Annotated in this window: 60 protein-coding genes and 1 other annotated feature (2 of these 61 running past the window's edge); of the genes, 54 read left to right on the plus strand and 6 right to left on the minus strand. The window is 38.5% G+C overall.

Translation table 11 applies throughout. The features are described from left to right. Positions 1–46 carry the end of a CynX/NimT family MFS transporter gene (locus NST02_RS09225; protein WP_137743861.1) on the plus strand. 1,163 nt of this gene lie to the left of the window's left edge, so the window shows 46 of its 1,209 coding nt (coding positions 1,164–1,209); the start codon falls outside the window, past its left edge; it ends in the stop codon at positions 44–46. Between the two features lie 124 nt (positions 47–170). Here the strand turns inward: NST02_RS09225 and sigK are convergent, their stop codons facing one another. Further along, complete coding sequence (gene sigK, locus NST02_RS09230) at positions 171–890, minus strand: RNA polymerase sporulation sigma factor SigK (protein ID WP_095306899.1); 720 nt, start codon at positions 888–890, stop codon at positions 171–173. 219 nt (positions 891–1,109) lie between these two features. On the opposite strand from sigK, the gene NST02_RS09235 reads away from it, so the two are divergent. The 3 genes from NST02_RS09235 to NST02_RS09245 all read left to right on the plus strand — a co-directional run bounded on the left by NST02_RS09235 (position 1,110) and on the right by NST02_RS09245 (position 4,362). Continuing rightward, positions 1,110–1,265, plus strand: coding sequence for a hypothetical protein (locus NST02_RS09235; protein ID WP_170211302.1), 156 nt, complete (start codon positions 1,110–1,112; stop codon positions 1,263–1,265). A 166-nt stretch (positions 1,266–1,431) separates the two neighbouring features. Further along, the gene (locus tag NST02_RS09240; RefSeq protein WP_095306898.1) at positions 1,432–3,234 is read left to right on the plus strand and encodes a M3 family oligoendopeptidase; all 1,803 of its coding nucleotides are present in this window, start codon (positions 1,432–1,434) and stop codon (positions 3,232–3,234) included. 336 nt (positions 3,235–3,570) lie between these two features. Further along, a complete protein-coding gene (locus NST02_RS09245) occupies positions 3,571–4,362 on the plus strand; it encodes a phosphatidylserine decarboxylase (protein WP_095306897.1) in 792 nt (263 codons plus the stop codon). A gap of 33 nt (positions 4,363–4,395) precedes the next feature. Here the strand turns inward: NST02_RS09245 and NST02_RS09250 are convergent, their stop codons facing one another. Continuing rightward, complete coding sequence (locus NST02_RS09250) at positions 4,396–4,536, minus strand: sporulation histidine kinase inhibitor Sda (protein ID WP_095306896.1); 141 nt, start codon at positions 4,534–4,536, stop codon at positions 4,396–4,398. Positions 4,537–4,929: 393 nt separating this feature from the next. Between NST02_RS09250 and NST02_RS09255 the strand changes: the two genes are divergently transcribed. From NST02_RS09255 to NST02_RS09290, 8 genes are all read left to right on the plus strand, one after another. Beyond that, positions 4,930–5,451: a YqeG family HAD IIIA-type phosphatase gene (locus tag NST02_RS09255; protein WP_095306895.1), complete on the plus strand. Its 522-nt coding sequence runs from the start codon at positions 4,930–4,932 to the stop codon at positions 5,449–5,451. Further along, a complete protein-coding gene (gene yqeH / locus NST02_RS09260) occupies positions 5,448–6,551 on the plus strand; it encodes a ribosome biogenesis GTPase YqeH (protein ID WP_373315017.1) in 1,104 nt (367 codons plus the stop codon). Before NST02_RS09255 ends, yqeH begins: the two co-directional genes overlap by 4 nt. Positions 6,552–6,575: 24 nt before the next feature. Beyond that, positions 6,576–7,415: a shikimate dehydrogenase gene (gene aroE, locus NST02_RS09265; RefSeq protein WP_095306894.1), complete on the plus strand. Its 840-nt coding sequence runs from the start codon at positions 6,576–6,578 to the stop codon at positions 7,413–7,415. Beyond that, positions 7,409–7,699 (plus strand): ribosome assembly RNA-binding protein YhbY, encoded by a 291-nt coding sequence (yhbY, locus tag NST02_RS09270; protein WP_137743860.1) that lies wholly within the window; start codon positions 7,409–7,411, stop codon positions 7,697–7,699. The genes aroE and yhbY overlap by 7 nt, the downstream gene beginning before the upstream one ends. A gap of 116 nt (positions 7,700–7,815) precedes the next feature. Beyond that, the gene (locus NST02_RS09275; RefSeq protein ID WP_095306892.1) at positions 7,816–8,388 is read left to right on the plus strand and encodes a nicotinate-nucleotide adenylyltransferase; all 573 of its coding nucleotides are present in this window, start codon (positions 7,816–7,818) and stop codon (positions 8,386–8,388) included. After that, complete coding sequence (gene yqeK, locus NST02_RS09280; RefSeq protein WP_137743859.1) at positions 8,375–8,953, plus strand: bis(5'-nucleosyl)-tetraphosphatase (symmetrical) YqeK; 579 nt, start codon at positions 8,375–8,377, stop codon at positions 8,951–8,953. Before NST02_RS09275 ends, yqeK begins: the two co-directional genes overlap by 14 nt. Beyond that, complete coding sequence (gene rsfS, locus NST02_RS09285; RefSeq protein WP_095306890.1) at positions 8,946–9,299, plus strand: ribosome silencing factor; 354 nt, start codon at positions 8,946–8,948, stop codon at positions 9,297–9,299. Before yqeK ends, rsfS begins: the two co-directional genes overlap by 8 nt. After that, positions 9,296–10,039: a class I SAM-dependent DNA methyltransferase gene (locus NST02_RS09290; protein WP_095306889.1), complete on the plus strand. Its 744-nt coding sequence runs from the start codon at positions 9,296–9,298 to the stop codon at positions 10,037–10,039. Before rsfS ends, NST02_RS09290 begins: the two co-directional genes overlap by 4 nt. A 767-nt stretch (positions 10,040–10,806) precedes the next feature. Here NST02_RS09290 and comER read toward each other — a convergent pair. Next, positions 10,807–11,655, minus strand: a complete 849-nt coding sequence (comER, locus tag NST02_RS09295) for a late competence protein ComER (protein ID WP_095306888.1) — start codon at positions 11,653–11,655, stop codon at positions 10,807–10,809. Between the two features lie 102 nt (positions 11,656–11,757). On the opposite strand from comER, the gene NST02_RS09300 reads away from it, so the two are divergent. The 3 genes from NST02_RS09300 (at position 11,758) to NST02_RS09310 (ending at position 15,395) form a co-directional block, all read left to right on the plus strand. Continuing rightward, a complete protein-coding gene (locus NST02_RS09300; protein ID WP_095306887.1) occupies positions 11,758–12,378 on the plus strand; it encodes a helix-hairpin-helix domain-containing protein in 621 nt (206 codons plus the stop codon). Positions 12,379–12,507: 129 nt separating this feature from the next. Next, entirely contained in the window at positions 12,508–12,972 is a 465-nt protein-coding gene (locus tag NST02_RS09305) for a deaminase (RefSeq protein WP_095307130.1), read from the plus strand. A gap of 80 nt (positions 12,973–13,052) precedes the next feature. Beyond that, positions 13,053–15,395, plus strand: a complete 2,343-nt coding sequence (locus tag NST02_RS09310) for a DNA internalization-related competence protein ComEC/Rec2 (protein WP_170211301.1) — start codon at positions 13,053–13,055, stop codon at positions 15,393–15,395. 60 nt (positions 15,396–15,455) lie between these two features. Here NST02_RS09310 and NST02_RS09315 read toward each other — a convergent pair whose 3' ends face one another. After that, positions 15,456–15,590, minus strand: a complete 135-nt coding sequence (locus NST02_RS09315) for a YqzM family protein (protein WP_095306885.1) — start codon at positions 15,588–15,590, stop codon at positions 15,456–15,458. A gap of 389 nt (positions 15,591–15,979) precedes the next feature. Here NST02_RS09315 and holA point away from each other — a divergent pair, with 389 nt between their 5' ends. Continuing rightward, positions 15,980–17,002 carry a DNA polymerase III subunit delta gene (gene holA / locus NST02_RS09320; protein ID WP_095306884.1) on the plus strand — a complete coding sequence of 341 codons (1,023 nt, stop codon included), beginning with the start codon at positions 15,980–15,982 and terminating at the stop codon, positions 17,000–17,002. 73 nt (positions 17,003–17,075) lie between these two features. Here the strand turns inward: holA and rpsT are convergent, their stop codons facing one another. Beyond that, positions 17,076–17,342 (minus strand): 30S ribosomal protein S20, encoded by a 267-nt coding sequence (gene rpsT, locus NST02_RS09325; RefSeq protein ID WP_095306883.1) that lies wholly within the window; start codon positions 17,340–17,342, stop codon positions 17,076–17,078. A 254-nt stretch (positions 17,343–17,596) separates the two neighbouring features. On the opposite strand from rpsT, the gene gpr reads away from it, so the two are divergent. From gpr to deoC, 14 genes are all read left to right on the plus strand, one after another. Then, a complete protein-coding gene (gene gpr, locus NST02_RS09330) occupies positions 17,597–18,712 on the plus strand; it encodes a GPR endopeptidase (protein WP_095306882.1) in 1,116 nt (371 codons plus the stop codon). A gap of 94 nt (positions 18,713–18,806) precedes the next feature. Then, on the plus strand, positions 18,807–20,015 hold the full coding sequence (locus tag NST02_RS09335; RefSeq protein ID WP_095306881.1) for a stage II sporulation protein P: 1,209 nt from the start codon (positions 18,807–18,809) through the stop codon (positions 20,013–20,015). After that, complete coding sequence (locus NST02_RS09340; protein WP_268951586.1) at positions 20,005–20,139, plus strand: hypothetical protein; 135 nt, start codon at positions 20,005–20,007, stop codon at positions 20,137–20,139. The genes NST02_RS09335 and NST02_RS09340 overlap by 11 nt, the downstream gene beginning before the upstream one ends. A 190-nt stretch (positions 20,140–20,329) precedes the next feature. After that, entirely contained in the window at positions 20,330–20,671 is a 342-nt protein-coding gene (locus tag NST02_RS09345; protein ID WP_306428696.1) for a YqxA family protein, read from the plus strand. A 147-nt stretch (positions 20,672–20,818) separates the two neighbouring features. Next, positions 20,819–22,651 (plus strand): translation elongation factor 4, encoded by a 1,833-nt coding sequence (gene lepA / locus NST02_RS09350; protein WP_340948794.1) that lies wholly within the window; start codon positions 20,819–20,821, stop codon positions 22,649–22,651. Between the two features lie 100 nt (positions 22,652–22,751). Continuing rightward, entirely contained in the window at positions 22,752–23,894 is a 1,143-nt protein-coding gene (hemW, locus tag NST02_RS09355) for a radical SAM family heme chaperone HemW (protein WP_095306878.1), read from the plus strand. 149 nt (positions 23,895–24,043) lie between these two features. After that, positions 24,044–25,075: a heat-inducible transcriptional repressor HrcA gene (gene hrcA / locus NST02_RS09360; RefSeq protein WP_095306877.1), complete on the plus strand. Its 1,032-nt coding sequence runs from the start codon at positions 24,044–24,046 to the stop codon at positions 25,073–25,075. A gap of 132 nt (positions 25,076–25,207) precedes the next feature. Next, on the plus strand, positions 25,208–25,810 hold the full coding sequence (grpE, locus tag NST02_RS09365) for a nucleotide exchange factor GrpE (protein WP_095306876.1): 603 nt from the start codon (positions 25,208–25,210) through the stop codon (positions 25,808–25,810). A 47-nt stretch (positions 25,811–25,857) separates the two neighbouring features. Further along, positions 25,858–27,693 carry a molecular chaperone DnaK gene (gene dnaK, locus NST02_RS09370; protein ID WP_095306875.1) on the plus strand — a complete coding sequence of 612 codons (1,836 nt, stop codon included), beginning with the start codon at positions 25,858–25,860 and terminating at the stop codon, positions 27,691–27,693. A gap of 320 nt (positions 27,694–28,013) precedes the next feature. Next, the gene (gene dnaJ / locus NST02_RS09375; RefSeq protein ID WP_095306874.1) at positions 28,014–29,141 is read left to right on the plus strand and encodes a molecular chaperone DnaJ; all 1,128 of its coding nucleotides are present in this window, start codon (positions 28,014–28,016) and stop codon (positions 29,139–29,141) included. 50 nt (positions 29,142–29,191) lie between these two features. Beyond that, the gene (prmA, locus tag NST02_RS09380) at positions 29,192–30,130 is read left to right on the plus strand and encodes a 50S ribosomal protein L11 methyltransferase (protein ID WP_095306873.1); all 939 of its coding nucleotides are present in this window, start codon (positions 29,192–29,194) and stop codon (positions 30,128–30,130) included. Between the two features lie 16 nt (positions 30,131–30,146). Continuing rightward, positions 30,147–30,890 (plus strand): 16S rRNA (uracil(1498)-N(3))-methyltransferase, encoded by a 744-nt coding sequence (locus NST02_RS09385; RefSeq protein ID WP_340948799.1) that lies wholly within the window; start codon positions 30,147–30,149, stop codon positions 30,888–30,890. A gap of 6 nt (positions 30,891–30,896) precedes the next feature. Then, positions 30,897–32,246 (plus strand): tRNA (N(6)-L-threonylcarbamoyladenosine(37)-C(2))-methylthiotransferase MtaB, encoded by a 1,350-nt coding sequence (gene mtaB / locus NST02_RS09390; protein ID WP_137743854.1) that lies wholly within the window; start codon positions 30,897–30,899, stop codon positions 32,244–32,246. Between the two features lie 529 nt (positions 32,247–32,775). After that, positions 32,776–33,447 carry a deoxyribose-phosphate aldolase gene (deoC, locus tag NST02_RS09395; RefSeq protein ID WP_095306870.1) on the plus strand — a complete coding sequence of 224 codons (672 nt, stop codon included), beginning with the start codon at positions 32,776–32,778 and terminating at the stop codon, positions 33,445–33,447. Between the two features lie 166 nt (positions 33,448–33,613). Here deoC and NST02_RS09400 read toward each other — a convergent pair whose 3' ends face one another. Beyond that, complete coding sequence (locus tag NST02_RS09400; protein ID WP_408014798.1) at positions 33,614–34,543, minus strand: Na/Pi symporter; 930 nt, start codon at positions 34,541–34,543, stop codon at positions 33,614–33,616. Positions 34,544–34,785: 242 nt separating this feature from the next. On the opposite strand from NST02_RS09400, the gene rpsU reads away from it, so the two are divergent. The 24 genes from rpsU to NST02_RS09520 form a co-directional block, all read left to right on the plus strand. Beyond that, positions 34,786–34,959, plus strand: coding sequence for a 30S ribosomal protein S21 (rpsU, locus tag NST02_RS09405; RefSeq protein ID WP_019154564.1), 174 nt, complete (start codon positions 34,786–34,788; stop codon positions 34,957–34,959). A gap of 15 nt (positions 34,960–34,974) precedes the next feature. Next, on the plus strand, positions 34,975–35,418 hold the full coding sequence (locus tag NST02_RS09410; protein ID WP_095306868.1) for a GatB/YqeY domain-containing protein: 444 nt from the start codon (positions 34,975–34,977) through the stop codon (positions 35,416–35,418). A gap of 380 nt (positions 35,419–35,798) precedes the next feature. Next, the gene (locus tag NST02_RS09415) at positions 35,799–37,157 is read left to right on the plus strand and encodes an NfeD family protein (protein WP_170211300.1); all 1,359 of its coding nucleotides are present in this window, start codon (positions 35,799–35,801) and stop codon (positions 37,155–37,157) included. Between the two features lie 18 nt (positions 37,158–37,175). Next, a complete protein-coding gene (gene floA, locus NST02_RS09420) occupies positions 37,176–38,174 on the plus strand; it encodes a flotillin-like protein FloA (protein WP_095306866.1) in 999 nt (332 codons plus the stop codon). A 55-nt stretch (positions 38,175–38,229) separates the two neighbouring features. After that, the gene (locus NST02_RS09425; RefSeq protein WP_095306865.1) at positions 38,230–38,706 is read left to right on the plus strand and encodes a hypothetical protein; all 477 of its coding nucleotides are present in this window, start codon (positions 38,230–38,232) and stop codon (positions 38,704–38,706) included. A gap of 61 nt (positions 38,707–38,767) precedes the next feature. After that, positions 38,768–39,052 (plus strand): sporulation protein YqfC, encoded by a 285-nt coding sequence (gene yqfC / locus NST02_RS09430; RefSeq protein WP_095306864.1) that lies wholly within the window; start codon positions 38,768–38,770, stop codon positions 39,050–39,052. A gap of 78 nt (positions 39,053–39,130) precedes the next feature. Then, positions 39,131–40,324: a sporulation protein YqfD gene (gene yqfD, locus NST02_RS09435; RefSeq protein ID WP_095306863.1), complete on the plus strand. Its 1,194-nt coding sequence runs from the start codon at positions 39,131–39,133 to the stop codon at positions 40,322–40,324. After that, positions 40,321–41,274 (plus strand): PhoH family protein, encoded by a 954-nt coding sequence (locus NST02_RS09440; protein WP_095306862.1) that lies wholly within the window; start codon positions 40,321–40,323, stop codon positions 41,272–41,274. The genes yqfD and NST02_RS09440 overlap by 4 nt, the downstream gene beginning before the upstream one ends. 273 nt (positions 41,275–41,547) lie before the next feature. Continuing rightward, on the plus strand, positions 41,548–43,737 hold the full coding sequence (locus tag NST02_RS09445; RefSeq protein ID WP_095306861.1) for an HD family phosphohydrolase: 2,190 nt from the start codon (positions 41,548–41,550) through the stop codon (positions 43,735–43,737). Beyond that, a complete protein-coding gene (gene ybeY / locus NST02_RS09450) occupies positions 43,734–44,204 on the plus strand; it encodes an rRNA maturation RNase YbeY (RefSeq protein ID WP_095306860.1) in 471 nt (156 codons plus the stop codon). The genes NST02_RS09445 and ybeY overlap by 4 nt, the downstream gene beginning before the upstream one ends. Then, positions 44,182–44,568: a diacylglycerol kinase family protein gene (locus tag NST02_RS09455; RefSeq protein ID WP_137743853.1), complete on the plus strand. Its 387-nt coding sequence runs from the start codon at positions 44,182–44,184 to the stop codon at positions 44,566–44,568. Before ybeY ends, NST02_RS09455 begins: the two co-directional genes overlap by 23 nt. Positions 44,569–44,880: 312 nt before the next feature. Continuing rightward, positions 44,881–45,222 carry a hypothetical protein gene (locus NST02_RS09460; RefSeq protein ID WP_373315018.1) on the plus strand — a complete coding sequence of 114 codons (342 nt, stop codon included), beginning with the start codon at positions 44,881–44,883 and terminating at the stop codon, positions 45,220–45,222. A gap of 301 nt (positions 45,223–45,523) precedes the next feature. Further along, positions 45,524–45,922, plus strand: a complete 399-nt coding sequence (locus NST02_RS09465) for a cytidine deaminase (protein ID WP_095307115.1) — start codon at positions 45,524–45,526, stop codon at positions 45,920–45,922. Further along, on the plus strand, positions 45,915–46,835 hold the full coding sequence (gene era, locus NST02_RS09470; RefSeq protein WP_095306858.1) for a GTPase Era: 921 nt from the start codon (positions 45,915–45,917) through the stop codon (positions 46,833–46,835). Before NST02_RS09465 ends, era begins: the two co-directional genes overlap by 8 nt. 220 nt (positions 46,836–47,055) lie before the next feature. After that, entirely contained in the window at positions 47,056–47,196 is a 141-nt protein-coding gene (locus NST02_RS09475; protein WP_019154550.1) for a YqzL family protein, read from the plus strand. 34 nt (positions 47,197–47,230) lie between these two features. Then, positions 47,231–47,992: a DNA repair protein RecO gene (gene recO, locus NST02_RS09480; RefSeq protein ID WP_340948806.1), complete on the plus strand. Its 762-nt coding sequence runs from the start codon at positions 47,231–47,233 to the stop codon at positions 47,990–47,992. Between the two features lie 162 nt (positions 47,993–48,154). Further along, positions 48,155–48,328, plus strand: a binding site (T-box leader). Between the two features lie 73 nt (positions 48,329–48,401). Then, positions 48,402–49,292, plus strand: a complete 891-nt coding sequence (gene glyQ, locus NST02_RS09485) for a glycine--tRNA ligase subunit alpha (protein ID WP_095306856.1) — start codon at positions 48,402–48,404, stop codon at positions 49,290–49,292. Continuing rightward, positions 49,285–51,354 (plus strand): glycine--tRNA ligase subunit beta, encoded by a 2,070-nt coding sequence (gene glyS, locus NST02_RS09490; protein ID WP_095306855.1) that lies wholly within the window; start codon positions 49,285–49,287, stop codon positions 51,352–51,354. The genes glyQ and glyS overlap by 8 nt, the downstream gene beginning before the upstream one ends. Before the next feature lie 187 nt (positions 51,355–51,541). After that, positions 51,542–52,177 carry a helix-turn-helix transcriptional regulator gene (locus tag NST02_RS09495; protein ID WP_095306854.1) on the plus strand — a complete coding sequence of 212 codons (636 nt, stop codon included), beginning with the start codon at positions 51,542–51,544 and terminating at the stop codon, positions 52,175–52,177. A gap of 181 nt (positions 52,178–52,358) precedes the next feature. Next, positions 52,359–53,177: a pyruvate, water dikinase regulatory protein gene (locus NST02_RS09500; protein WP_095306853.1), complete on the plus strand. Its 819-nt coding sequence runs from the start codon at positions 52,359–52,361 to the stop codon at positions 53,175–53,177. A 423-nt stretch (positions 53,178–53,600) separates the two neighbouring features. Next, positions 53,601–54,038 carry a YaiI/YqxD family protein gene (locus NST02_RS09505; protein WP_095306852.1) on the plus strand — a complete coding sequence of 146 codons (438 nt, stop codon included), beginning with the start codon at positions 53,601–53,603 and terminating at the stop codon, positions 54,036–54,038. Positions 54,039–54,130: 92 nt separating this feature from the next. Next, the gene (dnaG, locus tag NST02_RS09510; protein ID WP_095306851.1) at positions 54,131–55,948 is read left to right on the plus strand and encodes a DNA primase; all 1,818 of its coding nucleotides are present in this window, start codon (positions 54,131–54,133) and stop codon (positions 55,946–55,948) included. Positions 55,949–56,056: 108 nt separating this feature from the next. Continuing rightward, a complete protein-coding gene (gene rpoD, locus NST02_RS09515; RefSeq protein ID WP_095306850.1) occupies positions 56,057–57,181 on the plus strand; it encodes an RNA polymerase sigma factor RpoD in 1,125 nt (374 codons plus the stop codon). A gap of 115 nt (positions 57,182–57,296) precedes the next feature. After that, positions 57,297–57,671, plus strand: partial view of a hypothetical protein gene (locus tag NST02_RS09520; RefSeq protein WP_137743852.1) — the 5' portion only. 162 nt of this gene lie beyond the right edge of the window; only the first 375 of its 537 coding nucleotides appear in the window; the start codon lies at positions 57,297–57,299; its stop codon lies beyond the right edge, outside the window.

The raw sequence follows: 57,671 nt of genomic DNA on the forward strand, positions 1-57,671 counted from the left end.
CCTTTTTATATTTGGCCTAGGTGCGTCAAATGATCGTACAGTTTAAGATGCTTTTTTCAGGAAAGCTCATACTTAGAAAACCTACGAATTGCCGAGATGAATCTTTTCATCTAATGATAGTTTGATAAAATGAAATAGAAGCCGGATCTATAGACCGGCTTCTACAAGCTTTATCTTCCTTCTTTTCGTTTTTCTTTCTCAGCCCGATAAAATTCATGAAACATCTTCATCAGTGCACGCTTTTCAATCCGGGACACATAACTCCGGGAAATTCCAAGCTCTTTTGCGATTTCGCGCTGCGTTTTTTCCTTTTTTAAATCTAAACCAAATCGACCGACAATCACTTCTCGTTCACGGCCATCCAACACATCAATGTATTCCTTGACCTTTTCCAGCTCCATATTCAATTGAATGGTGTCGATGACATCTTCAGAATCAGATTTTAATACATCAATGAGAGAAATTTCATTCCCTTCTTTGTCCTGCCCAATCGGATCATGAAGAGAAACATCCTTTTTTGTCTTTTTTAAAGCTCGCAAATGCATTAATATTTCGTTTTCAATACAACGAGCAGCATAGGTGGCAAGCTTTGTCCCTTTTCCTTCTGAATAGCTCTCAATCGCTTTGATTAATCCGATTGTACCGATGGAAATCAAATCCTCTGAATCTTCACCCGTATTTTCAAACTTTTTCACAATATGGGCCACAAGTCGTAAATTATGCTCGATTAGCATATTGCGAGCATGGCTATCACCTTCAGCCATTGAACGTAAAAATTTCTTTTCATCTTCAGGTGATAATGGTTGAGGAAAGGCGTTGTTCTTTACATAAGAGACAAGAAAGAAAATCTCTTTAATCAAGACTCCAAGTGCAGTCAAAATTCCAGACATATTGGCACCTCCGCTAATGTAACATTCGCCTATAACTAATACCTATGTGAAAGCGTGTTTGTTTTTGTCTGTCCCATAAAGATATTTTTTATGATTAATAAGTGTAGCTTTCCATTTTCTCCTTTGAACAGAAATCGACAGTTGCCTATACAGTTGGCAGGCTGTTGCATAGATTATTAATAGAGGATTAGTGGAGTCTCGATTAAAGGAGGTTGTGAGATGGCTTACGGATATCCGGGTCCTTACGCATATCCATCCCCTTATCCACCTCCATACTATCCTGGAAGTGGTGCGTGGGCGGCGTTATGGATTGTATTGTTCGTCCTTTTATTAATTTTCTTTGGATGGTGGTACTTCGGGGGGTACTATCGTTAAGTTGGAAAGAGTTTTGATATCACCTTTTTAGCAGTAGGCAAAATGCTTGCTGCTTCCATTTTGGCACTAGTAATCTTTAGACTAACGAAATATATTGTGATATACTAAAAAGAAATTTCTGAAAAGAGTAAATTTTTTATAGTGTATATAAATGGGAGGAAATTACATGGCGGAAAATACATATTCAGAAGTATGGGATTTAGATGTCTTTTTTGAAGGAGGAAGTGGCTCACCCAAATTTGCGCAGCATTTGCAGGAAACGAAGCAGCTCGTTGCAGAATTCAAAGCGCTTGTTTCGAATTGGGAGCCGAAAAATGTGGTGCGAGAAGATGCAATTGATCTTAAGACAATTGTTGATAAATTTGAAGTTGTCACGAAAAAAGTTCGCCAAGCGGGTGCATTTGTAAGTTGCTTACAAGCCCAAAATACAGAGGACTCAAAGGCTGATGTTTTAAGAGGAGATGTCACCGGTCTTAATGCTGAATTCCAAATTGTCTTGACAGAATTGAACCAAAAGTTAACGACGATTCATGATGATGTCTGGGCTGGCATTGTTGCCCAAGAGCGTTTAAAAGAGCTTTCTTTTGTCTTATCTGAAGGAAGACGTTCAGCGAGTGAAAGGCTTTCAAAGGGCGAAGAAACCCTTATTAATGCTTTAAGTGTTGATGGATATCATGGCTGGAGCCAAATGTATGATGTCATTGTCGGTACAATGAAAGTAAATGTGAATGAGGATGGAACAACGAAGGCATTGTCAGTAGGGCAAGCTGCTAACAAATTCTCTAACCCAGACAGAAGTGTACGCAAGAATGTCTTTGCAGCTTGGGAAACGGCTTGGGCTGATAAATCCACTTATCTGGCAAAAACATTAAATCATTTAGCGGGTTTTCGTTTAAATGTGTATAAACAACGCGGTTGGGAAGAAGTAATTAAAGAACCGCTTGATATTAATCGAATGAAAAAGGAAACATTGGATGCGATGTGGCAAGTGATCGCGGATAATAAAATGCCTCTTGTGAAATTCTTAGAGAGAAAAGCAAAGCTGCTTGGTCTCGGTAAATTAAGTTGGTATGACTTGGATGCACCACTTGGACAAGCAGATAGCAAAATTTCATATCAAGAAGGAGCAGAGTTCATCCTCGAACATTTCTCTAAATTTGGGGATGAAATGACAGCTTTTGCGAAAAAAGCATTTAAAGAGCGCTGGATTGAGGCGGAGGATCGAGATGGAAAAAGCCCTGGTGGTTTCCATACGTATTTCCCTGAAGACAGTCAGTCAAGAATCTTTATGACGTATTCAGGTACTCCCTCCAATGTTTCCACATTGGCTCATGAGTTAGGACACGGTTTCCATACATATGCAATGAGAGATTTACATACATTAAATCGTAATTATGCGATGAATGTTGCGGAGACAGCGTCCACGTTCGCAGAGATGATTGTTGCAGATGCTGCCGTGAAAAATGCAAGCTCTGAAGAGGAGCAGCTTGCGCTTCTTGAAGATAAGATTCAACGTTCCGTCGCACTATTGATGAATATCCATTCCCGTTTTCTTTTTGAAACAAGATTTTACGAAGAAAGAAAAGAGGGTACTGTTAGTGTGGAGCGCTTAAATGAATTAATGACAGAGGCGCAAAAAGAAGCCTACGGTGGGGCGCTTGAAGAATACCATCCTTTTTTCTGGGCTTCAAAGCTACACTTTTACATTACAGGTGTCCCTTTTTACAACTTCCCATACACTTTCGGTTACTTATTCTCATTAGGCATTTATGCGAAAGCTATAGAAGAAGGGAAAGGGTACGAAGAAAAATATATTGCTTTATTAAAAGATACAGCCTCAATGACTGTTGAAGATTTGGCTCTCAAACATTTAAATGTGGATTTAACAAAACCTGATTTTTGGCAGCAAGCAGTACAACTTTGCATTGATGATGTTGAAGAATTTTTACGATTGACAGAAGGAAAATAATGAAGTAAAGAACAGTACTCAGAGATGGGTGCTGTTTTTTTGTGAGTAGGATCGAATTTGTAGTTGTGGCTTCCAGCATATTTAACGTCTAGGACAAGCTGAAAAGTCTATCAACCTTTATGGGGACTTTGTTTCAAAGGTGCGCTGCTCCATAAGCCAAAAATTGTTATCATCTTATCTGTTTAACAAAGCGCTTGTTTTAATGTTACCTGCGTCTCATCAAGGCAATAAATATGGTATGATAAAGCGGGTATAGCTGAATTTAATATAGTATGATACAATACAGTTTTGTCTAAACGTTGATTGATAATGAGGTAATTAATGGAGGAATGCGATTTGATTCAATGGTTTTACCGAAATTTAATTGAATTATCGAATGGAAGGTGGACATCTTTTTTGTTGAAAAAATTGGCTCAATCGAAAGCGAGTCGATGGTTCATTCCTTCTTTTGCGAAAATATACAAGGTCAATGTACACGAAATGGCGACCCCGATAGAAGAGTTCACGACTCTTCATGATTTTTTCATTCGAAGATTGAAGAGAGGAGCTCGGACGATTGACGCTGGTGTAAACTCTATTGTAAGTCCGGTAGACGCTGTACTAGAGGATATCGGTTCGATTTCCCCTGAATTAACCTTGACTGTTAAAGGGAAGGAATACTCCGTTATTGAAATGCTTGGTAGCGTCGAAAAGGCACAAAAATATATGAATGGAACTTACTTTCTGCTCTATTTAAGTCCTAGTCACTATCATCGCATACATAGCCCACTCTCAGGAAAAGTGGTTGGTGAATGGACTCTAGGCAAGAAATCCTACCCGGTAAACCGCTATGGACTTAAATATGGCAGAGAAACGCTCGCAAAAAATTATCGTAAAATTACTGAGGTTGAACATGATTCCGGTGTAACAGCAATTGTGAAAGTGGGCGCGATGTTTGTTAATTCGATTGAATCGATTCATATGGGTGAGCAATTGGAAAAAGGCGAGGAAATTGCCTACTTCACTTTTGGTTCGACTGTGATCCTCTTATTTAATCCTGATTCAATTGAACCATTGCAAAAACACGTAACACCAAGGGAAGTAAAGGTTGGTGACGTGCTCTGCCTTATGCGGACCAAGCAAAATTAACAAAAAGAAAAGCCCTTTTGGGCAAATAGTAAGTTATGAAGAGGCTTTAATTTTATGAGTTAAAGAACGACGGTGAATTTCTGTTTCAATTAGAAGGATGAAATCTTTTGATAAATTCAATTCTTTCGCTTTGAAATAGGATTCAACTAGTAATTCATCTGACAGCTTTCTCATGTCAGAATTCACCTCCTCAATTACTCGTTCTAAAAAAGGGTGAATATACATATTATGTAAGTTCCCTTTGTTGTATTCTTACTCTAACAAAAATATGAAGGTAGAACAACCGTTCCGTTTATCCACAGTGTTCGGTGGATAAGTTGTGATTAAAATGTTTATAAGTTATGGGAAACTATATAAATCAATGTGGGATATGTGAATAAAGTTATCCACAACTGTTGAAAAGAGGCTTTTTGTGTCGAAAAGTTTTTCCGCTATCGTGATTTTTTACTTCATTTCGACGTATTCTGACGCAGGGAGCGGCTTGTATAATAGAATTGCTTGCACTCCTTCTTACACAAAAGTAAAATTGGGAATAAAACCGAGATAAAGAAATTGAGGTGTCTATCATTGTTGAAGATATTTTTACCGGATCAGCATGTAAAAAGTATTTTCCAAATCACTCCTGAAAAACTAAAGGAGCAAGGGATAAAGGGAATTATAACGGATTTGGATAATACTCTAGTGGAATGGGATCGTCCCAATGCAACACCAAAATTAACGGAATGGTTTGAAATGATGCGAAAGGAAGATATTCGCATTACAATTGTTTCGAATAATAATCGAGAAAGGGTCCAAGCTTTTTCCGATCCCCTTAATATTCCGTTTATCTTTCAAGCGCGTAAACCACTTGTAAGAGCTTTTCATAAGGCTGTTCAGAACATGGGGTTGAGGAAGGAAGAGACCGTTGTGATTGGTGATCAGCTGCTGACGGATGTACTAGGCGGGAATCGCGGTGGATTTCATACAATATTAGTCGTACCAGTTGCATCAACCGATGGCTTTTGGACAAAATTTAATCGAATGATCGAAAGAAGAATATTAAATTGGTTTCGTAAAAAGGGCATGATTGTTTGGGAGGAAAAATCTTGAGTGAGCAATACATTTGTATAGGTTGTGGAGTTAAAATTCAAACGGAGAATAAGGAGCAAATTGGCTATGCGCCAAAGTCGTCTCTTGATAAAGAGGAAATTGTTTGTCAAAGATGTTTTCGTTTGAAGCATTATAACGAAGTACAGGATGTAAATTTAACGGATGACGATTTTTTAAAAATACTCAATGAACTTGGGAAAAGAGATGCGCTAATTGTAAAAATTGTTGATATATTTGATTTTAACGGTAGTTGGCTACCTGGTTTGCATCGTTTTGTAGGAGATAACCCCATCCTTCTAATTGGCAACAAGGTTGATCTTTTGCCTCACTCTGTTAAACCGAATAAATTGATTAACTGGATGAAGCAAGAAGCCAAGGAATTGGGGCTGAAGCCAAAGGATGTTTTTCTTGTTAGTGCGGAGAAGGGACATTTTATTAAAGAAGTAACAGAAGCGATCGACAGCTATCGTGAAGGCAAGGATGTCTATGTTGTTGGCTGTACGAATGTTGGGAAATCAACCTTTATTAACCGCATTTTAAAGGAAGTAACGGGAGAAGGCGATGTCATTACAACCTCCCACTTCCCAGGAACAACGCTTGATATAATTGAGATCCCTTTAGCTGACGGGAAATTTTTGGTGGATACTCCAGGAATTATCAATCATCATCAAATGGCTCATTATATTGATAAAAGAGATTTAAAAGTAATCACTCCGAAAAAGGAAATTAAACCGAAAATTTATCAATTAAATGAAGGACAGACTCTCTTTTTTGGTGGCTTAGCTCGTTTTGATTATATTAGTGGCGGCAGAAGTTCGTTTGTTTGTCATGTTTCGAATCAAATTCAAATTCACCGTACAAAGCTTGAGAAGGCTTCTGATCTTTATGAAAGGCATAAAGGGGAGATGCTGACTCCACCGCGTAAGGAGCAGATTGATTCCTTCCCACCGCTCATTAAGCATGAATTCACGATTAAAGAAGGGAAAACGGATATTGTTTTTTCAGGACTTGGCTGGATCACTGTCAATGATCCTGGAGTGAAAGTAGCGGTCTACGTTCCAAAAGGGGTCTACGCAATGCTTCGTAAGTCACTTATATAAGGATAGAAAGGATTGGGGAGGGGAATGAAAAAATTATACGCTGTAATTGGAAATCCGATTGCCCATTCTATGTCGCCTCTCATGCATAATGATTTATTTCAGCACTATGGAATCGATGCTCATTATCAGGCATTCGCGATTAAAGAAGAGGATTTGGCTGAAGCGGTTAAAGGATTTCGTGCGATGAACATGAGTGGATTTAATGTAACTGTGCCCCATAAAGTTGCCATTATTTCACTGCTCGACGATGTTGACCCATTGGCACGTTCGATTGGAGCCGTTAATACGGTAGCCAATGAAAATGGACGCCTAATTGGGTATAATACCGATGGAAGTGGCTATGTTAAAGCTCTCAAATCAGAGTTACAAGAGCTTAAAGAGAAGAAGGTGTTAATCATTGGCGCTGGAGGGGCAGCACGGGCAATATATTTTACCCTCGCTTTCGAAGGTGTAGCCCATATTGATTTGACAAATAGAACTCCGACTAAAGCGGAGCGTCTTGTAGAAGAATGTCCATATCATGCTAAATCGAATATTCTGAGTCTGAATGAGGCGGAAGAGCAATTGGCAGCATATGATATTATTATTCAAACAACATCTCTTGGCATGTCTCCGAATTCTGAATGCAAAGTATTATCATTACATAATTTAAAGGAAAGTGCTTTTGTGAGTGATATTATTTACAACCCGTTAGAAACAGAGCTATTACGCCAGGCTAGAGATAAAGGTGCAAAAACACAAAATGGGATTCAAATGTTTGTTCAGCAAGGAGCGCTTGCTTTTGAAATATGGACAAATGTAAAGCCGGATATTAATCGGATGACGAATAAAGTGTTACAACAACTAGGAGGAACCATATGTTAACTGGAAAACAAAAAAGATTTCTTCGCTCGAAAGCTCATCATCTTACCCCGATCTTTCAAGTGGGGAAAGGCGGAGTGAATGAAAATATGATTAAGCAAATTAGTGAAGCGCTTGAAGCAAGGGAACTTTTGAAAGTAAGCGTGCTTCAAAATTGTGAAGAAGAGCGAGGCGCAGTTGCAGAAAAGCTCGCAGATGGTTGCGTAGCAGAGCTTGTACAAGTAATTGGTAACACAATTGTTCTCTACAAAGAGTCAAAAGAAAACAAAGAGATTGTGCTGCCTTAATGGTACTTAAAAGCAGGCAATTAGTTCCCAGGGGTATAGCTATTATTGCCTGTAGGACTATGAATTCTTTTAGGTAGGGTGCTAAGAGCCTATCTTAGTGGTTTGGAGGTGTGTGAATGAGGAAAATTGGATTATTAGGAGGAACTTTTGATCCCCCGCACCATGGTCATCTTCTCATTGCAAACGAGGTTTTTCATGAGCTGGAGCTTGATGAGATATGGTTTCTTCCTAATCAGGAGCCTCCTCACAAGAAAAAATCCGCTCTGATTTCAACTGAGGATCGATTGAATATGCTTAAATTAGCGCTTGAAAATGTCGCCTATTTTAAAATTGAAACGATTGAACTGGAGCGTCCTGGCCCGTCGTATACGTACGACACAATCCAGCAATTAAAAAAACTGCATCCTGATAAGAGCTTTTATTTTATTATTGGAGCGGACATGGTCGAGTATTTGCCTAAATGGTATAAAATAGATGAATTGGTGCATATGGTGTCCTTTGTCGGGGTGAATAGGCCAACTTATCAGGACAAAACTTCGTATCCGATTATTCATATTGATATTCCGGAGTTTCAAGTTTCATCTAGCTTAATTAGGGAGAGAATTCAAGAAGGGAAATCGATCCGCTATTTGCTTCCAGACACCCTGATTGAATATTTGAAGGAGAATCATTTATATGAATCAAAGTGAAGCGTTGGCAATCGTAAGAGAGCATTTAACAGAGCATAGATATCAACATACGATTGGTGTCATGGAAACAGCAATACTTTTAGCGCGTCAATATGGGGCTGATGAGAAAAAAGCAGAAGTCGCCGCGATTTTTCATGATTATGCGAAATTTCGGCCAAAGGAAGAAATGAAACAAATTATTCTCGCAGAGAAAATGGCGCCTGAGCTGCTCCAATATAACAGTGAATTATGGCATGCCCCAGTCGGTGCTTTCTTAGTTGAAAAGGAAGTTGGTATTGCGGATATGGAGATTTTAAATGCGATTAAATATCATACCTCTGGTCGAGTTGGAATGTCTATACTGGAAAAGATTATTTATTTAGCCGACTATATTGAACCAGGGCGCCAGTTTCCAGAAGTGGAAGAAGTAAGGGAGCTCGCCAACAAGGATTTGCAGCTTGCTTTAATAAAAGCGGTGCAGAACACGATCTCATTTCTAATGAATAAAAATCAGCCTATATTCCCAGATACATTTCACACATACAATGATCTAATTGCAAATAGGAGGACTTTAGTTGATGAATGATAACCAATTATTAACGATAGCGGTAAAAGCTGCTGATGATAAGCGTGCAGAGGACATTGTTGCACTTAATATGAAAGGGATTTCTTTAATTGCCGATTATTTTATAATTTGTCACGGAAACTCTGACAAACAAGTGCAAGCAATTGCGCGGGAAATAAAAGAAAAAGCTGTAGAAAATCATTATGATGTGAAGAGAATGGAAGGCTTTGATGAAGCGAAATGGATTTTAATTGACCTTGGTGATGTTGTAGCACATGTCTTTCATCGTGATGAAAGAAGCTATTATAATCTGGAACGTCTTTGGGGTGATGCTCCTACCCTTAATATTCAGAGTGAACTCTCATGACTTATGAGCGATTTGCCTATTTATACGATGAGTTAATGAAAGATGTTCCGTATGAACAATGGGTTCGCATCGTTAATGATAGTTGCCAAAAATACAATATTTCTGGGAAAAAGCTGTTAGACCTAGCTTGTGGTACAGGAGAATTATCACTTCGTTTGCAAAAGCACGGTTATACAGTGACGGGAGTCGATTTATCTGCTGACATGCTCACTGTTGCACAGGCAAAGGCAGCTGATGAAGGACTAGCGATTGATTTTTTTCAGCAAAATATGGTTGAACTTGATTTGCTGACAAAATATGATGTAATAGGAGTATTTTGCGATTCTTTGAATTATTTACAGACAGAGGAAGAGGTGAAGCAAACCTTCCGTCAGATTAAGCAGTTTCTCAAAGAGGATGGTTTGCTAATTTTTGATGTTCATTCCCTTTATAAAATAAATGAAATCTTCCTAAATGAAACATTTACATATGATGATGGCGGTATTTGTTACATTTGGAACTGTTTTGCAGGGGAATACCCCGGTAGTGTGGAGCATGAATTAACCTTTTTTGTTGAGGAGTCTTCAGGGAAGTATGAGCGGATTGACGAGAATCATACTCAACGCTCATTTGCGCTTGAAACGTATGAGCAATGGTTAATTGAAGCTGGTTTCACTGTGCTCGAAAAAATTGGTGATTTTGCAGGGAAACCACAAGCCAATTCTGAACGTGTCTTTTTTGTTGTAGCTCATAAATTATAATTTTTGGCAGCACTGTTTTTACATAGAAACGCTGGGATTTTGAACTGAACTTAATACAGCTCAGAATTCCAGCGTTTTTTTTTACGTTCTTCCCTATCCGGTTGAATGTCCGAATGTCCCTGCTATTCGGAACCAGAGCATGCAAAAAAGTCGGTAAAAAGTCCGAATGGAAATCTACACAAAACTTGCAATTTGTTCAAACCCATGCAATTTAACGAGATTGAAATCCATTCGGTTGTGTTTTAGGTTTTCACATTTTTGTTCCAATTTATGATGGTCTTCTTTCCTGTTCAAAACTGTCCAAATAGGGCTTCTATTCTCCCCGGTTTATCAAGCATATATGGTCTGAATCCTTCTTCCCCATTCGGGCCCTCCTACGCAAATTTCCCTACCTTGCGCTTGATTGCGGATTTCTAGGAATGATAATCGAAAAAATGCAAAGGAAGAAGTAAGCTTCATTTATGCCTCTTGCTTTATTTTTGAAACTCTTCAGGCAGCTCGAGTTTGTCCGAAGGAAAACGACTTTGAATCATCATCGAAAGGAACAATCTGCTTTCCGATTTTTCCGAAGGTGCCCCACGCTGTTATTCTTACCACCTACTTTGATTAGTTTCATCTCTAGCCTATTTTACTTATGCTGTTTTTCTCAATTTTTTTTGCTTAACACTTTCATAAAACTCAAAAACAACATACCAATGCTTTTGACACAAAATCGCTACAATTCTTTTCATTTGTGAAAGGATTTCATCGTAATGAGTCGAATTATTTTAATATCTTGGACTCTTCTGTTCTTCTACTGTGGCGAAAGCTGCATTGACCTCTTGTAGATCTTCAGCAAACTTTACATGTGTTGCCTGAAACAGATGCTCAAATACTGATCCAAGCTCATTTTCCAACACTTTAATCCCTTCTCCTGTTACTCCACCTTTCACACTAACCTTTTCCTGTAAAGACTCAAAAGTATAGAACTGTTTGCTGAGGAGAGCACCTAGCCCTATCAGCATTTCACCTGCCATTTTTGTTGCTGACTCCCGGTCTATATTGGTTTCGGATACGGCAGCATCAATGAATCTTCTTGTTAAATAAGTAAAGAATGCCGGTCCGCAGCTAACGATGTCAGATGAAACCCGCGTTATATCTTCATCAATGATAAGCGGGGTGGAAATTTTCTCGAATAATTGTATTAAGTATTGTTGCCACTGAGGTTCGCATTGTTCGCTAAAGGTAAGAAGTGAGACTCCGGCCAGAGCTCGGTTGGTAATGCTTGGGATTGCCCGAGCTGTTGAACAGGGAAGGAGCGATGCCAGTAATGAAGTGTTGAGCGGACTTGTAATAGAAGTTAGACATTGTTCTTTGTTTAAAAAGGGAAGTATTTCTTGAATCACATCATACATATTTCCCGGCTTCACGCAAAGGAAAAGAAGATCTGCTTCCTTTGCTACCTCCGTAGCATCATGGGCTATGTTAATAGCTGGATAAAGCTCCTGGATCGCAACTGCCTTTGAAATCGTACGATTGGTCATAATGATCGAAGAAGGGGATACGGCTTTTCCATCGATAAAGGCTTCGATCATAATTCTCCCCATGTTGCCTGTACCAATAATCCCAATTTTCATGATTACAGCCCTCCTTCTTTATTTGAAAACCTCAAAATTAACCCATTAGTATAACGATATGAATTTTGTGATTGAAATATGTCAAGGAAAGGAAGATGGTGAATGATAGAGTGGATAAAAGAGCAAAAAAAATACCTTGCCATTGTGGTTGTTCTAGCAGGGCTTTTTAGCTATTATCTGTTTTCTTCCGGAGCGTCTAACGATAATGAAAGAGTTGAGGAAAGCTGGGGTTCCTCGGCTGAACCATTGCAAGAAGAGTTAAGCGATATAGAAGAACAAGAAGATCATGACATATTGGTTGATGTGAAAGGGGCAGTGCGGAGACCGGGAGTATATAGAGCTTCCGCTGGCGACCGAATCAAAGATGTGATTGAAAGTGCAGGAGGGATAACAGAAGACGCCAATCCTGATGCGACTAACTTTGCCATGAGGGTAACAGACGAGATGGTTGTATATGTTCCGAAGATTGGAGAGGAGGAAGCTATAGGTGAAGGGAGCTTGATGGATGGAGGAACTGATTCCGCTAATCAAAAAATCAATATTAATAAGGCAACTGCTCCTGAATTAGAAACGTTGCCAGGTATAGGACCAGCAAAAGCAGAGGCGATTATTGAGTATCGTGAAAGCAACGGGCCATTTAAAGCGATAGAAGATATTATGTCTATTAGTGGATTTGGCGAGAAGACTTTTGAAAAGTTAAAGGAAAGCATTGTAGTTAAGTAGGAAGAATTTTTACTCCATTGCCATAATTTCAAATTGACGAGTCTTCTTCTTTCCCATTAAACTGAAGATAAGTCAGAAAAAAGGGTGAGACATTTGAGTGATAACAGGTTAACTTGGGATCAGTATTTTATGCTGAATGCCCATCTAATTAGTATGAGAAGCACATGCAATCGATTAAATGTTGGTTCAGTGCTCGTGAAGAATAACCGTATTATTAGTACAGGCTATAATGGAGGAATTAGCGGAGAGGACCACTGCTTAGATGCAGGTTGCTTTGTTGAAAATAATCATTGTTTAAGATGCCTTCATGCAGAAGAAAATGCTATTTTGCAATGTGCTTTACAAGGGGTTTCGACGAAGGGAAGCCAAATTTATGTGACCCATTTTCCTTGTGTCCATTGCATGAAGAAAATCCTTCAAGCTGGCATTACAAAAATTTATTATAATTATGATTATAAAAATCATGACTATTGCTATCATCTCCTAGAAATTAGCAATGTCGAGGCAGTCAAAATGGATGTGCAAATTGAAAATTATAGCGATGATATACGAAACTCCGCTGGAGGATTAAAGTGGGATTTTCAACCTTTATAAGTGAGTGGGAGGAGTAGCCTCGTCGAGAGAGTGCGCTTTCGAGAGATGCTATCTCCTATTCTTTTGAAAGGAGGATATCGTTGAAAGGTAAATTTATTTTTGTTGGCTTAGGAGCGCTCTTTGGAGTATTAACTGCTCTAGAAAGTCTTGTTTTTTCAGGTGTCTTCTTGCTCGTTTGCTTCTCTTTTTTTATCCTCAAAAGATATTCTTTTCCACAGCTGCTCCTTATATTCAGTGTGTTTCTTCTCTTTTTTTTACAAGCAAAAATATATGACAGTAAAAATCAGACTCGAATGAGCGGTGATGAGCAAGAGTTTATAATTGCTCTTCAAAATCCAATGAAGATTGACGGAGATTTTTTCTCAGCATATGGAAAGGAAAGCAAATCAAAGGAAAAGCTTGTCCTGCAACATCGACTTTCCAGCATAACAGAAAAGGAGAATTTTTCAAAGCTAACAGTTGGCACAGTTTGTCAGGTACAAGGTCGATTAAAGGAACCGGAGACAAATGGAAATCCGCGAATGTTTAATTATCGGGAGTACCTGCGTTACGAGCAAACATTTTGGATATTAGAGGTGGAAAAGTGGAATCCCGCACATTGTTATGAACAAAAGAATCCTCTTCTTTATCTTCAAAAACTGAGACAAAAAGGCATTCAATTTATCGGTGAGCAATTTCCTGAAAATTCAGCTCCTCTTGTAGCGGCTCTCGTATTTGGTGAACGGAATTTCATCCGTGAAGAATTAATTGAAGCATATCAGAGGTTGGGGATCATTCATTTGTTAGCGATCTCTGGGCTGCATGTTGGAATGCTAGTGGGATTTTTATTTTTCATCGGGTTGAGATGCAATGTTTCTAGGGAACTAATGCTGCTCTTTTTAATGATGTTTTTACCAGTTTATATCGTTTTGACAGGAGGAGCACCCTCTGTCATTCGAGCGTGCTTTATGATGTTGCTTGCTTTGCTTCTCATGAAGTTAACAAGAAAGAAACTCATTCCTGCTGATATAATTAGTATCGTGTTCCTTTTTTATGTGTTTACAGATCCTTTTGTCATTTATCATGTTGGGTTCCAGCTCTCCTTCGCTGTAAGTGCATCTTTAATTTTTTCTCGTTCTATTTTGCGCCGTTACATGGATAGACCATTCTTGCTTTTATGTGCTACCTCTTTCATTGCTCAACTGGCCTCCATCCCCATTATGCTTTATCATTTCTATGAATTCCCCCTCATTTCCTTAGTCGCGAATATTATTTTTGTGCCCCTTTATTCAGTTGTTGTTCTCCCGTTATGTCTTATTTGGTATATCTTTGCGCTTCTGTTTGGAGAAATTATGGCTCCGGTGGCATCCTTTTTAGATTTTAATTTTCAGTTGCTGAACGGACTTACATTGTTTCTTGCGAAGTTTCCTTATAATACATTAGTACTTGGAAGACCGAATCAGTTGGGCCTAGTCATGCTTTGTTTTGGGATCCCTTATGGGTTTTATTTATGGGAAAAATTTAAAGCAAATAAGCAAATGTACCTGAGGCTGTTTTTTTTATTATTGCTCTTATTTATTCCTTTCTTTGTGGAAAGGTATTTTTCTCCAGGTGAAATCACACTTATTGATGTCGGGCAAGGGGATAGTATTTTAATTCAATTACCTAAAAATAAAGGCACATACTTAATTGATACAGGTGGAACGATACAATTTTCACTTGAGGATTGGAAGAAACGAAGAAATCCTTTTGAAGTGGGAAAGGATGTTCTGGTTCCATTTTTAAAAAGTAAGGGCATCAACGTTCTTGATAAGCTTATTCTCACGCATGGAGATATGGATCATATCGGCGGTGCGACGGCAGTGTTAAACAATATGAAGGTTAAGGAAATGGTTGTTCCAACTGTGGAAAATCGAGCAGAGCTTGAAGATGAAGTGATTGCTCTTGCAAGAAATAAAGAAATTCCGATTTATTATGCGCAAAAGGGAGATCAATGGAAAGTTAGTGAGTATACTTTTCATGTTTTATCGCCTAGCTCTGACAGAGAGTTGGAACGAAATGATCAATCTATTGTTATTTATGTGAAATTAGGGGGACTGCATTGGATGTTTACAGGAGATTTAGAGGAAGAGGGAGAGGGAAGGTTACTTTCATCCTATCCAGCTCTCCGAATTGATGTTTTAAAAGTAGCTCATCATGGAAGTAAAACGTCTACATCAGAATTTTGGTTAGAACATTTAAAACCGGAAATTGCCCTCATTTCTGCCGGTAAGAATAATCGATTTGGACATCCTCATGCTGAGGTTCTGAAACGCCTGGAAGAGCGGAAAATCACTATTTTTAGGACTGATAGGGACGGAGCAATCGGCTATTATTTTAAAGGTGATAAAGGAACCTTTTTAACAGGAAAGCCATATGCTAAAGCAAAAGCAAAATCGAATTGAACACATAAATAAAAAGACTGCACAAACGATGTGCAATCCCAAGAAATGAATACTATGTACTTAAGAGCCGATGTATTGAATTACGGTTGCAATAATGAACAATGTTGCAAAGAAACCGAAAGAGACGATAAAACCTACTCCAGAATCAATAGCATCATTGCGTTTGCTTTGTACTTCTTTTTCAAATGGATTCACAATAACCCCTCCTATTTCCATTATAATAGATGGACCTCATAAAGCAATAAACAATTGCCAACGAAGCACAAATTAGCTTTGTTCGTTTTCGAAATTCTTCAGAATTCATGAAAAATGCTTAGACGTTTTATAGTATAAGCGACTTTTCCTTTACTGACAAGAGTTGTCACAAATAGTTTGCATTCATCCGGCTACACTAGTAATAACAGGGTGTACCGCTAGTGGATAAGTATCCTAGGCCTTATTTGCTAGCGTTTACTATAAACAGGGAGTTGGTTTTAAGCGAAACCAATTCCCTTTTAGTATGTCCTGAAAATTTTTCTCCCTTGTCAAAAACTCCGTGCTTCTATACGATAAACGTAAGAATGTTAAAGAACGGAGAGAAAAAATTGGTTTTAGATGTGTGGAAGCAAATAAAGAAAAAGCAATTTTCCCCCGTATATGTATTATATGGAACAGAGTCCTTTCTTATCAATGAAACGAAGCATTTATTAATGAAATACGCCCTCAATGAAGAGGAAATGGAATTTAATTTTGCGACATATGATTTGGAGGAGACTCCGATTGAAGTAGCGCTAGAGGATGCAGAAACATTTCCTTTTATGGGAGAACGTCGACTCATTCTGATGAATAATCCTTATTTTTTAACTGCAGAAAAATCCAAAGCAAAAACCGAACATAATTTAAAGAAGTTGGAATCTTACCTACAAGAACCTGCTCCGTATTCGATCATTGTGTTTGCCGGCTCCTATGAGAAGCTTGATGAGCGGAAAAAGCTTACAAAGGAGCTGAAAAGAAAAGGGATCGTTGTTGAGGCGAAGAAATTAAACGAACAGGAGCTAAAGCTCTGGGTTAAAGAACGGGCTGCTCTTAATCGTGTCAGTATTGATGAAGAGGCAGTTGAGCAGATGTTGACGTTAGCAGGAACAAACTTATTCATGTTAACAACTGAAATAGATAAGTTGGCTCTTTATGCGACAGAAGGAAATACGATCACAGTCGCAATGGTTCACGAGCTTGTGTCCAGGTCATTGGAACAAAATATATTCGTATTAGTGGATAATATTGTCCAAAGAAAAATAGATGCAGCTTTTCGCATTTATTACGATTTATTGAAACAAAATGAAGAGCCGATTAAAATTTTATCAATCCTTTCTGGACAGTTCCGACTAATTTATCAAGTGAAGGAATTAGCGAGAAAAGGCTATGGGCAGCAGCAAATTGCCGGCTCCATTAAGGTCCATCCCTTTCGTGTAAAGCTGGCAGCAGGCCAAGCAAAGTTATTTAAGGATGAAGAGCTGACAAAGATTATGCAGCTGTTAGCAGAGGCTGATTACCAATCAAAAACAGGTGCGATGAATAAAGAGTTGATTATAGAAATGTTTTTATTCCGCTTACAAGGAGGAATTTAAAAAAAGGAACCGGGAAGGTTCCTTTTTTGTGCAAAAAATAAGGGCTATCTGTTTGAGAGATAGCCTCACACAATTATGCGTTTAAAGTGTTTAACTTCTTTGCTAAACGAGATTTTTTACGAGCAGCAGCATTCTTGTGGATAAGACCTTTTGCAGCAGCCTTATCTAATTTTCTTGCAGCTTCTACGTAGCTTTCTTTTGCAGCAGCTTCGTCGTTATTTACAATTGCAGCTTCTACTTTCTTAACAGCAGTACGCATTGCAGATTTAACTGTTGAGTTGTGAGCATTACGTTCTTCACTTGTCTTAGCACGCTTGATAGCAGATTTAATATTTGCCATTCCATTCACCTCCCGAAAAAGCAATCGAGATTATATAAAACTCGATATTCACAATCCTAACATTAATTGCAGAACAAGAGATATTTTATCAAACGGATATATCTTTTGCAATACTATCTGTTTATTTTACGGGAAAGTAAATGTTTTTTCAAATGAATGTTTTGTATATGTGACGGTAATGCTAGATACTAGCAAGATTTTTATGGAATTACTAGTAGATTTTCCCTGGAAAGGAAAGGAAAGGAGAGGTGTTAATGGATTTAAGTAAATTTACTGTTCGAACCGATTTAGCAGTGGAAGCAAGAGAAATGGTCATTGCTGAAAGAGAAAAGGATCATGTACACGGACAGGAAGATATCTCTCAAGTTGAGGGAGTGATCATAAAGGAGAAGGAAGAAAACAATATAAAAGTTTCTTTAGTAGAAATTACGAAAGAGGGTTCCGATGCAGTCGGGAAAAAAGAAGGAAAGTATTTAACTCTTGAAGTGATTGGTATCAGACAACAGGATACAGAGCTTCAACGAAAGGTTGAAGACACATTTGTATTAGAATTCTCTCATTTCTTAAAGGAGCTGGGAATTAAAGAGGATGCCTCCTGTTTAGTAGTTGGTTTGGGAAATTGGAATGTTACGCCAGACGCCCTCGGACCACACGTATGTGAGAATCTTATTATAACGCGACATCTATATGAATTACAGCCTGAAAGTGTAGAAGAAGGGTTCCGACCTGTTAGTGCGATTGCGCCAGGGGTTATGGGCCTGACTGGAATTGAAACAAGCGATATTATTTTAGGGATTGTTGAGAAGACGAAACCGGATTTTGTCATTGCGATTGATGCTTTGGCGTCAAGGTCGATTGAGAGGGTAAACTCGACCATTCAAATTTCCGATACTGGCATTCATCCCGGTTCAGGGGTAGGAAATAAGAGGAAGGAATTAAGTAAAGAAACGCTTGGTATTCCAGTTATTGCCATTGGTGTTCCGACGGTTGTCGATGCTGTTTCGATTACAAGCGATACCATCGATTACATTTTGAAACATTTTGGAAAAGAACTAAAAGAAGGAGACCGACCTTCGCGTGCTTTAGCTCCAGCAGGCATGACTTTCGGTAAAAGAAAAAAATTAACAGAAGATGATTTGCCTGATGAGCATCATCGCAAAACATTTTTGGGAATGATTGGGACTTTGGAGGAAGAGGAAAAGAGAAAATTAATTTCAGAAGTTCTCTCTCCTCTTGGCCATAATCTTATGGTAACACCAAAAGAAGTGGATGTTTTTATAGAGGATATGGCTAATCTTCTTGCCAATGGATTAAATGCCGCATTACATCATTCGATCAACGAAGAGAATGCGGGCTTCTATACGAGATAATAGGTTCACTCCTTTTTAGGAGAGTGTTAAAAAAGGTTCTATCTTTTCTAGTAAAGTCATAAGAATTAGTAGACTTACTAAAAGAGGTGGAACGATGAAATATAACAGGTCTTCTTCATTTGTCGTAACTGTACAAGGGACCAGTGTTTTTCAATTTGTATTAGTCGTGATGTTATTGCTGTTGCTTATCTTTTCGGTGAGTGGCCTCATTACATCTTTGAAGCCAGAGTATCAAATTAAATCATCATCTATTAATAGTGCGACAGGACATTTGACAGGGGAAGTGTTATATCGCCTCCTAGGTACGGAAAATCATGCTTTTGGACAAGTGCTACCAAAAGATGAATCAACACCAAGTTTGACCAGTTTAGTGTTTAAGGTCTCAACAAATGTTAGTCTCGATGATCCAAGAAGTCTCCTCGGAAGAGAGTTGCCAGGATTTTCAATATTTGATGGGGAACTGGTGATTGCTGGAGAAGGCATTAATTATACGCATTTACCGATAGAATCCCCCCCACCTCCTGAAGCGTTGCAAAAGGAGAATGAGGCAGCGATAAAAGATATTGAGGAATTAGATGACTTAGATAATGGGGATGAAGAAGCGCCTCCACCAGCACAAACAACTGGTGATCGAAAAATGGTTTATCTTTATTTTACACATACTAGAGAATCCTTTCTTCCTCATTTAGAAGGTGTTACAGATCCTAATAGAGCACATCATTCAAAGATTAATGTGACAAGAATTGGCGATCATCTTCAAAAACAATTAGAACGTTATGGAATTGGAACGGTTGTAGATAAAACGGATATTATGACCAATCTAAGTGAAAAAGGGCTTTCTTATGGAAGATCTTATGATGAATCGAGAAAAGTTGTTGAAGCGGCGGTTACCTCTAATCGTGACCTTACGTATTTAATTGATATACATCGTGATTCACAACGGAAAGACAAGACTACAATAGAGATTAATGGTAAGTCCTACGCTCAGTTAATGTTTGTCCTTGGTGCAGAAAACCCAAATTATGAAAAGAATTTGAGACTAGCTGAAGAATTACACAAAAAGCTTAATAAGAAATATCCAGGCATAAGTAAAGGAGTTTCGAAAAAGCAAGGAGCTGGTACGAACGGAAAATTTAATCAGGATTTATCTGAAAATGCAATGCTCGTTGAGTTTGGTGGAGTTGATAATACATTTGAAGAATTAAATCGCTCCGCAGATGCCTTTGCAGCTGCATTTAGTGAAGTCTTTTGGCAAGCAGAAAGTGTGAACTTCCCGGTTGACGAGCCTGCAAATGAGCAATAATGGTGAAAAGGCAATTGCGATGATAACCCAATTGTTTCAGGATGTTGGCGACATTGAGTTTGTTCATCATAAAGAATTCATAAGGACAGTGGATGCAGAATTAGAGGAAAAGCTGTCCGCATAAAGAGTTCAAGAGGACCCCGAAAGCGGAAGTTGAGCGAAAGGTGCTCGCATAAAAGGGCTCAAGAGGACGGCAAAAGCAGATTTTAACCCAAATCTGCCCACATAGAGGACAAACTCAAGTAGATTTTGAGCAAAAATTGTTCTTATAACGGTTTACCAGCTTTTTCTAAATAAAAACGTAAGTAGGTGACATGATGAAGTTGTTTTTTTTGAAGTTTGTATTTGTCTTGGCTTTGATGTTTGTCTCTGTTTTATTTGGGATGCAACAGGCAAATGAAGGAATCGATCGGATGAAGGGCTTTGAGGATCACAACTTCAAAGAAGCGCTTCATGTTACTGAAAACGAAGGAGGGGAAGTGGAACTTGCTGTCTTAGGCAATGATATCAGTAGTCATGATATACAGGAAAAGAAAGCAAAGCTCGAAAAAATGAAGGCTTATAATTTTTTCTCCTCTATTGGCAAGAAGCTGGCAGAAGGTGTTTCCTCTTTTGCTAATAAGGCAATAGAATTAATTACAGAGCTGTTTCAATAGTGCCTTCTATTTTCCGTTGAATCTTGCCGAATCGACTGCTATAATCAAAAAATAGCGTATTTAATCAATTCCAACGGCTATGTGCTGTAAGCGTTTAGTTAAATTGGAATTGATTCGATGTGTGCGAGTATAGTAGGAGTGAACGATATGAACAAAGAAGAAAGACTGATGAGGCAATCAAAGATTCGCAATTTCTCGATCATCGCTCATATCGACCATGGAAAGTCGACGTTGGCAGATAGAATTTTAGAGAAAACGAATGCTTTAACTGCTCGTGAAATGAAGGACCAGCTCCTCGATTCGATGGATCTTGAGAGAGAACGGGGCATTACGATTAAATTAAACTCAGTTCAATTAAAATACAAAGCAAAAGATGGCGAGATCTATACGTTTCATTTAATCGACACACCTGGACATGTCGATTTCACCTATGAAGTATCCCGCAGTTTAGCAGCATGTGAAGGTGCTGTTCTCGTGGTCGATGCGGCACAGGGAATTGAAGCACAAACGTTGGCGAATGTTTATTTAGCACTTGACAATGATTTAGAAATCGTACCAGTTATCAATAAAATTGATCTTCCAAGTGCCGATCCGGAACGCGTTCGTAACGAGATTGAAGAAGTAATCGGATTAGATGCTTTTGAAGCTGTTTTAGCCAGTGCAAAAGCTGGGATTGGGATTGAAGAAATTTTGGAACAGATTGTCGAAAAGGTACCCGCACCTGTTGGAGATCCTGAAGCTCCATTAAAGGCGTTAATTTTTGATTCACTATATGATGCATACCGAGGAGTGGTTGCATATATTCGTGTGGTTGAGGGTACGGTGAAAGCTGGCGATAAAATTAAGATGATGGCAACGGGCAAGGAGTTTGAAGTGACAGAAGTAGGTGTCTTTACGCCAAAAGCCGTGCAAACAGAAGAATTATCTGTCGGAGATGTGGGATTTTTAACGGCTGCCATTAAAAATGTTGGGGATACCCGTGTTGGGGATACGATTACAAATGCAAAAAATGGTGCCTCAGAAGCGCTCCCAGGTTATCGTAAATTGAATCCAATGGTATATTGTGGTTTATATCCTATTGACAGCGCGAAATTTAATGACTTAAGAGAAGCTCTCGAAAAGCTTGAATTAAATGATTCCGCTCTTCAGTTTGAACCAGAAACATCGCAAGCATTAGGCTTTGGCTTCCGATGCGGGTTTCTTGGATTGCTCCATATGGAAATTATTCAGGAACGCATTGAAAGAGAATTTAAGATCGATTTAATCACGACTGCACCGAGTGTTATTTATGATGTTATTTTGACGGATGGTTCGCAAATAAAAATAGACAACCCTTCTGATATGCCAGATCCACAGAAAATTGAACGGATTGAAGAGCCATATGTAAAAGCAACGATGATGGCTCCAAATGATTATGTCGGCGCCATTATGGAGCTGTGCCAAGAAAAAAGAGGAAACTTCATTGATATGCAATATCTCGATGAAACGAGGGTGAGCATCATTTATGAAGTACCATTGTCCGAGATTGTCTACGATTTCTTCGATCAGTTAAAGTCGAGCACGAAAGGGTATGCTTCCTTTGACTATGAACTGATTGGCTATAAGCCATCAAAACTTGTGAAGATGGATATCCTTTTAAATGCAGAGAAAGTCGATGCGTTAAGCTTTATCGTTCATAAAGATTTTGCTTATGAACGAGGTAAGGTTATCGTAGAAAAATTAAAGGAATTAATTCCGAGACAGCAATTTGAAGTGCCTGTCCAAGCGGCAATCGGACAAAAAATTGTTGCCCGTTCTACGATTAAGGCGATGCGCAAAAACGTCTTAGCGAAATGCTACGGTGGAGATATTTCCCGTAAACGAAAGCTTCTTGAGAAGCAAAAAGAAGGGAAAAAGCGGATGAAACAGGTAGGCTCAGTTGAGGTACCTCAAGAGGCCTTTATGGCAGTATTGAAAATGGATGATAGTCAGAAAAAATAGGGTTTTTTAGAGTTTAACTTAAGAAAGAGGGGTTAGCCAGTCTTGTTATAACAAGAACTCTAACCTCTCTTTCATATTTAAAAAACGAGGTTGTGATTGTTTGATTAATGCGGCGTATATTCATATCCCCTTTTGTGAGCATATTTGCCATTATTGTGATTTTAATAAAGTGTTCCTTCAAGGACAACCAGTTGATGAATATATAAATTCATTAAAAAAAGAGATGGAGTTGACATTGCAAGAAGTGCCAACGTCTCACCTGCGTTCTATTTTTGTTGGTGGAGGCACGCCGACGGCATTAAATGAAAGGCAGCTTGCAGCTTTATGTCAAGGCATCCATGATTACCTTCCTTTCAATCAAGATACTGAGTTTACATTTGAAGCGAACCCGGGAGATCTTTCTAAAGAAAAATTGCAAATCCTCTATGAGGCAGGGGTCAATCGCTTAAGCTTTGGCGTCCAGACCTTTAACGATGAACTTTTGAAGAGAATAGGTCGTGTACATCGTGGAGCAGATGTATTCACATCGATTGCGCTTGCAAAAGCTGCAGGATTTGAAAACATTAGTGTCGATCTTATTTATAGCTTACCGGGCCAAACATTAGCTGATTTTAGAGAAACGCTTGCTACTTCTTTTTCATTAGATATTCAACATTATTCTGGGTATTCGTTAATAATTGAACCGAAGACGGTTTTCTATAATTTAATGAGAAAGGGCCGCCTTCCTTTGCCGGGAGAGGATGCTGAAGCCGCCATGTATGAGGAACTGATGGAGCAGATGGACAAGCATGGCTACCTTCAATATGAAATCAGTAATTTTGCAATTCCTGGCTATGAAAGCAGGCATAATTTAACGTATTGGAACAATAATGAATATTATGGTTTTGGAGCTGGCGCCCATTCTTATGTTAAAGGGCTGCGGCGTTCAAATGTTGGTCCTTTAAAGAAGTATATGGATCCACTTGAAAATGGGAAACTTCCTGTTTTTGAAGAAAATAAGCCGACAAAAGCAGAGCAAATGGAGGAAGAAATGTTCCTTGGATTAAGAAAGAATGAAGGGGTTTCGATTGAACGGTTTATTGAAAGATACGGGATTTCACCTGTGGATTTATTTGCAAATGAAATGTTGGATTTAAGGAAAAAGGATTTAATTTGTGAAGAAAATAATTATATAAGATTAACCAGGAAAGGTAGATTTCTTGGAAATGAAGTATTTCAATCGTTCTTAGGCATAGTCCAGTAATGTGATGATGGTTTTTTTGAATAAGGAATGGGGATGGCATCCAGACTGAATAAAAAAGCTTAAATGATTGACACGATCCCCTGATATTTGATAATTTAATAATAGATTTAGCACTCGATATAAAGGAGTGCTAACAGAGGTGATATAAAGTGTTAACAGATCGTCAATTGTTAATTTTCCAAGTGATTGTTGATGATTTTATTCGGTCTGCTCAACCAGTTGGTTCGAGAAGCTTGTCGAAGAAGGAAGAAATACAGTTTAGTTCGGCTACAATTCGAAACGAGATGGCAGATTTAGAAGAACTCGGTTTTCTGGAAAAAACACACACCTCATCGGGGAGAATTCCATCCGAGAAAGGGTATAGATTTTACGTAGATCATTTGCTATCTCCGCAAAAACTTGATACAAAAGATGTGAACTCTGTACGTTCAATTTTTACGGAGAGAATATATGAATTAGAGAAGATTGTTCAAAGATCTGCACAAATTTTATCAGAGTTGACAAATTATACTGCTATAGTTCTTGGTCCAGCAGTGAGGGAGAACAAGCTAAAGAAAATTCAAATTGTCCCTTTGAACGATGAAACAGCGATTGCCATTATTGTTACAGATACTGGGCATGTAGAAAATAAGATGTTCCATCTACCGATTGGAATTGATTCTAGTGATATTGAGAAGCTTGTCAATATTTTGAATGAACGGCTTACAGGTGTCCCACTTGAGGAATTAAACGGAAAAATCTACAAGGAAGTAGCTCTTGTTTTGCGGCAGCATATTCGCAGTTATGATTCGATGTTTTCTTCACTGGTAGAAACGTTGAAAATTCCAACAAATGAAAAATTATTTTTTGGTGGTAAAACGAACATGCTCAGTCAACCGGAATTTCATGATATTAGTAAAGTGAAAAACCTGTTGACAATGATTGAACATGAGGAAGATATGTATGATATCATTCGAAAAAATCCTTCTGGTATTAATGTTAAAATTGGGAAGGAAAATGGCAATTCTGCAATGGATGATTGCAGCTTAATCACCGCCACTTATTCAATTGGAACTGAACAATTAGGTACGATTGCTATTTTAGGGCCAACTCGAATGGAATATTCAAGAGTTATAAGTTTATTAAAATTTTTTAGCAACGATTTATCGGTAGTGCTAACAAAGCTGTATCAAAGTAAGTAGTGCTGGAAATATTGATAAAGGGTGGAATTAAGCAATTCCATCCCTTTTCCTTGCGTTGCTGTTATTTTTTGATTTACATAGATGTTAGCTGACAGATTTAGTCGGTGTCTACTTTAAAGGGAGGTGAAAACGTTGGCTGAAGAAAAAAACACACTGGAGGAAGAAGCGGTGTCTACCAACGAAGAACAAAATATTCAAGAAGAAATTGAACCTATAATTGATGAAGAGAAAGAGGAAGTACCTGAAGATTCATCCTCTGTTGATGAAGAAAAACTTACAAAGCTAGAAGAGCAGCTTGCAGCTCTGCAAAAAGAGCTGGAAGAAAAAGAAAACCGCTACCTTCGATTACAAGCTGATTTCGAAAACTCTCGCCGTCGAGCTAGATTGGATTATGAAGCGGCGCAAAAATATAGAGCACAAAATTTAATTTCTGATATTCTGCCTGTATTGGATAACTTTGAACGTGCATTGAATGTGGAGACCGATCATGAACAGACGAAATCCTTGCTCCAAGGCATGGAAATGATTTATCGCAGTCTTCTTGATGCTTTAAAGAAAGAAGGCGTAGAAGTGATTGAATCGGAAGGGAAGGAGTTTGATCCGAATTTCCATCAAGCGGTTATGCAGGTTGCGGAAGAGGGATATGATTCGAACATTGTCGTGGAAGAATTTCAAAAAGGATATGTATTAAAGGATCGTGTCATTCGACCAGCAATGGTTAAAGTTAATCAGTAAAAAATAGAGAAAAAGTGTTTACATATTAAAATTGGGAGGCTAATAACATGAGCAAAATTATTGGTATCGACTTAGGAACAACAAACTCCTGTGTAGCGGTTCTTGAAGGTGGCGAACCAAAAGTAATTCCAAATCCAGAAGGAAATCGCACAACTCCATCCGTCGTGGCATTTAAAAACGGCGAGCGTCAAGTGGGAGAAGTAGCAAAGCGCCAAGCGATTACAAACCCTAATACCATCCTATCTATTAAACGTCATATGGGAACTTCTCATAAAGAAACGATTGAAGGAAAAGAATATACACCACAAGAAATTTCAGCTATTATTTTACAGCATTTAAAATCTTATGCTGAAGATTATTTAGGTGAGCCCGTTACAAAAGCAGTTATTACAGTACCAGCATATTTCAACGATGCAGAACGTCAAGCAACAAAGGATGCTGGAAAAATTGCTGGATTAGAAGTAGAGCGTATTATTAACGAACCTACTGCTGCTGCACTTGCTTACGGTTTAGATAAAATGGAAGAAGATCAAACGATTCTAGTGTATGACCTTGGTGGTGGTACGTTTGACGTATCGATCCTTGAATTAGGAGACGGCGTATTTGAAGTTAAATCTACTGCTGGTGATAACCGTCTTGGCGGAGATGACTTTGACCAAGTTATTATTGACTATTTAGTTGAGGAATTTAAGAAAGAGAATGGCATTGATCTCTCAAAAGATAAGATGGCTATGCAGCGCTTAAAAGATGCAGCTGAGAAAGCAAAGAAAGATCTATCTGGTGTAACTTCTACACAAATTTCTTTACCGTTTATTACCGCTGGTGAAGCAGGTCCACTTCATTTAGAAGTCACATTATCACGTGCTAAGTTTGACGAATTATCTTCAGATCTCGTTGAAAGAACAATGGGACCGACTCGTCAAGCGTTACAAGATGCAGGTCTTACAGCTGCTGATATCGATAAAGTTATTCTTGTCGGTGGTTCTACTCGTATCCCAGCTGTGCAAGAAGCGATTAAAAAAGCAACTGGTAAGGAACCTCATAGAGGAGTAAACCCAGACGAAGTAGTTGCAATGGGTGCAGCTGTTCAAGGTGGAGTGATCACGGGTGATGTTAAAGATGTTGTCTTACTAGACGTAACACCTTTATCACTTGGGATTGAAACAATGGGTGGTGTCTTTACGAAGTTAATTGAACGCAATACGACGATTCCAACTTCTAAATCACAAGTATTCTCTACCGCTGCTGATAATCAAACAGCAGTTGACATTCATGTTCTCCAAGGAGAGCGTCCAATGGCAGCTGATAACAAAACACTGGGACGTTTCCAATTAACAGATATTCCACCAGCACCACGTGGAATTCCACAAATTGAAGTGTCATTTGATATCGATAAAAATGGTATCGTAAATGTACGTGCGAAAGATCTTGGAACCAACAAGGAACAAGCAATTACAATTAAATCTTCAACAGGTCTATCTGATGATGAAATCGATAAAATGATTAAAGAGGCTGAAGCAAATGCAGAGGCTGATCAAAAGCGTAAGGAAGAAGTGGAATTACGCAATGAAGCGGATCAATTGGTATTCCAAACAGATAAAACATTAAAAGATCTTGAAGGTAAAGTTGATGAAGCGGAAGTAACGAAAGCAACAGAAGCGAAAGATGCACTTAAAGCAGCAATTGAAAAGAATGATCTTGATGAAATCCGTGCGAAAAAGGATGCACTACAAGAAATCGTTCAAAACCTTTCTGTTAAGCTTTACGAGGAAGCTGCCAAGCAAGCACAGGCTGCACAGGGAGCTGAAGGAGAAGCAGGTGCTGCTCCTAAAGACGACAACGTTGTAGACGCTGAATTCGAAGAAATCAAAGATGATAAATAGAAAAGCGGATGCGGCTTGAACAAACCCGACAAGCACTGGAAGGCCAGAAGTGGAAGTCGCACTTTTGACTTTCGCGTCTGGACTGAAGTGTCTCGAGGGTTTAGCCGCAGAAGCTAGACAAATAGAAAAGCGGAGAGTGCTCGTCCATCGGCGACAAGCATCGAATTAGTTATTGAATATAGAATATAGAAAGGTCAAAGTCACTGTCTTTATGACTTTGGCTTTTTCTATGTAAGGTCCTAGTGATAGATTTATTTGCACTTCTACAAGTTTGAGTGTTAAAATAACCTTTATGCGAATGGATTCGGGGAGTGGTAAGGTTGAGTAAAAGAGACTATTATGAAGTCTTAGGAGTAAGCAAATCCGCCTCTAAAGACGAAATTAAAAAAGCATATCGAAAGTTATCGAAAAAATATCATCCAGATATTAATAAAGAGGCGGATGCGGACGAAAAATTTAAAGAAGTTAAGGAAGCGTATGAAGTATTAAGCGATGATGCGAAGCGCTCACAATACGACCAATTCGGTCACACTGATCCAAATCAAGGCTTCGGTGGTGGAGGCTTTGGGGGCGGCGGCTTCGGTGGCTTTGAGGATATATTTGAAACGTTTTTTGGCGGCGGTGGTTCCAGACGTCGTGATCCCAATGCTCCTAGGCAAGGTGCTGACCTTCAATATACGATGACGCTTTCTTTTGAAGAAGCAGTCTTTGGAAAAGAAACAGACATCGAAATTCCACGTGAAGAGACATGTGATACTTGTCACGGAAGTGGGGCAAAACCGGGAACGAAGCCGGAAACTTGTAAGCACTGTAATGGTAGCGGTCAATTAAATGTAGAGCAGAATACTCCTTTTGGAAGAATAGTAAACCGAAGAGTTTGTCATCATTGCAGCGGTACAGGCAAAGAAATTAAGCATAAATGCTCAACTTGTGGCGGCACAGGGAAAGTGAAAAAACGTCGCAAAATTCATGTCAAAATTCCCGCTGGAATTGATGACGGTCAACAGCTAAGAGTATCAGGACAAGGAGAGCCTGGCATTAACGGCGGTCCAGCTGGGGATCTATATGTAGTATTTCATGTTCGCTCCCATGAATTCTTTGAGCGGGATGAGGATGATATTTATTGTGAAATGCCGATCACGTTTGTTCAGGCAGCTCTTGGTGATGAGATAGAAGTGCCAACGCTGCATGGCAAAGTAAAGCTTAAGGTTCCAGCAGGTACACAGACAGGCACTAAATTCCGTCTTCGTGGAAAAGGAGTTCCTAATGTAAGGGGATATGGAGTTGGTGACCAGCACGTTATAATGCGAATTGTCACACCAACGAAGTTGACTGAAAAGCAAAAGCAATTGCTACAGGAATTTGCCGAAATAAGTGGAAAAGTCCCTCAAGGTGATCAAGAAGAAGGCTTTTTTTCAAAGGTAAAAAGAGCATTTAAAGGTGAATAACGCAAGTAATATACAGTGTTATCGGAGTTTAAGGAAACGGAGTTGGTAGAATGAAGTGGTCTGAAATTGCCATTCATACAACAAATGAGGCGGTTGAACCGATCTCAAATATTTTACATGAAGCAGGTGCCTCTGGTGTTGTCATTGAGGATCCTTTTGAGCTTGAGAAGGAGAGGGAAGACCACTTCGGTGAAATCTATCAATTGAACCCTGACGACTACCCTGAAGAGGGAGTAATTATTAAAGCTTATTTACCAGTTAATAGCTTTTTAGGCGAAACAGTTGAAGAGATTAAAGAAGCAATTAATGGACTAATTCTTCACAATATCGATATTGGGAAAAATACTGTTACGATTAGTGAAGTCAATGAAGAAGAATGGGCAACAGCTTGGAAAAAATATTACCATCCTGTAAAGATCTCAGAAAAATTCACCATCGTTCCTACCTGGGAGGAGTATACGCCTGTTCATAGCGATGAGCTCATTATAGAATTAGACCCTGGGATGGCCTTTGGTACAGGAACCCACCCAACAACGGTCATGTGTATACAGGCTCTCGAGAGAACGGTCAAACAAGGTGATCATGTTGTTGACGTGGGAACGGGTTCCGGTGTGTTAAGTATCGCTGCTGGTTTGTTAGGAGCAGAAAAAATACAAGCACTGGACTTGGATGAAGTGGCTGTCAATTCAGCCAGAATTAATATTAAACTTAATAAGGTCCACGATCGAGCAACTGTTTCTCAAAATAACCTGCTTGATGGGATCACAGGACCTGTTGATGTAGTGGTAGCTAATATTCTTGCTGAAGTCATTCTGCGTTTTACAGATGATGCAGCACGGATTGTAAAACAAAACGGATATTTCATAACATCTGGAATTATCCTGCAAAAGAAGCAAGAGGTTAAAGAAGCAATGATTACATCTGGGTTTGAAATTGTTGAAACCATTCAAATGGAAGATTGGGTTGCGTTCATTGCAAAACGAATTTAGTTAAGAGGTGCTTAAAATGCAGCGATATTTTGTGAGAAATTTCGAAGATAATCGTTTCTATATTTCTGATGATGATCGCCATCATATTGTCAAGGTAATGCGTTTGCAAGTGGATGATGAAATCTACTGTGTTACCAAAGGCAAAAGTGCCCTCTGTCGGATAGAAGAAATTACCGATCAACAAGTCGTTGCAAAAGTTGTAAAATGGGAAGAAGCTTCTGTTGAAATGCCGATACAGGTGACCATTGCGAGCGGTCTGCCCAAAGGGGATAAACTGGAGTGGATTATTCAAAAAGGGACGGAATTAGGGGCAGCTAAGTTTATCCCTTTTACTGCATCTCGCTCCATTGTGAAATGGGATGAAAAAAAGGCATTTAAAAAGGTTGAACGCTGGAATCGGATTGCAAAGGAAGCGGCCGAACAATCCCATCGTCACATACGGCCAGAAGTACACCAGCCAATTTCCTTAAAAAAACTAGTCGAGTTAAGTGAAAATTATGATTATAAATTGGTGGCTTATGAAGAAAGTGCGAAGCAAGGGGAAGGATCCGTTTTTTCCTCTGTATTAAAAGAAATGAAAGCGGGGCAATCCATTCTCATTATATTTGGACCGGAGGGTGGATTAACAGAGGAAGAAATAGCTCTGTTAAATGATGCTGGTTTCCTTTCTTGTAGTTTAGGTCCGAGAATTTTAAGAACAGAAACAGCACCATTGTATGCATTAGCTGCTGTTTCTTTTCAAACTGAATTAATGGGGTGAAGATAAATGGCATCAGTTGCCTTTCATACATTAGGTTGTAAAGTCAATCATTATGAAACAGAGGCCATTTGGCAATTATTTAAAGAGCAGGGCTATGACCGAACAGATTTTGAATCCCGAGCGGATGTTTATGTCATTAATACATGTACTGTTACAAATACTGGAGATAAGAAAAGCCGGCAAGTGATTAGACGTGCCATTAGAAAGAATCCTGATGCAGTTATTTGTGTAACAGGCTGTTATGCACAAACTTCACCAGCAGAAATCATGGCGATTCCTGGGGTAGATATTGTGGTCGGTACTCAGGATCGGGTGAAAATGCTTGAGTATATTGAGCAATATAAGGTGGAACGTCAGCCGATTAATGGCGTCGGAAATATCATGAAAAATCGCGTTTATGAAGAATTAGACGTGCCTGCTTTTACAGACCGTACTAGAGCCTCTTTGAAAATTCAAGAAGGCTGCAATAATTTCTGTACATTCTGCATCATTCCTTGGGCGCGTGGACTCATGAGATCACGTGATCCACAAGAAGTTATCCGTCAAGCACAGCAGTTGGTGAATGCTGGATATCAAGAAATTGTCTTAACCGGGATTCATACAGGTGGGTATGGAGAAGACATGAAGGATTACAATCTCGCATCCCTTTTAAGAGATTTAGAAGATCAGGTAAAAGGATTGAAGCGCCTTCGTATCTCTTCCATTGAAGCAAGTCAGATTACGGATGAAGTTATTGATGTCATCGATCAATCAAATGTCATTGTCAGACATTTACACATTCCAATCCAATCTGGTTCAAATACGGTGTTAAAAAGAATGCGTCGTAAGTATACAATGGAATTCTTTGCGGAAAGATTAGAGCGTTTAAAGGAAGTACTTCCCGGTCTCGCGGTCACCTCAGATGTGATTGTCGGTTTCCCGGGAGAAACAGAAGAAGAGTTTATGGAAACTTACAATTTTATCAAAAGACATCAATTCTCTGAGCTTCATGTGTTCCCATACTCTAAAAGAACAGGTACGCCAGCAGCAAGAATGGAGGATCAAGTAGATGAGGATGTGAAAAATGAAAGAGTTCATCGCCTCATCGCGCTTTCGGATCAATTAGCGAAAGAGTATGCTTCCCAATTTGAAAATGAAGTTCTTGAAGTGATACCTGAAGAAAAATTCAAGGATGATCCAAATGGTGAGATGTATGAAGGATATACAGATAACTATTTAAAAGTCGTTTTCAAAGGCACTGAAGACCTGATTGGAAAAATTGTTAAAGTAAAGATTGAAAAGGCTGGCTATCCATATAATGAAGGCCAATTTGTTCGCGTATTAAATGATTTGGATGTCCAAGAAACAGCAGTATAATCGTTAAAATAAAAAGATGTCCCAACTTCTACACCTTTGGACATCTTTTTATTTTCTGTCCATTTTTTGGTGCGTCTAACAGGAGCTTTTGCCTATCAAACTTCACGTCTCCTCCTTCAGCCAATTTAACTGGAGGTATTTTTTCACGATAGTTTGGTCGGCGATGGGCATGAAGGAAAGCTCATTTGTTTCGCAGCAACAAATAAATTTTAATTGTTCCCTGTTTTTCCGAAGCAATGTATAGGAAAATAGCTGCTGTATTCTTTCTAAAATTAAGTGCTAAAATCTGACGTTCTCAATTTGTATGATTTTTTCATAGAAATTTACCGTTGCAAGCTTTTGGAGTAATGATGACGAATATGGTGCTTTCTAAATGGCAAAAAAGCTAGGGAAACTTTAATGTCCATTTAAAAAGGTGATCGGTTATTTTTGTGAAAATGACAAAAAATAAGCTCGAAAAAGAAAAGCTTCAATGATATGATGAGAGAGGTACGTACAACTTAATGTTATTGGAAAGGGGCTTGAAAAAATGGAACATACCATTGCCAACTATATTGATCATACATTATTAAAAGCGGATGCGAAAGAAGAGCAAATTGAAAAACTTTGCTTGGAAGCAAAGGAATATGGATTTGCTTCTGTTTGTGTGAACCCTGCATGGGTCCGCTATGCAAGTGCAATTCTTGATGGTACCGATGTCAAGGTTTGTACAGTGATTGGCTTTCCGTTAGGGGCAGCTACTTCCGAAACAAAAGCATTTGAAACGAAGAATGCGATTGATAACGGGGCAACAGAAGTGGATATGGTAATTAATATCGGTGCTTTAAAGAGTGGTGATACTGATTTAGTAGAAGCGGATATTCGTGCGGTTGTAGAAGCGGCTAAAGGTAAGGCACTTACTAAAGTAATTATTGAAACATCTCTACTTGCTGAAGAAGAAAAAGTAACTGCTTGTGAATTATCTGTCAAAGCTGGTGCAGATTTTGTGAAAACATCAACCGGGTTTTCCACGGGAGGAGCAACGATTGAAGATATTCGCCTTATGAGAAAAGTTGTTGGACCGAATATTGGCGTAAAAGCATCTGGAGGAGTAAGAAGTGCCGATGACGCAAAAAATATGATTGACGCTGGGGCGACAAGAATTGGTGCAAGCTCTGGCATTGCAATTGTACAAGGATTAGCTTCAAACTCCGATTATTAACAGAGTCGAATTATGCTAGGTTCTAACAATATTTTGAGAAATTGATTATTTCTTCATTTCATGTGAACTCTTGGTCTCATGGAATAAGAGAGAAAATGAGCCAATAATGAACAAGGACATACAGCAAAGCCTTAAAAAAAGATTGAGCGGATTCACTCAATCTTTTTTATTTCTGATAAAATTTCAACATTATGTCGGCTATTTTGTTAGCAAAAGGTAGAGCGATAATGGATGAAATGCAGTTAAAGATCAAACTAATATGAGCTAATTGGACATCTGGCTGTGTTGCAAGTATTTGAGCGAGTTTTGATAAGTAAGGAATAAATGGATAGAACAATATCACTCCAAGAAGATTCAACCATATATGGGCATAGGCACAGAGCTTTGATTCATTACCTCCGCCAATGCTGGCAAGAAGGGCAGTAATGCAGGTACCAATATTGGCTCCTAGCATTATGGCAATTCCAGCATCAATTCCGATTACAGCGCTGCTTAAAAATCCCATTGCAATCCCAGTTGTTGCCGTGCTTGATTGAATAATCATGGTTATGATCATTCCTGCAACGATGCTCGCAAAGTGATTTTGATTAAGCATTGAAGTATACTCGTTTATCCATGGCAATGCGGCAATTGGTGTAGCAATAAGTTCAAATCCATTCATAGCTGAAAAAATGAGGGCCAATCCAAGTAAAACGAATCCAATGCTTTTAAGGATCGTTTTTTTCACTAATGCGAGAATCGCTCCTGCTATCGCAATCGGAACTATGGCGGAATTGATGTTGAAAGTAATGAATTCAGTTGTAAAAGTCGTGCCTATATTCGTTCCTAAAATAATGCCGATTGACTGCTTAAAGGTGAGCATTTTTGCTCCAATAAGGCCAATTGTCATTACCATAACGGCTGAACTTGATTGCAGGATCCCAGTAACAACAGTTCCAACAAGCATTCCCCTAAAGGGGGTATTGGTAAGTTTAATTAACCATTGTTTTGAAGAGGAGGCAGATGCATTAAACAAGCCTGTTCTTAAAACAGTCATCCCAATGAGAAACAAGATAATAAAAAAGATAAATACCAAAATATTAAACAAGCTTATCACCCTTTCCATAAACTCTATGGCGTGAAGAAGACAAGCATGCCTATATTTCTTGTAATGAGGAATTTATAATGATACTAATTACAACAAAATACGACAATTAGCTTTTTCAACAAAGGTTAAAATAGGAGTCGTGTGGTAATAGGAGCGAATACTGTTGACCTTGCCCCGTCATTATATTATAATTGCAAAGTACATGGTTTCATGTAGTGTAAGTGTGTTGTGTTCGGAGGGAGGGAAAGAGAATGTCTAAAACTGTTGTTCGTAAAAACGAATCACTTGAAGATGCTCTTCGTCGTTTTAAACGTACTGTATCTAAATCGGGTACTATACAAGAAGCTAGAAAGCGTGAATTCTACGAAAAACCTAGCGTAAAGCGTAAGAAAAAGTCTGAAGCTGCAAGAAAACGTAAGTGGTAAGAGAGGGTGTAAGTAATGAGTCTTCTCGAGCGTTTGAATCAGGATATGAAGCAGGCGATGAAAAACAAAGAAAAAGACAAACTCTCCGTTATTCGGATGGTCAAGGCTTCTTTGCAAAATGAAGCGATTAAGCTTGGTCACGAGTTATCCGAGGATGAAGAGTTAACAGTCCTTTCTCGTGAAGTAAAACAACGCAAGGATTCCCTCCATGAATTTGACAAAGCAGGCCGCGAGGACCTAGTTGAAAAAATTCGTACTGAGTTGCAGTATGTGGAAGAATATATGCCTAAGCAGCTATCTGAAGAGGAAATTTCTAAAATTGTCCAAGAGACAGTTGCAGAAGTAGGTGCTACTTCAAAAGCTGAAATGGGAAAAGTGATGGCTGCGATTATGCCGAAGGTAAAAGGCAAAGCAGATGGATCACTTGTTAATAAACTTGTACAACAACACCTTTCATAAGCGTATTAAAGACCGTAGGGCCCGTGCTCTATGGTCTTTTTACGCTCTTCGCTTGAATTTAGCATAGTACGAACGATTTAAATGAATGTTTGACCGCCGCAAATTCTCGTTGACTTATCCGCGCAAATTGTTTGCCACTTCATATAAGTTTTTACAGTCCAAAAGTGCAGTCTTGGCCCGATCAATAGACAATAGCTCCTATTTGCTTTTGCATTTGTTCCATACCTGAGATATATTGTTACTTAGTTTAAGAGATATTTCGTTAAATGGGCGCAATTGATTAAACTATTTGACCTAATTGTGGTAGAGTATAAAGAGAAAAGTAACGAATTTTTGAAACCTTTTCATGCTTTCATCCGTATTGATTACTATCGTTATATATGAGAGGGGGGAAGATTGTGCAAAGCCATTTGAGGCTCAGAAGGGTAGTTACGCTCCTTTCTTTTCTAGCAGCCCTCATCATCCTATCACTGCCATTTCACGGGAAAGCTGACAATGATGTAGTTTACGTTGTACCGATCGAAAATTCTGTTGAGAAAGGCTTGTCATCTTTCTTAAAGCGGGGAGTAGAAACTGCGGAGAAGGAAAATGCGAAAGCGATTATTTTTGAAATAAATACACCTGGTGGTGCGGTTGATGCAGCAGGGGAAATTGGGAAATTATTTACGTCAACATCTCTTAAAACGGTCTCATTTATTAATAAAGATGCCTTGTCTGCAGGGGCCTTTATTTCATTAAACACAGATGAGATATATATGGTACCTGGAGCAACGATGGGGGCTGCAGCAATTATTGATTCAGAAGGGAATGCAGCCGATCAAAAAGCCCAATCCTATTGGCTGAGTGCGATGAAAGGAGCAGCTGAACAAAACGGTCGCGATCCGATTTACGCGCTAGCAATGGCAGACACGGATGTCGATTTACCTGAGCTTGGCTCTCCGAAAGGAAAGCTTTTAACACTTACGTCTGACCAGGCATTTGAGGTCGGATATTCAGAAGGTACTGTCGCCTCAATTGATGAAGTTTTAGTGAAGATTGGATACCCAAACGCAGAAATTCGTACTATTGAAGAAAGTTTCGCTGAGAAATTGGCAAGATTTATTACGAATCCTGTCGTCATCCCTATTTTACTTTCTGTAGGGAGTCTAGGGCTTATATTAGAACTGTATTCACCTGGTTTTGGTATCCCAGGTTTTATGGGGATTTCTGCCCTCTTACTGTTCTTTTACGGTCATTTAGTGGCAGGTCTAGCAGGTTATGAGACGCTGATTTTATTCGTTCTTGGGATAGGACTTATCATCCTGGAGTTTTTCCTTCCGGGTGGGGTAGCAGGAATAATTGGGTTTATTTCCATATTGGCGAGTTTATTCCTGGCCACTGATAATGTGGTTTACATGGGAATCTCTTTACTAATCGCCATTGGTGTATCAATTTTAGCTTCTATCTTAATGATAAAGGTGTTTGGTAAAAAGATGAAAATATTTAAGAAGCTTGTTTTAACAGATTCAACAAATACGGAGAGCGGTTATGTATCAAATGAAACGAGAACAGAGCTTGTCGGTCTTGTTGGTCAAACGCTAACTGCATTGCGACCATCTGGGACCGTAGTAGTTGAAGATGAACGCCTTGATGTAGTTAGTGAAGGGGCATTCATTGAAAAAAATAAAAATGTTAAAATTGTCAAAGTAGAAGGAGCAAGAATTGTTGTTCGAGAAATACCAAATTTAAATAAAGAATAGCTTTAAGGAGGAAACAATATGCCTATTGATGCACCAACGATTTTTTTATTAGTGGCAGTAGTAATCGGTATTATCCTGATTGCCGTGCTACTAACATTTGTACCAGTAATGCTGTGGATTTCAGCACTTGCAGCAGGTGTAAAGGTCAGTATCTTTACTCTTATTGGTATGAGATTAAGAAGAGTAATTCCAAGCCGGGTAATTAATCCGCTAATTAAAGCTCATAAAGCGGGGATCGATGTGACAACGAACCAGCTGGAGAGTCATTATTTAGCTGGAGGAAATGTTGATAGAGTTGTAAATGCATTAATTGCAGCACAAAGAGCGAATATTGAGCTTTCTTTTGAACGCTGTGCTGCGATTGACTTGGCTGGACGTGACGTTTTAGAGGCTGTCCAAATGAGTGTAAATCCGAAAGTAATTGAAACTCCTTTTATTGCCGGTGTGGCGATGGATGGGATTGAAGTGAAAGCAAAGGCGAGAATCACCGTTCGTGCGAATATTGAGCGTCTTGTCGGTGGTGCGGGTGAAGAAACTGTTATAGCCCGTGTTGGTGAGGGAATTGTCTCAACAATTGGTTCCTCAGACGACCATAAGAAGGTTTTAGAAAATCCAGATATGATTTCTCAAACTGTATTATCAAAAGGTTTAGATTCTGGAACAGCCTTTGAAATTCTTTCGATTGATATTGCGGATGTTGATATCGGTAAAAATATCGGAGCTGAGTTACAAACAGAGCAAGCTGAAGCGGATAAGAAAATTGCTCAAGCAAAGGCAGAAGAACGTCGTGCAATGGCGGTAGCCCAGGAGCAAGAAATGAAGGCGCGTGTCGAAGAAATGAGAGCAAAAGTGGTCGAAGCCGAAGCAACTGTACCACTTGCGATGGCAGAAGCGCTTAAATCTGGAAACATCGGTGTAATGGACTACATGAACATCCAAAATATTTCAGCAGATACGGATATGAGAGATTCGATCGGTAAAATAACGGATGACGAAAAAGGGAAAAAGAACGACTAGATGAAGTGCCAGAAAGATAAAACGGCTCCTAATTAAAGAAGGGAGGTAGCCTCTCTTGCAATTCTTATTAGAAAACCCTTTTATACTCATTATCCTTTTAGGGATCATTTCGTCGATGTTTAAGACAAACAAAGAACAGCCAACGAATAAGAGACCTACAAGGCAAGCTTCAACGACAAGTACTGAAAACCCTCCTCCTTCGAATCCGATGGCAGAGGTATTTAGAGAGCTTGTAGAAGAGGCTCCAGCCAAGCCGATTTATAATGAATATGTGGATACAAAAAAAGAGGCAGAGGCAAAAATTGCCGCTTTGAAAAAACAGCAGGAGCAGTATGCTGAAAAAGTAAGTAGAATGAATACACAAAGTCGTATAAATGGACAATCACATCCATTGATGGATAGTGTTTCCAAAAGCAGCCGTACTTTCAAAGTTGAAGGAGAAAAACTGGCAGATGCTATTATTTGGTCTGAAATACTTGGTCCTCCAAGAGCGAAAAAGCCTCATCGCTCCATGAACTTTCGCTCGCGATAAAAAGAAGTGCTAGAACCCCCTTTCATCTCATAAATATGAGATGAAAGGGGGTTCTTTTTTTATGGCAAAAAAGTGGGGACATCGCATAAAAAGCTGGATGACAACGCAAATGGAGCTTCCTCAAGATGTCATGATGGACCTACCCCGAATAACGATGATCGGTCAAATTCATATATACATTGAGAACCACCGGGGATTAATAGCATTTTCTGACAAGGAAGTTAGACTGCTTTTAAAGCATGGGCAATTATTAGTAAAGGGAAAGGCATTTGTTATAAAAACGATTCTTCCGGAAGAGATCCTTCTGGAAGGAAAAATTGATCAAGTTGTCTTTTTGAAGGAATAAATGGTTGAGAAAAATGGGGAAAGGAAATCTCTCTAGGTGATTTCCTTTCTGTTAAAAAGAAGTGCGGGAGGCAAAGATATGAGAAATCATTGGATCTATTTTTATTGGGGAATTGTTACTGTAAAAGCAACGGGAACCGGTTTAGAAAGGTTCATTAATCGTCTTACAAGGAATGGAGTTTTAATTTGGGACGTTAAAAAGCATGGATTAGAGACAATGACCTTTAAAATGTCATTGAAAGATATGAAAGAGCTGAAGCAGGCAGTAAGGAATTCAGGATGTAAGGTGAAATTTTTAAAGAGGACAGGCCTTCCGTTTTTAATTCGACGTCTCTTTAAGAACAGTGGTTTTTTTGTCGGTGCAGTTCTTTTTTTAACGGTACTTTTCCTTTTATCGAATATGATCTGGGGCATCGAAATAAATGGGGCTGATCCGGCTACAGAGCATAAAATTAGGAAGGAATTGGATGCCATTGGACTAAAAAAAGGGCAATTACAGTTCTTCGTTGAGGAACCGGAAGGTATTCAGCGAGCTATAATGAATGCGGTTGAAGAGGTTACATGGGTTGGTGTCGAGTTGCAGGGGACAACCTATCATTTTCAAGTGGTCGAAAAAAATGTTCCGGAGGAGCCTGAAAAACTCGGGCCACAAAATTTAGTAGCAGCAAAAAAAGCGGTAATTGTGGATATGTTTATTGAAGAAGGACAGCCAAAAGTCGATATCCATGATCACGTGAAACCTGGACAGCTTTTAGTATCAGGACAAATTGGGAAGGAAGGACAAACAAAGTCTGTTTCAGCCAAGGGGAAAGTATATGGTGAAATTTGGTACAAATCTGAAGTGATTTTACCTTTAAAAAGCAGCTTTCAAGTGTTTAATGGCAATGAACTAAGGAAGCATTATCTAAAAATTGCGGATTTCTCCATTCCGATTTGGGGTTTTAAAGACCATGGCTATAAGACATTTGAAAAAGAAAAGAAAGAGAAAAAATTTAAATTTTTAAAATGGGAATTGCCAATAACTTATATTGAGGATACGTTTCGAGAGAGTGAACATATAACAAGACTATACAAAGAGAACGAGGCAATTGAAGCAGCGAAAGAAATGGCAAGAACAGATATAAAAAATGGCTTACCTGAAGATGCTACTATTAAGGGAGAAAAAGTTTTGCGCCAAACAATCCAGAATGGTAAAGTATATTTATCAATGCATTTCCAAGTGATCGAGAATATTGCAAAATCATATCCCATCATTCAAGGAGAGTCGGAATGACAGAAGAATTAACAACTATTAAAGTACAATTAGAAGACCCAAATGAAGCGGTTTCTTTACTCGGTAATTCGGACGCGAATATTAAAATTTTGGAAGCTGAGTTAAACGTATCAATTATTACTAGAGGCGAAACGGTTCATGTCTCTGGGAATGAAAATAATGTAGAGCTCTTCTCTCACATCATTGAACAGCTGCTCTATGTCATTCGCAAGGGAATCAACATTTCCGGTCGCGATGTCATGTACGCTATTCAAATGGCAAAAAAGGGAACGCTTAATTATTTTAAGGATATTTATGAAGAAGAAATTACAAAAAATGCAAAGGGTAAATCAATCCGTGTTAAAACCCTTGGGCAGCAGCAGTATATTGCAGCGATGAAAAAGCATGATCTTGTTTTTGGGATTGGACCTGCGGGAACAGGGAAAACATATTTAGCGGTTGTGATGGCGATTCATGCTTTAAAAAATGGCAGTGTGAAGCGAATTATTCTTACCCGTCCTGCTGTTGAGGCGGGTGAAAGCCTTGGTTTTTTACCAGGCGATTTGAAAGAAAAGGTAGATCCTTATTTAAGACCGTTATATGATGCCTTACATGATATTTTAGGGACTGAACATACAGGAAGAATGATTGACAGAGGAACGATAGAAATTGCTCCCTTGGCCTATATGCGGGGGAGAACACTTGATGATGCGTATGTCATATTGGATGAAGCTCAAAATACGACAAATGCACAAATGAAAATGTTTTTAACTCGCCTTGGATTTGGATCAAAGATGGTTATTACAGGTGATAAAACACAAATCGATCTCCCGAAAGGAGTTCAATCAGGGCTCGTAGAAGCAGAAAAAAGATTGCAGGATGTAAAAGGAGTTGGGATGGTTCATCTTGAGCAATCTGATGTTGTAAGGCATCCGTTAGTTGCTAAAATTATCCAAGCATATGAAACTTAAAATCGCTGACTACTAAGCCGTTTGGACCTTCCAAACGGCTTTTTTCATCGTGAAAACTAGAAAATATAGGTGAAACTTGGAAGGAAACCTGTTATCATTTTCATAAGTGAGTGGCTATTCCATACATTTGGAACTATTTTATGACAATAATCATGTTTATTTTTGCTCATAACAACCATATACATATAAATAAGGCGATATTTGTTTAAGCATCAAAAACGAGTGAGTATTTGTTGCTGACATTACTTTGACGATGTAGGAGGAAGTTTTAAAATGGAGAAATTTCAGCGACAATTGGCCAAAATTCGCAATTTATTAGATATTTCATTCTTTAGAGTAGCACTGTTCCTAATTTTGGGCTTTGTTTTATACCTCGTCATGTATAGTAATGTTAAGCCTGAAAAGCTGAATTTAACCCTTTTTTCTGTTGCAACTGAAGCAATTCGGTCGCCGGTGACGGTCTCGGATCGAGAAAGCACAGAAAGGAAGCGTGAAGCTGCAGAAGAGCAAGTAGCGGATGTCTATGTGCTAAAAAAAGAAATTAACGAAAACCGAGTCGATCTCATTACCTCGATTTTTGATTCTTCGATCGCTGTAAAAAAGGAGTTAGAGGCGCCAAATAATACGGAAACAGAAGAGGGCGCTGCAAATAAAAGTACTGACGATGCAGGAGATCCAACACAACCGGTAACGACAAGCGAAAAGATTGGCATGCTAAAGGAGCATTTGACGGAAGACGTTGCCAATGATGTATCCGACGCAACTTTTACAGCCCTCATTTCGGCATCGACAGCAGACCTCTCCATTGCCAAGGATTTAACGATAACAGCAATTAATAATATTATGAAAAATAAAATTCCCGCCGATGAAATTGAGAATGCTAAAAAAAGGGTGGAAGATGAATTAAGATATACGAACTTAGAAAGTAATTTAAAAAATGCTGTTATTGAACTTGGGCGTTATGCCATCATGCAAAATGAATTTTATGATGTCGAAGCAACACAGGAGCTAAGACAACAGGCAAGAGAAAGTGTGGAGCCTGTGAAAATTTTGCAGGGGCAAATTATTGTTGAAGAAAATCAGCTCATCAATCCGGAGATTTATCGTCAGTTAGAACTTGTTGGCTTGTTGGATAGTGAAAAGTCATTTCTTCCATTTATCGGCCTTGGCTTGTTTATTATTATTTTGTTGGCAGCTTTATATTATTATTTTTACGAACTAAAGCTTAAGCGAGAAACGAGGCAAAATTATCTTTTGCTTTTTAGCATTATTTTTATTTTCTCCATTGTATTATTAAAGGGAATAAGCCTTATTCAGCTTGAATACTCGGAAATAGGTTATGTATTTCCTGTTGCGATGGGTGCAATGCTATTAAAGATATTAATTGATGAGCGCCTTGCCATTTTATGGACAGTATCAATTTCTCTTTGTGCGACGATCATTTTCAATGAAGGAGTGACGTCGGCGCTAAATTTTCATGTGGGGATTTACTTGCTTTGCAGTGGAATTGCAGGCATCCTATTTTTAAGTAAGCAAAATCAAAGATCGAAAATTTTGCAAGCGGGCTTGTTTATTTCCTCAATTAATTTAATGGTTATATTTGCATTAGTGTTTATGCAAAATGCTCACTATAATGCACTTGAGTACACATTTTATTTTGTAGCTGCATTTATTTCGGGGATTGCATCCGCAGTATTAACGATTGGGCTTTTACCATTTTTTGAAGCGGGCTTCGGAATTTTATCGACAATGCGATTAATTGAACTGTCAAATCCTAATCATCCATTATTAAGGAAAATATTGACGGAGGCACCTGGTACTTATCATCATAGTGTGATGGTGGCGAATTTATCGGAATCAGCTTGTGAAGCAATAGGGGCAAATGGACTTTTAGCACGTGTAGGCTGTTATTATCATGATATTGGCAAGACAAATAGACCGCAATTCTTTATAGAAAATCAAATGAATATCGAAAATCCTCATGATCGTTTGCCTCCGCAGACGAGCAAGAATATAATTATTGCGCATGCAACTGATGGTGCGGAGATTTTACGTAAGTATAAGCTTCCAAAGGAAATTGTTGACATCGCAGAACAGCACCATGGTACGACTTTATTGAAATTCTTTTACCATAAAGCAAAAGAGAACGGATTGGAGGTTGAAGAAAAGGATTATCGTTATCCCGGTCCAAAGGCCCAAACGAAGGAAACGGCTATCATAGGCATTGCTGATAGCGTCGAAGCGGCTGTCCGTTCCATGGCAAGTCCGAATCCTGAACAAATTGAAGGTTTAGTGCGTAATATTATTGCTGATCGCTTGCAGGATGGACAATTAAATGAATGTGATCTAACTTTAAAGGAATTAGAAATAGTAGCCAATACGTTATGTGAAACATTGAAAGGGATTTTCCATTCTCGCATCGAGTATCCAGAAATGACAAAACAGAAGGTGAAACAAGCATGAGTTTGAATATTGATTTTTTAGATGAAACGAATGAAGTAGGGGAGAAGCTGACCGAACAGCTTGAAGATTTATTACAATTCGCAGCGAGCAAAGAAATGGTGGAATCGGGGAGTGAGCTTTCGGTTACATTTGTGACAAATGAAAGAATTCAAGAAATAAATCGTGAGTACCGCGGTAAAGATTATCCTACAGATGTGATTTCCTTTGCCTTAGAAGAGATCGGAGAAGGAGAAATTCAAGTAAGTGGAAACGAACTTCCTCGAGTGTTGGGAGATATCATTATTTCGATTAAAAAAGCACACGAGCAGGCAGGCGAATATGGCCATAGCTTTGAGCGGGAAATTGGCTTTCTTGCAGTGCATGGCCTCCTTCATTTATTAGGATATGATCACGAGAATGAAGAGGACGAGAAAAAAATGTTTGCTCGACAAAGGGTCATTTTAGATGAATACGGATTACAGAGGTAAGCGCCCCTTCAAAGCGAAAGGTGTCCTCCAATCTTTTTACTATGCCTTTGAGGGAATAAAGCATACCATAATGACAGAAAGAAATATGAGAATTCATGTGTTGATTTCTATTCTTGTTATCGGAACAGGATTTATTCTAAAGATCACAGCTTTAGAATGGTTATTCATATTAATCGCTGTGGGCGGAGTTATTTCGTTAGAGCTAATCAACACAGCGTTAGAAAGGTTAGTTGATCTGGCGACGAACGACTACCATCCATTGGCCAAACAAGCGAAGGACGTTGCTGCTGGAGCAGTCATGGTCTATGCTTTACTGTCAATTATCATCGGATTGATTATATTTTTACCAAAACTAATTGGATGAGAGCGTTGAAAACCTGTAGACAAAGCAAGTATTGTCTATGGGTTTTTTTATAGAGTATCAAGTTCTGGCACGGTACGTCCTCCATTGATCGTAAACAGTTATCGGGCCAAGAATATCGAGGGAGGCTCTTTTGATTACTTAGCAGAAAAAAAGTTCTTGAGGAACCGAGCAAAGTTAGTTTCATAAAGGAATCATAAGCACAAACTTTTACAAGATCCGATATTTGTCAAATATATTGGCATTTATAAGCAGACGAACGATTGTGAAAGAATTTAACTAACAATCAAATTTTCACCAAGTAGTTATGTTAAGATGGAGTCAATTAAAATAAAGGAGGGAGCTAAGGTGGGATTCGTTTTGGAAATCGGGAATATTTTACTCCCTCTAATAATTGTGGGTGGGATTGCAATATTTGTAGTGGTCAGAATGAAGCACAAATATAAAAAAGGTACTTTGAGTAAGAAGAAATCAAAAAATGCTCAAAATTTATTAGACAGTTTAATTCCACTTGGTATGATGTTTGGTTCTGCTCTTGGTGCAATTATTAGCATGTATTCTCCGCTCTCTTTATTATTCACCATCAATATTGGTGCTGGAATAGGTTTATTATTTGGATATTTTGCTTATGAAATTTTTGGAAAGAAGATTGTTTAGGTGAAGATCAGCTAGCGAACAGCTTTGAAGATGATCGACAAATGACCTATAGAGAAAAATCAGCATTTAAATTGCTCATTTATCCACTTTTATCATGAGAACTTTCAAAATTGGCTTTTCTTTTTTGCATCTGACTTCAGAAACCGCTAAAATAACATCACATATATTTTACCCGTAAGGTTGATTTTTTAGAAAATTCAAATTCTTTTATTACAATTTTGCAACAACTAATGAAATCTCGGCAAGAATACGGTAAAATATAGGAAGTAGTAGTCTTCGTTATGAAAGGAAGTAGTAATTGGTGAATCAAGCAGAATTAATCGAACAAGCAAAGATCGCAATGGATAAAGCGTATGTACCATACTCTAAATTTAAAGTCGGAGCTGCCCTCCTTACAGCCGATGGAAAGGTCTATCATGGCTGTAATATTGAAAATGCAGCATATAGCATGACGAACTGTGCAGAAAGAACAGCATTGTTTAAAGCTGTTTCTGAAGGGGTTAGGAATTTTACTGTTCTTGCTGTAGTAGCAGATACGGACCGACCTGTCCCTCCATGCGGTGCATGTCGCCAAGTAATTGCGGAATTGTGCCCAAAAGATATGAAAGTAGTTTTAACGAACTTAAAAGGGGATATTAAAGAACTAACGATAGAAGAATTATTGCCTGGAGCATTTACACCGGAGGATTTGCATGACTAACGTAGAAGAAACTAGACAACATAAGTCAGGATTTATTTCTATTATTGGACGTCCCAATGTAGGAAAATCAACATTTTTAAATCGAGTGATTGGACAAAAAATTGCCATTATGAGTGATAAGCCGCAAACAACTAGAAATAAGGTTCAAGGTGTGCTCACAACGAATGATGCCCAGCTCATTTTTATTGATACGCCAGGAATTCATAAACCAAAGCATAAGCTTGGTGATTTTATGATGAAGGTCGCTCAAAACACTCTCAAAGAAGTTGATATCGTTTTGTTTATGGTCAATGCTGAAGAGGGTTATGGCCGAGGAGAAGAATTTATCCTTGAGAAATTTAAGAGTGTGAAGACACCTATTTTCCTAGTGATTAATAAAATTGACAAAATACATCCTGATCAATTATTAACGTTAATTGAATCCTATAAAGAGAGGCACCCATTTGCAGAAGTGATCCCAATTTCTGCTCTAGAAGGTAATAATGTTGAAACATTACTTGAGCAAATTAAAAAGTATTTGCCTGAAGGTCCACAGTTTTACCCAGCAGATCAAGTAACCGATCACCCTGAAAGATTTATTGTTTCAGAATTGATTAGAGAGAAAGCGCTCCATTTGACACGGGAGGAAATTCCTCATTCTCTAGCCGTGGTCATTGAGAAGATGGAACGTCGGGAAGACAGTGATGTCGTTCATGTGATGGCTACAGTCATTGTTGAAAGAGATTCGCAAAAAGGGATTATTATTGGTAAGCAAGGTAGCATGCTTAAAGAAATTGGAAAAAGAGCGCGAATTGACATAGAGAACCTTTTAGGGACGAAGGTTTTTCTGGAATTGTGGGTGAAGGTACAAAAAGATTGGCGCAATAAAATGACTCAGCTTCGTGATTTCGGTTTTCGAGAGGATGAATACTAACATTCTTCTTTTTTCTAAATTATTATGGAAGCCATTAGAATATGCCTGTTTCGAGACATTTACTTGTCTAAAAAAACTGGCAGGTGAGCGGGAGCTTTCCCTATGTATTGGTCGTTTTAACAATATTTATGTAACATGAAATTTAGATGTCAGGGCTATGATAAGGTTAAGGATTTGGGATAGTAATTGCTAGTCGAAAAATTGAAAGGTGGGGTTTTTGATGTTGGATTTTACCTGGAGAATCTTTTCAGAGACAGGTAATATTGACACGTATCTTCTCTACAAGGAATTGGAGAAAGAAAATCAAGAAATACCCGAAAATCAGAGCAACGAGCTAGCAGAGAAGTTTCCATATCTCTAGTTTTGTCCTGCTATAGGATGGATGGTGATGGTCGATGCTGCAAAAATGCGAGGGCATCGTCATTCGAACAAGTCATTATGGTGAAGCGAATAAGGTTGTCACTTTATATACCCGAGAATGGGGAAAGGTTGGTGTGATGGCTGGAGGGGCGAAAAAGCCAAACAGCCGCTTAGCGGCCGTCACCCAACCTTTTACATATGGATATTTCTTAATTAAGAAAGGTTCAGGTTTAGGAAATCTTCAACAAGGGGATATTCTTTCCTCAATGAGAGGGATTAAGGAAGATATTTTTCTTACCGCCTATGCAAGCTATATAATTGATTTAACAGACAAAGCTACAGATGAGAAAAAAACGAATCCTTTTCTGTTTGAGCTTCTTTATCAAACTCTAAACTATATGAACGAAGGCATCGATCCAGAGATATTAATGAATATTTATGAGATGAAAATCCTTAATATGCTTGGATTGTATCCAGTGCTTAATCAGTGCTCCATTTGTGGGAATACCGAAGGTGAGTTCTCCTTTTCGATTCGAGAAGGAGGCTTTATTTGTCACCAGTGTCTTGAGAAAGACCCGTATCATTATAAGATTTCAAAAGCAACCGTACAGCTTTTGCGGTTATTTTATTTCATTGATATTTCAAGATTGGGAACTATCTCCGTTAAAGAGGAAACAAAGAAAGAATTAAAAATGATTATATCTGCCTATTATGATGAGTACTCAGGCCTGAATTTAAAAACAAAACGATTTTTAAAACAAATGGATCAAATTAAAGGATTGGATGAGAAAAACTAGCTATAGTCATTTTCATATTGCTTTTTCATCATTTAACTTATGAAAAATTGTAAGAGTTTCTTTGCCTCTCGTTGGATTACGGGGTTTGTTTTTAATGAGCAGCGATTATACGTGATGAATAATTGACAATTTTTTTGTTTTTCGATATTATAATTGAAATTACAATACGCGAAGAAGGAAAAGAGTACTTAACATTTCTCTATGAAAGCGATCCTAGGATGGTGTAAGCTAGGAGATAGGGCGTTAAGGAAGGGCGTTCCGGAGCGTTCGTTAGAAAGTGGCTGTCATCAGTGGCAGCAAATAGGGTGGAACCGCGGGTAAACTCTCGTCCCTATGCTTACTAAAAGCATATGGAACGGGAGTTTTTTTGTTTCTATATGCTAGAAAATGAGAAGGAAGGGAAGAAACGATGAATATTCAAAACATGATTTTAACACTGCAAAAGCACTGGTCTAATCAAGGCTGCATTCTCATGCAAGCCTATGATGTCGAAAAAGGAGCCGGTACGATGAGTCCATATACTTTCCTGCGTGCAATCGGCCCAGAACCTTGGAATGTTGCTTATGTCGAACCATCTCGTCGACCGGCAGATGGACGTTACGGAGAAAATCCAAATCGTCTTTATCAGCACCATCAATTTCAGGTAATTATGAAACCTTCTCCAGATAATATTCAAGAGCTTTACTTAGATTCTTTAAAGGCATTGGGAATTAATCCGTTAGAGCATGATATTCGTTTTGTTGAGGACAATTGGGAAAATCCATCACTTGGTTGTGCTGGTCTAGGCTGGGAGGTATGGCTTGATGGTATGGAAATTACTCAGTTTACGTACTTTCAACAAGTTGGTGGATTAGAATGTAAGCCTGTTTCCGTTGAGATTACTTATGGAATTGAGCGCTTAGCTTCCTACATTCAAGAAAAGGAAAATGTTTTTGATCTAGAATGGACAGAAGGTTTTACGGTGAGAGATATTTTCCTTCAGCCTGAGTTCGAGCATTCTAAGTATACATTTGAAACATCGGACACAGAAATGCTCTTTCATTTATTCAATATTTATGAGAAGGAAGCACATCGTCAGATGGATGAAGGTCTTGTTCATCCAGCTTATGATTATGTGTTAAAATGCTCCCATACTTTTAACCTGTTAGATGCTAAAGGGGCTATCTCGGTTACTGAACGAACTGGATATATTGGCCGCTGTCGCAATTTAGCAAGGAAAATCGCGAAAACATTTTATGAGGAAAGGGAGAAGCTTGGCTTTCCGATTTTACAGGCAAAGGAGGACATGAGCCATGAGTAAGGATTTATTAATTGAGATCGGTTTAGAGGAAATGCCTGCACGTTTTGTCACAAGTTCGATTGAGCAATTTACTGCTAGAATTCAAAAATGGTTTATCGAACAAAAAATTGAGATTGGAGAAATCTACTCATACTCGACGCCGCGTCGCTTGGCAGTCATCGTGAAGGAAGTTTCCGAGTCGCAGCAGGATATTCAGGAAGAAGCGAAAGGACCTGCTAAAAAAATTGCTATGGATGAAAATGGTAATTGGTCTAAAGCTGCTGTTGGCTTTTCCCGTGGACAAGGAATGAGTGTTGATGATATTTACTTTAAGGAAATCGGCGGCGTTGAATATGCTCATGTTGAAAAATTTATTAAAGGGGGAGAAACCCGTTCGCTTTTACCTGAATTAAAGCAAATTATTACCGGCTTAACTTTTCCGAAAAATATGCGCTGGGCAAATGAGGATATGAAATATATTCGCCCGATCAAATGGTTAGTTGCTATGTATGGCAGCGAGATTATTTCGTTTACAATCGCAAATGTAGCAACAAGCAATTGGACAATGGGACATCGTTTTCTCGGGGAAAGGGTAGAAGTTCCTGCACCGGAGGAGTATGTTACTACTCTTTTAGGACAGTATGTAATTGCGGATAGTGGGGAAAGAAAAGCAGCTATCGTATCACAATTGAAAAAAATAGAAGAAGAAAATAATTGGGTTATTCCAATTGATGAGGATTTGCTGGAAGAGGTAAATAATTTAGTCGAGTATCCAACCGCTCTTTTCGGAAAGTTTGCAGAAGAATATCTTGAACTACCGGAAGAGGTCTTAATAACATCAATGAAGGAACACCAACGTTACTTCCCAGTAAAGTCAGCAGACGGAAAGCTTCTTCCCTTTTTTGTAACAGTTCGAAACGGTGATCACCAGCACCTCGAAACCGTCGCAAAAGGGAATGAGAAAGTGCTAAGAGCAAGGTTAGCCGATGCGGCATTTTTCTATAAGGAAGACCAGAAACTTGAGATTAACAAGGCTTTAGAAAAGTTTAAAACGATTGTTTATCATGAAGAAATTGGCACTTTAGCTGAAAAGGTAGAACGTGTTAAACGATTAGCTAATAAGTTAACACTTGAATTGAATTTTTCAAATGAGGAAAAAAATATTACGAATCGTGCTGCAGAAATAAGTAAATTTGATCTCGTTACGAATATGGTGTACGAATTCCCTGAGCTTCAAGGGATTATGGGTGAGAAATACGCTATTCAAAAGGGCGAGGCGGAAGAAGTCGCGAAAGCGATTAATGAGCATTACATGCCTAGAAATGCGGAGGATGATACAGCGGGATCGAACCCAGGAGCGGCATTGGCAATTGTTGAAAAATTAGATACAGTTGCATCTACATTTGCAATCGGATTGATTCCAAGCGGTTCTCAAGATCCGTATGCATTAAGAAGGCAAGCGACTGGAATCGTGCAAACACTGATCAATAAAAACTGGCATGTCGAACTTGAGAAACTTATTTTGCTTGCAATTGACTCGATTGAAGAAGCTCAATTTTCAAAGATGACGAGAGCTGATTTAGAGAATGAACTGATTGCTTTCTTTAAACTTAGGTTAAAGTACGTTCTACAGGAACGGGGCATTCGCTATGACGTTATTGATGCTATTATTTCGCAAAAAATAGGAAGTGTAGCAGTGCTGGTGCGTAAAGCAGAAACACTGAATGCTCATAAAGAGGATGCTGATTTTAAAGAAACGATTGAAGCTCTGAGCAGGGTGATAAATATTGCTGCAAAGGCGGAAACGCTGGTGAATGTTGATTCAGCATTATTTGAAAATGAGCAGGAAAGCGAGCTGAATACAGCGTTGATTGCAGTAGAGAATGCTCTAGAAACTGAAGTAACGGAAGAAGAGTATTTTCAATTACTTGTATCATTAAAGGCGTCGATCAACAACTATTTTGAGCATACAATGGTTATGGTTGAGAATGAACAGTTAAGAACAAATAGACTGAGTTTATTAGCGAGAGTAGCAAATGTGATTAAAGGTTTTGCTGATGTTACTGAAATAATCGTGAAATAGAAAACGGTATAAGTCGGAGAATTCATCCAATTGTCTTTTTATTTGTAAGAGCCTGCTCTACATGAGCGGGCTCTTGCTGATAGTTTCGGAATATTGGCATAGTCCATTAAGTAAAAACTTTCAGTACAACTTTAAGTAGTATATAATAATAGTCATAAAGTATAGCATTATTCACTAGGTTGATTAGGTGGTGAGTACAATAGAGCTGAACAAACGACAAGAGCAAATTTTAGAAATCGTGAAGGAAAATGGTCCTATAACTGGAGAGCAGATTGCTGAGCGGTTAAGCTTAACTCGTGCTACGCTGCGACCAGATTTGGCCATTTTAACGATGGCAGGTTATTTAGATGCTAGACCGAGGGTCGGCTATTTTTATACAGGGAAATCAGGGGTGCAGCTTTTAACTGAGAGTCTCAAAAAACTGTATGTAAAGGACTATCAATCTATTCCGGTCGTTGTCAATGAAAATATCTCTGTATATGATGCGATCGTAACGATGTTTCTCGAAGATGTGGGAACACTATTTGTGGTAGATCAGAAAAATCTTTTAGTTGGAGTGCTGTCTAGGAAAGATTTACTTCGCGCAAGTATTGGCAAGCAGGAATTAACGACTCTCCCGGTTAATATTATAATGACAAGGATGCCCAATATTACGATGTGTGTAAAAGAAGATTTGTTAATTGATGTAGCAAGTAAATTAATTGATAAACAAATTGATGCTTTACCTGTCGTTAAAGAAACAGATAAAGGATTTGAAGTGATTGGCAGAGTTACGAAAACGAATTTAACAAAAGCGCTGGTTGCCCTTGCCAATAATGAATAAATGGTTATTTGTACATATACTGCTATTGCTTATCGAAACAGGGGCCTTAAAAAATGGATGCAAAAACTTGATCTGTGAAAATTGACTTGAAAATGAGTGTAAAGCATCTTTTGTTTTGTAGCTACAAAGCTCTATAAGGGAAAACATAGTCGAAAAAGTGACAGAGGGGATGGTTTTTTAAATGGGAAAGGTTCCAATCATCTATGTTGTATCTGACTCTGTTGGGGAGACAGCAGAGCTTGTAACAAAGGCTGCAGTCAGCCAATTTAATGGTAGCAATACCACCATTAAACGATTCCCATATGTAGAAGATATTGAAGATATTGATGAAGTTATCTCACTTGTGAAAATGGACAAGGGAATGATTGCCTATACGTTGGTAAAACCAGAGATTCGCAACTATATGAAGCAAGCGAGCAAGAAAGAGCAAATCTATGCCTGTGACATCATTGGGCCATTAATTGATGAAATTCAAGCAGCAAGTGGGATAAAACCGCTTTTTGAACCAGGATTGGTAAGAAAGCTCGATGAAGACTATTTCAAAAAGGTGGAGGCAATCGAGTTTGCAGTCAAGTATGATGACGGAAGAGATCCGAGAGGGATTTTGAAAGCTGATATCGTCCTTGTTGGTGTTTCGCGCACATCGAAAACGCCACTCTCGCAATATTTAGCCCATAAACGACTCAAAGTTGCTAACGTACCGTTAGTTCCTGAAGTCGACCCACCTGAGGAGCTTTTTCAAACTTCGTCTGAAAAATGCTTCGGATTAAAAATCGGCTCGGAAAAATTAAATAGTATTAGACGGGAGCGTTTAATTTCCCTAGGACTAAATGATCAAGCGAGCTATGCCAACTTAACGAGAATTAACGAAGAACTTGAATACTTTGAGAAAATTGTTTCCAAAATTGGTTGCCAAACCATTGATGTGACGAACAAGGCTGTGGAAGAAACAGCAAATATCATTTTAAATCAGTATTATAAAAGAAAAATATCTCAATAAGTGAGTGTGACTAGTGCATAAATTTTGTGCTAGTTTTCTTTTTTATTGGCTTTGTTATATGCCAGTGTTCGATCTTTAGCCGAACTTTTTCAGCATAACCCAAAAAGGTGGGGGAAACCTTGATTCACACGAAATGAGTCAAAAATCGTTTGAACCATCATATTGTTTAATAAAGTTTTTTATTATGAAAGAAAAAATAATGGAAAAATACTATTGTTTATACTATAATAAAAAATTGTGATAAAAATGTTTATTATAGGTTTAGACTTACTTCCGAACGAATAAACTAATTATGAATAGAAGTCAAGTTCAGAACCAAAAGAAAATTCGACAAATTCAAGATTTAAAACTTATTCCTATTTTAAGCAGGAATATGTGGAGTGATGTAGAATTTATAGTACATTAGGAAATATAAAGGTCATTGTGGATGCCGATTCTTGTCCGGTAAAAGCGGAAATTGTCGAAATTGCTCAGAATTTTGGTGTGGCTGTTTCCTTTGTTGCTTCCTACAATCATATGACAAATAACACTTTAGGCGGGAGCTGGCATTATGTTGATTCAGATAAAGAGGCTGCAGACTTGTTTATCATGAATCATGTTCATGCTGGTGACATAGCTGTTACACAGGATATTGGTTTAGCCTCAACCCTATTGGCAAAAAACGTTTCTGTCCTTAGCCCACGCGGAAGCTTGTATGATGAAAAAGATATTGAAGCTGCCCTGCATATGCGATATTTATCGGCTAAAGCACGAAGACAAGGGAAGTATGGCAAGGGACCGAAGCCATTCACGACGGACGATCGAATCTGCTTTGAAAAAAATTTCACTAAATTATTGTCGAAAATTAAAGGGGTTCTTTGATTTTTGCCGAATATCTCATCATTGAGCTTATGATGAACATTTCTTTTTTCATGTTATGACCTTACGAAATTCAATATATGGAGTTGTTTTCAATGCAAGTGCGAATTCCGGAAGACAAAATAAATGAAATTCGCCAAGCCGTTGATATAGTTGACCTCATTAGTGACTATGTGCAACTAAAAAAACAAGGGCGTAACTACATGGGTTTATGCCCATTCCATGGTGAAAACACACCATCCTTTTCCGTTTCACCAGATAAACAAATTTACCATTGTTTTGGGTGTGGAGCAGGAGGAAATGTTTTCTCGTTTATTATGGAGCTTGACAGTCTCACGTTTCCTGAAGCGGCGATTAAACTGGCTGAAAAAGCAAATATCGCGTTAGATATTACGTCATCACAGGTTACATCTACGACTGAGACTTCTTTTTCAAAAGAATTAAAACAAATGATTGAAGCTCATGAATTAATACGTAAATTTTATCATCATTTGCTGGTGAATACAAAAGACGGTCAGCACGCTTTGGAATATCTGCTTAATCGAGGATTTACAATAGAATCGATCGAGAAATTTCAAATCGGATATGCATTAAATTCATGGGAATTTGTTTATAAATTTTTGACAAAGAGAAAATTCGAACCCTCTATACTGGAAAAATCAGGTCTCATTATTAAACGAGAAAAGGACGGAACTTATTTTGATCGTTTTCGCGATCGAATTATGTTCCCTATTTTTGACCAAAAGGGAAATACGATTGCATTTTCAGGGAGATCATTGGGGTCAGAAGAACCTAAATATTTAAATAGTCCCGAAACAGCAATCTTTAATAAAAGTAAAATTTTATATAATTTTCACTTAGCAAGATCGAGCATGCGAAAATTACAGCAGGTTGTACTATTTGAAGGTTTTGCCGATTGTATCGCAGCAAACAGAGCTGGAATTGAAAATGGTGTTGCTACAATGGGAACATCGTTAACAAGTGATCACGTTGCTTTAATTAGGAGGAATAGTGAATCGGTAACGGTTTGCTATGACTCTGATAATGCAGGAATTGAAGCGGCTTATCGTGCAGCCAATTTGTTGAGTGAAGCTGGCTCCCAAGTGAGGGTTGCGATGATGCCTGATGGTCTGGATCCGGATGATTATATTAAGAAATACGGAGAAGATAGATTTACAAAAGAAATCATCGGTTCAAGCATGACCTTCATGGCTTTTAAGCTATTGTACTTCAGAAGAGGAAAAGATCTGCAAAACGAAGGAGATCGCTTGCAGTATATCGAAGAAGTATTAAGGGAAATTAGCCAGCTCGATAAGGCGGTGGAGCGGGATCATTATTTAAGGCAGATTTCGAATGAGTTTTCTCTTTCCTTGGATGCTTTAAAAGAGCAACAGAAGCAGCTCTATTTTGCACAGAAAAGAAAAAAACAAGGACAGTCCTTTACGGAACAAAAACAAAAATTTGTCTCCAATAGGCAGATTGAACCATTAAAACCAGCCTTTCACAATGCTGAAAGAAGATTAATTTACCACATGATGAGAGATCCTAATATAGCCTATAAAGTGCAAGAGAGGCTTTCAGGTCATTCTTTTAATATTGATGAGCATCAAGCGATTATTACTTATTTATATGGATATTATGAAAAAGGAATGGAGCCCAATCCAAGTCAGTTTATGAACTTTTTGTCAGACGATAAACTTAGGCGGGTTATCGCGAACATCGAAATGATGTCTGTTAATGAAGAACTGAGTGAACAAGAGTTAAGTGATTACATTAATCAGGTGTTGAAACACCAAAAGTTGTTAATGATAAAGGAAAAAGAGAGGGAACGGCAACAATTAGAGACAGAATCTGATTTTTCTGGCGCGGCTCGAGTTGCGATGGAAATCATTCAGCTCAGAAAATCCTTATAATCAATATTGGTTTCAAAATGAAGGTTATGCAATGAAAAATAACCAAAATTTTAACGATAAAAGTAAAAATTTCAATCGTTTTCGTGATTTTTAGAAGGAGGGGTACATATGGCTGAAAAGTCGGCCCGTTCAAAAGAGGTTGATTCAGATTTGACCCTAGAACAAGCAAAGGAACAATTAACAGAAGTAGGAAAGAAAACAGGTGTTCTCGCCTATGATCATATTGCGGAAAAACTGTCCAGTTTTGAATTAGATTCGGATACTATGGATGAATTTTATGCTTTCTTAGAGGAGCATGGTGTGGAACTTGTAGATGAGAATGATGATAGTGATCCGAATGTGCAGGAACTTTCAAAAGGTGAGGAAGAGTTTGATTTAAACGACCTCAGTGTTCCTCCTGGTGTGAAAATTAATGACCCAGTTCGTATGTATTTGAAGGAAATTGGGCGCGTTGATCTACTCTCTGCGGAAGAAGAGATTAACTTAGCTGAGAGAATTGAAGATGGTGACGAAGAAGCAAAGCGCCGTTTAGCTGAGGCGAATCTTCGTCTCGTTGTTAGTATAGCAAAGCGTTATGTCGGACGCGGAATGCTTTTCCTAGATTTAATTCAAGAAGGAAATATGGGCTTAATTAAAGCAGTTGAAAAGTTTGACTACCGTAAAGGTTTTAAATTTAGCACGTATGCAACATGGTGGATTCGCCAAGCGATTACTCGTGCAATCGCTGACCAAGCAAGAACGATTCGGATTCCGGTTCACATGGTGGAAACGATTAATAAACTAATTCGTGTCCAACGTCAACTTCTTCAAGATTTAGGACGTGAACCGACACCAGAAGAAATCGCGGAAGATATGGATTTAACACCAGATAAAGTCCGGGAAATTTTAAAAATTGCGCAAGAGCCTGTTTCTCTTGAAACTCCGATTGGTGAGGAAGATGATTCGCATTTAGGAGATTTCATTGAAGATCAGGATGCAACATCACCTTCTGAACATGCGGCATATGAATTATTAAAAGAACAGCTTGAAGATGTTCTTGATACATTAACCGATAGAGAAGAAAATGTGCTACGTCTGCGCTTTGGATTAGATGACGGACGCACACGTACACTAGAAGAAGTGGGCAAAGTCTTCGGAGTGACACGTGAACGGATAAGACAAATTGAGGCAAAAGCGCTTCGCAAGCTTAGACACCCAAGCAGAAGCAAAAGATTAAAAGACTTTTTAGAATAAAGCTTCAATAAAATATTAAGAAAGTTATTGCTAGAAAATAGTTTACTTCTTACAATTGAAGTAAGCTATTTTCTTTTTATAAGGAATAGCCTTTTATAATAAAGGATGCGAAACCATGGATGAAAAGCGAAAAACGATTATCATAAAAGAAATTATGACCTGGAAGGAAAACAGGATGCTTCCTGAACAGTATTGTGACTATTTATTAACTTTATATACGGAAGGAGACCATCCTCAGCAGTCTAACTCAAAAAAAATCAAAAAAGTATTTCAGAAGCAATTTATTCTTCCGATCCTGTTAATTCCAATATATGTTTTTTTCTTTTATTTTACAGAATTATCTTTCGATTTGCAAATAGGGGTTGCAGTTCTTTTTACGATAATGGGAATATTGCTCACATATTATTTTTTCAAAAAAGGCATACAATATCACATTGCTTTAATTATGACGGGTCTTCTTTTATTACTGTCCAGTGCGGAAATAGCAACA

The organism is Robertmurraya sp. FSL W8-0741, from assembly GCF_038004005.1.
GTDB classification, from domain to species: Bacteria; Bacillota; Bacilli; order Bacillales; family Cytobacillaceae; genus Robertmurraya; species Robertmurraya siralis.

Bases quoted from the DNA above. Each gene is read 5' to 3' on its own strand.
- sigK (WP_095306899.1), bottom strand. From the start codon at position 890: ATGTCTGGAATTTTGACTGCACTTGGAGTCTTGATTAAAGAGATTTTC.
- NST02_RS09235 (WP_170211302.1), top strand. From the start codon at position 1,110: ATGGCTTACGGATATCCGGGTCCTTACGCATATCCATCCCCTTATCCA.
- NST02_RS09240 (WP_095306898.1), top strand. From the start codon at position 1,432: ATGGCGGAAAATACATATTCAGAAGTATGGGATTTAGATGTCTTTTTT.
- NST02_RS09250 (WP_095306896.1), bottom strand. From the start codon at position 4,536: ATGAGAAAGCTGTCAGATGAATTACTAGTTGAATCCTATTTCAAAGCG.
- aroE (WP_095306894.1), top strand. From the start codon at position 6,576: ATGAAAAAATTATACGCTGTAATTGGAAATCCGATTGCCCATTCTATG.
- yhbY (WP_137743860.1), top strand. From the start codon at position 7,409: ATGTTAACTGGAAAACAAAAAAGATTTCTTCGCTCGAAAGCTCATCAT.
- NST02_RS09275 (WP_095306892.1), top strand. From the start codon at position 7,816: ATGAGGAAAATTGGATTATTAGGAGGAACTTTTGATCCCCCGCACCAT.
- yqeK (WP_137743859.1), top strand. From the start codon at position 8,375: ATGAATCAAAGTGAAGCGTTGGCAATCGTAAGAGAGCATTTAACAGAG.
- rsfS (WP_095306890.1), top strand. From the start codon at position 8,946: ATGAATGATAACCAATTATTAACGATAGCGGTAAAAGCTGCTGATGAT.
- NST02_RS09290 (WP_095306889.1), top strand. From the start codon at position 9,296: ATGACTTATGAGCGATTTGCCTATTTATACGATGAGTTAATGAAAGAT.
- comER (WP_095306888.1), bottom strand. From the start codon at position 11,655: ATGAAAATTGGGATTATTGGTACAGGCAACATGGGGAGAATTATGATC.
- NST02_RS09300 (WP_095306887.1), top strand. From the start codon at position 11,758: ATGATAGAGTGGATAAAAGAGCAAAAAAAATACCTTGCCATTGTGGTT.
- NST02_RS09305 (WP_095307130.1), top strand. From the start codon at position 12,508: ATGCTGAATGCCCATCTAATTAGTATGAGAAGCACATGCAATCGATTA.
- rpsT (WP_095306883.1), bottom strand. From the start codon at position 17,342: ATGGCAAATATTAAATCTGCTATCAAGCGTGCTAAGACAAGTGAAGAA.
- gpr (WP_095306882.1), top strand. From the start codon at position 17,597: ATGGATTTAAGTAAATTTACTGTTCGAACCGATTTAGCAGTGGAAGCA.
- NST02_RS09335 (WP_095306881.1), top strand. From the start codon at position 18,807: ATGAAATATAACAGGTCTTCTTCATTTGTCGTAACTGTACAAGGGACC.
- NST02_RS09340 (WP_268951586.1), top strand. From the start codon at position 20,005: ATGAGCAATAATGGTGAAAAGGCAATTGCGATGATAACCCAATTGTTT.
- NST02_RS09345 (WP_306428696.1), top strand. From the start codon at position 20,330: ATGATGAAGTTGTTTTTTTTGAAGTTTGTATTTGTCTTGGCTTTGATG.
- lepA (WP_340948794.1), top strand. From the start codon at position 20,819: ATGAACAAAGAAGAAAGACTGATGAGGCAATCAAAGATTCGCAATTTC.
- dnaK (WP_095306875.1), top strand. From the start codon at position 25,858: ATGAGCAAAATTATTGGTATCGACTTAGGAACAACAAACTCCTGTGTA.
- prmA (WP_095306873.1), top strand. From the start codon at position 29,192: ATGAAGTGGTCTGAAATTGCCATTCATACAACAAATGAGGCGGTTGAA.
- NST02_RS09385 (WP_340948799.1), top strand. From the start codon at position 30,147: ATGCAGCGATATTTTGTGAGAAATTTCGAAGATAATCGTTTCTATATT.
- mtaB (WP_137743854.1), top strand. From the start codon at position 30,897: ATGGCATCAGTTGCCTTTCATACATTAGGTTGTAAAGTCAATCATTAT.
- deoC (WP_095306870.1), top strand. From the start codon at position 32,776: ATGGAACATACCATTGCCAACTATATTGATCATACATTATTAAAAGCG.
- rpsU (WP_019154564.1), top strand. From the start codon at position 34,786: ATGTCTAAAACTGTTGTTCGTAAAAACGAATCACTTGAAGATGCTCTT.
- NST02_RS09410 (WP_095306868.1), top strand. From the start codon at position 34,975: ATGAGTCTTCTCGAGCGTTTGAATCAGGATATGAAGCAGGCGATGAAA.
- NST02_RS09415 (WP_170211300.1), top strand. From the start codon at position 35,799: ATGAGAGGGGGGAAGATTGTGCAAAGCCATTTGAGGCTCAGAAGGGTA.
- floA (WP_095306866.1), top strand. From the start codon at position 37,176: ATGCCTATTGATGCACCAACGATTTTTTTATTAGTGGCAGTAGTAATC.
- yqfC (WP_095306864.1), top strand. From the start codon at position 38,768: ATGGCAAAAAAGTGGGGACATCGCATAAAAAGCTGGATGACAACGCAA.
- yqfD (WP_095306863.1), top strand. From the start codon at position 39,131: ATGAGAAATCATTGGATCTATTTTTATTGGGGAATTGTTACTGTAAAA.
- NST02_RS09440 (WP_095306862.1), top strand. From the start codon at position 40,321: ATGACAGAAGAATTAACAACTATTAAAGTACAATTAGAAGACCCAAAT.
- NST02_RS09445 (WP_095306861.1), top strand. From the start codon at position 41,548: ATGGAGAAATTTCAGCGACAATTGGCCAAAATTCGCAATTTATTAGAT.
- ybeY (WP_095306860.1), top strand. From the start codon at position 43,734: ATGAGTTTGAATATTGATTTTTTAGATGAAACGAATGAAGTAGGGGAG.
- NST02_RS09455 (WP_137743853.1), top strand. From the start codon at position 44,182: ATGAATACGGATTACAGAGGTAAGCGCCCCTTCAAAGCGAAAGGTGTC.
- NST02_RS09460 (WP_373315018.1), top strand. From the start codon at position 44,881: ATGGAGTCAATTAAAATAAAGGAGGGAGCTAAGGTGGGATTCGTTTTG.
- era (WP_095306858.1), top strand. From the start codon at position 45,915: ATGACTAACGTAGAAGAAACTAGACAACATAAGTCAGGATTTATTTCT.
- NST02_RS09475 (WP_019154550.1), top strand. From the start codon at position 47,056: ATGTTGGATTTTACCTGGAGAATCTTTTCAGAGACAGGTAATATTGAC.
- recO (WP_340948806.1), top strand. From the start codon at position 47,231: ATGCTGCAAAAATGCGAGGGCATCGTCATTCGAACAAGTCATTATGGT.
- glyQ (WP_095306856.1), top strand. From the start codon at position 48,402: ATGAATATTCAAAACATGATTTTAACACTGCAAAAGCACTGGTCTAAT.
- glyS (WP_095306855.1), top strand. From the start codon at position 49,285: ATGAGTAAGGATTTATTAATTGAGATCGGTTTAGAGGAAATGCCTGCA.
- NST02_RS09500 (WP_095306853.1), top strand. From the start codon at position 52,359: ATGGGAAAGGTTCCAATCATCTATGTTGTATCTGACTCTGTTGGGGAG.
- dnaG (WP_095306851.1), top strand. From the start codon at position 54,131: ATGCAAGTGCGAATTCCGGAAGACAAAATAAATGAAATTCGCCAAGCC.
- rpoD (WP_095306850.1), top strand. From the start codon at position 56,057: ATGGCTGAAAAGTCGGCCCGTTCAAAAGAGGTTGATTCAGATTTGACC.